Raw genomic sequence first — 54569 nt, 5'->3', positions numbered from 1 at the left:
CTGCTTATCATAGAGCGGGATCTCACTTATGAGAACAAGGGAAAATCCCATTACCGCGGTCTTGAGCGGGCCATTGCCAACTGGAAGCGCATAAGCTCTTTTGCGGAACGGGAAGGTTTTGCGCTTGAGCCTTTGCGTAAAAAAGTCTTAGAATGTTTCCAAATTTATCTTAAAAAGCTCTCAGAAAAAGAATTTTTTCAAGAAAAAGAGCAACTTAAAGAGCTTGCCGGGGTTCTTGGCATATCTTTTAACGAAAATCAATTTAAGGAGCGCTAATCATGGTTTACATGGTCTATGTTACGGCTTCAAATGAAAGCGAAGCCTTAAAGCTTGCCGAGGGAGTCGTAAAGGAGCGTCTCGCGGCTTGTGCCAATGTATATCCCAGGATCAAATCCGTTTATTGGTGGGAAGAAAAGTTACAAACCGATGAAGAAGCGGTGGTTATTTTCAAGACAGCCCCTGAAAAGCTCGAAAAATTGATAAAACGTATCAAGGAATTGCACTCTTATGAGTGCCCTTGTGTTTTGTCCTGGCCAATAGAAAAAGGCCATCATGAATTTATAGCCTGGGTACTAAAAGAAACCAATAGCTGAAAGGAGGTTAAAAATGCCAAAAACAGGTGGGGTCTGGTCAAAAGTTTTTTTAGTTTTGGCCCTGTGTGTCCTGGTTTCCTGCACCTCTACCGGGGTGCAGACAAACGTTGATACTACCGGTCCTTCGGCTCAGCAAGTGCTTACTTACAAAGGCCCCAAGGCGCGTATAGCCGTGGCAAGCTTTAAGTGTAAGGCTGCCAAGTGCTCAGGGCAAATTGGGGCCGGGATTGCGGACATGCTTGCCACTGCCCTTTTCCGTACCGGGCGTTTTATCGTGCTTGAGCGGGGCGAAGGCCTTGAGGCCATTAAAAAAGAACTTGCCCTTGGGCAGTCTGGTTACGTGCGTCCGGGGGCTGCACCTCAGCCCGGTCAGATGGAAGGGGCGGACATCCTGGTAGTAGGTGCGATTACCGCTTTTGAGCCTGAGGCCTCGGGCTTTGGTGCAGGCGGCGTGGTGGTGCCTTTTAAGGTGCCTCTTCTTGGCGGGGTTAAAGTCAAAAAGAAAGAAGCCTATATCGCGGCTGATCTTCGTTTGATAGATGTGCGCACTGGGCGGGTTATAAACGCCACTTCTGTAGAAGGTAAGGCCAGTTCTTGGAATGTTGGCGGTCTCATGGGGACGGTGCTGGGAGATGTTGGTCTTGGAGGTGGCCTTGAGGTTTATCGCAACACCCCCATGGAAAAGGCCGTACGCGTTATGCTTTATAACGCAGTTCAGGCCATCTCTCAGCTTGTGCCTGAAAACTACTACCGCTGGGGCCAAGATACCCAGGGCTTTAACAAGCCACCTGTGACCCCTAAACCTGCTGCGGTTTCCACCACACAGCCTTCTGGGGGAGTTATCCCGTCAGGGGTCATCCAGGGTGGTGCCGGCACTTTTATGCCTGGATCAAAAGTCCTTTTTGCCGAGGACTTCTCTGGCTATAACATCGGCGATATTCCCAAGAGCCTTTTGATTCGCAAGGGGCAGGTGGAAGTGGCGGCCTTTTCCGGTAAAAAATGGCTAAGGGCCCTTTCGGGCAATGTCGAAGCCATCAAAAAAATAGACCTTCCCGAAAACTTCGCCGTGGAATGGAGCGTTTATTTTAGTGGAAGTCATTGGGATTTGGGGCATGCTATGTTCTTGGGTTATCCAAGAAAGACCGATAAGCCTGACGTCTTTTCTTGGACTTCTAACCGAGAAAATCCCACATGGAGCGGGCAGTGGATAACAACTATAAAACTAAAGCCTAAGATAATTCATCACTTTGCCGTGCAGCAAAAAGACGGCATGATAAGAATCTTTGCTGACGGACACCTGATTTACAAAGAACCAGTAGGCGGCGGCATCGTGGGGGCCAAACTTCCCAATCGGGACGCCGTAAGCTTTGTCATCTGGGGAGAAAACCCCTCTGAAGGAAAGGAATGCCTCATCACAGATATCAAGATAACTGCGTATTAAAAAATTGGGGCGGTGATTTTTCACCGCCCTATACGGAGGTTTTATGGACGAGGCGTTTATTAAATCACTCTTGCCCAGAGAAAGAATAGACGAATTTTTCGAGGCCTTTTATTTTGGCGAAGAGCCAGCATATTTTCTTGAGTTAGGGCTTCGTGAATGGGCGCCTGAGGCAGGAAAGATTGTCCTTGAACTCAGGCTTTCGGCAAGGCCTGGGATGTGTCTGGCCTGCAATCTTACCTCAGGGCTCCCTGCGGTTTTCAAGAAACACCCCATTTTGAATCTTGAGGGCATAGTCCAGGAAATCGCCCAAAAGATTGGTCCCGAGTACCAGGTTCTTTCCTGGGACCTTGGCTGGACAGAACAGATTAACCGCGATCTTCACGTAATTCCTTTGGTGATAAAAGTGGGAAAGGCAAAATAACTTAAAAGGAGAAGAAAATGGTCAAAAAAATACTTTTTCTGGTGGCCCTTTTGCTTGTTCCAGGGCAAGTGCTTGCTTATAACCTTCCTTCCTACAGGGAGCTTTGTAAAAAGCTAGTTGATCTTTCCGGCTGGAAGGCCGAAGAGTGTACCGGGATTAATGCCACGAATCCCATGGGAGAGGTTGCCTCTGCCACGCGCACCTACACCAGAGATAAGCAAGAGCTAAATGTTCAGCTAGTCTTGGGAGCTGCAGCTATGGCCGCCGCAGGTCCTTTAGCTTATCAACACTATTTTGAAATGGACTCTCCTGAGGAATTCGTAAAAATTACCACCATAGACGGCTTTCGGGTGGGTATCCAACATAACAAGAATGATCGCAGCGGAACACTTGCTGTGTTTTTGACTGAACCTCCCAAAACCATGGATCCTGCAAGTATCAGCCAGATGGCTATGCTGGTGGTTGTCTATCAGAATATGGACTGGAAAGAAGCCCTTTCCTGGGCCAAGAAGTTTGACTGGAAGTCCCTAAAAAATTCTCTAAAGTAAACTTGCCTCATTTGGTAGTGTGAGCGGTTCTGGAAAGTCCGGTTTGTCTTCTTTCCAATCGGCAAAAGTGCTGATGGCTAGGATCAATTCGCTGTGTTTTTCCAGTTTGGGGAGAGGAGCATTGATTTTGTGGTTGAGATTGCCCACGAGGATGACTTTAGGGCCGTCTGAGCTCTGGCTCTGGATTTTTTACCGGCGTGTTAGAGGAGCCAGGCGGCATAGATTCGTTGGATCCAGCTCCTTTTTGAGCTAGGGCGGTCCTCCTTCTCGAGGGATTTTGAGGAAGGAGGTTAGACGATTTCGAATAGATTTTGATTTTAAATGAGGCAAGCCGTTTCCTTTACAAAAGGAAATAATTTTGATAAAATTTCCTTGGCAAAATGAAAGAAATTCTCAAGATTATCATAAGGGAGTTTCACACTGAGGTTCTTCCCTCTCTGATAACAAGAGATCTTAGTTTTCCCCTAGATTCTGAAAAGATCATAACCCTGGTAGGCCCGAGGAGAGCGGGAAAGACCTATCTATTCTATCAGCACATCAGGAAACTTCTTGAAAAAGGGATCCCTAAGGAAAAAATCTTCTATCTGAATTTTGAAGATGAAAGGCTCGATCTCATCCCTCAAACTTTAGATCTTATCCTCCAGGCTTATCGGGAGCTTTATCCCGAGCTTGACCTTAGGGAATGTTACTTCTTTTTCGATGAGGTTCAAAATGCCGAAGGCTGGGAAAGATTCGCGAGGAGGCTCTATGATAGGATTTCCAGAAATATTTTCCTTACCGGTTCAAACTCCAAACTTCTCTCTCAGGAAATAGCCACTTCTCTGAGAGGGAGAACCCTTAAGTATGAAGTTTTTCCCTTGAACTTCAAAGAATTTCTCAGATTTAAAAATTTCGATTTCGATCCCGAAAAGGATTTTTACAGTCCCAAGAAAAAAGCCCAACTGGTTCATTATTTTGAAGAGTATCTTTCCTTTGGAGGGTTTCCAGAGGTGGTCTTTCTTCCCAGGGAACTCAAGCTTAAAACCCTTCAGGAATACTTTGAAGTCATGCTTTACAGAGACCTTGCTGAAAGATACCAGATCAAAGACACCTTGGTTTTGAAATACTTTTTGAAAAGGTTGGTGGAAAACACGGGCAAGATCCTTTCCGTTCACAAGATCTACAACGAACTCAAATCTCAGGGAATAAGAGTAGGAAAGGACACCCTTTATAGATACCTGGAATATGCCGAGAACATTTATTTTGTGAGGCTTTTAAGGAAACACTATCGTTCTCTGGTCAAATCAGAGCTTGCAGAAAAGAAGGTTTACCTTATAGATCCCGGCCTCTTGAGGAGCATAAGGTTTTTGGGAGATAGGGAAAAAGGGATCCTTCTTGAGAACACTGTTTTTAAGGAGCTTTTGGTTTCGGGGGCCAAGGTGGTTTATTTCAAAGAAAAAAAAGAGTGCGATTTTATAGTCAACGAAGAGCTGGCGGTTCAAGTAAGTTATGATCTAAGCGATGAGGATACTTTGAAGCGGGAAATCGAAGGCCTCAAGGAAGCCTGTAAATATTTTGGATTGAAAAAGGGGATTATTGTTACTTTTGACGAAAAGTATAAGATTGATATAGGAAACAATTTTAACACATATAGTATACCCGCTTATGAATTTATATTCGGACTTTAGTTTTTTTATCTCTAATTTCGATAAGGGATGTCATTGTTGATAAAGACGATATTTCATCTCTAGAAACTCCAAAGATAGCTGGATAATAATCTCAGGAAAAGACTCTACTTGACTTCTCTTAACTCTTAACCGGAGTTTTTAAGCAACAAAAAGCGTCTTCCCTTTATCGTCCTGATACTGTGGCTACTGGCCTGTTCCGGCAAAAGTAGTTCAAACTTAAGGGTCACCAACAGCGAAGTCTTGCTTCAGATTTCAACCAATTCAGCAATTAACATTTCCCTATAAAATATATGTCAAAATCAAGAAAAAACTTTCTGGCAGAGGAAGGCTTCTTTTGCTTGAGATTTGAGTTTCGTCTTCCCTCCGATAAATAGCGGAAAGTTTTTGGCACCATGCCCCACAGGTAACCCTGCCACTACAGGGCCTTGAAAATATTCGCAGATTAATTCTTTTAAAGCGCAAGCATCTATGTCTTTAAATTCTCCCAGGGCAAGACCAGAAATTTCAGCAAAAACTCCAGCATGATAAAGCTGGGTGAACATGCGGTCCAAACGATAAAGGTCTTCGTTTATTTCCTCGAAAAAAAGGATTTTTCCTGAAACATCCGGGAACCATTTGCTTCCCAAAAGACTTACAAAGGAAACAAGATTACCTCCCAAGAGGAGGCCTTCTGCGTCACCTTCCTGCCAGCACTTGCCAACAAGATAAACGCCTTTTCCGTGAAAAAGAGTCTTCTTTAGTGCTGCTACGGCGCATATACTTGTCTCATACAAAGAACTGACTACCGGGGCGTGCAAGGTCATTAGTCCAAAGCGAGTGGCGAAATAATTGAGCAGGATACTCACATCACTAAAACCTATGAGCCAGAAGGGTTTTTTTATGTTTTCCAGGCATTCATCAAGCAGAGGAAGAATCCTTAAGGCGCCGTAGCCTCCCCGGCTGGCCCATAAAAAATCATACCCTGAGCTTAAAAGAGCGATCAGATCCCAGGCACGTTCATGGTCTTTACCCGCTAGATAACGACATTTTTGAAAGCAATTTGGGGAAACTTCGATGTTAAGCCCCCAGCTTTCCAAAAACTCAAGGTTTTTTTGGAATTTTTCGAAATCTACCGCCCCTGAAGGAGAAAAAATGGCCCCTTTGGAACGTGAGGTAAGCAGCGGAGGAATCATTAAGCTTTTTTGGTGAACCAAATTATGAGACCCTCTAAAGTAAGGTTTGGCTCAACCTCCTCAATACAAGTTGTCATTTCTTTCATTATACGTGCTAACCCGCCAGTGGCAATAATTTTTGGCTTTTTTTCGAATTCTTTGCTCATGCGGGCCACCAGCCCGTCAGTCAACGCGGCAAAACCCAATAGTACTCCACTTTTCATAGCAGAGATGGTGTCTTTGCCAATTGCTTCCTCAGGAGGGCGCGAGAGCTCCATCCTGGGTAAAAGAGAGGTTTTGTGGAAAAGAGTTTCCGCTGCGGCAAGGATGCCAGGGGCAATGGCGCCTCCCAGGTAGGCCCCTTCGTGAGATACACAATCAAAAGTAGTCGCTGTGCCGTAATCTACAATGATAAGGCTTTGGCGGTATTTTTCCCAGCCTGCCAGGGCATTTAGCACTCTGTCTGCCCCTACCTCACAGGGATATCTTAGTTTGATGGGGATGCCGATTTTTTCAGGCGAGACCACGAAAGTTTCCTTTATTCCGTAAAGAGAGGCCATTTCCTGCCAGGTTTTGGTAAGAGGAGGCACCACCGAGCCTATTAAAATGGTCTTAACTTCAGCCAAGGAAAAATCTTTGAGTTGTAAGATTCCGTTTAAACGTAAGGCAAGTTCGTCTGGCGTTTGGCGCAGGTTTGAAAAGATACGAAACCTGTGGCAAAGCCTTTGCCCCTCAAACAAACCACAAGTGGTGTTTGTATTTCCGATATCAACAGCTAGAATCATGGTGTTTTCTCGTTTTCCACGTACCAGACAACCCAGCTGTTTTCCTCTTCGCGGCCTTTTATTTTAGCATAAGGCCAGAGGGCCGCCTTAAGTTCGTCTTCCATGGCAGGCGAAAATCCAGAGAAAAGATAATGCCGGTTTTGCCAAAAAGACGGAAGGCCAAAAAGGTCAAGCAAAAGGCCCTTGAAGAGGTTTCCAACTACCAGGTCTGCTTGAAAGGGCACCAGGGTTTTTACGTCAGCGTGGATCACCTCAGTCTGGTGTAAAAGATTGTTCAAGGCCAGGTTTTTGCGGGTGAGTTCCACGCAAAGGGGGTTAAAATCCGCAGCAAGCACTTGAGCTCCAAGGAAAGCGGCAAGAAGGCTCAAAAGCCCTGCTCCGCAGCCAAGGTCTGCTACTTTTTTAAAAGGGCCTTTTTCCTGCCAAAGTTGGTATATCCATTTAAGGCAAAGTTTGGTGGTAGGATGATTTCCTGAGCCGAAGACTATGCCTGGATCAAAAACAAGGCCCGGGCCATTTTCCCAGACAGGTCTTAATGTCACGTGGCCGATTTCAAGGGTCTTTACCTGGCGGCCCTCACCCCAGTCATCATAAGAAACCTCTGCCTTGTCTTCGATTTTGAGGCCTAGTTTTTGGGCAATTTTTTCTAATAACTCGTCTTTAGGACGGTGAAAGAAAACTATGGCAAGGCCGTCTTCTTCCCAACAGCCGATAAAATCTTCGTCTTTTATTTGATGTAGCTCAGGATGTTTTTTATCAAAGGAATAAAGATAAAGTTTATGGTACTTTTGATGATGACCGCGCAGCATTACAAAACCTCTCCTTTTGTTTTATGTAGTAATCAAAGTTGGGATAATAATCAGGGTCAAGTCTTGCGCGCGCCTCTGCAAGGATACTGTAAAGGCACGCTTTTTCAGGATTTTTGTTAGCAAACCAGGCCTCAGCAAGGGTGTCTAAATGTATGGCTGTTAATTTCTCCGACGTGGCTTCAAGGGCGAGTTTTAAGGCTCTTTTAGGATTACGCAAATTTTTGTCTTTGCTGGTAACGAGAATCCAGGCCATGTTATTTAAGACTTCCGGGTCTTTTTCAAATTTTAAGGCCATTTTATACCATTTAAGGGCGTCTTTTTCCTTTCCAAGCTCGTAGGCAAGGTGGCCCAGGTAGGTAAATGTTTCTTTTGAAGGAAAGATGCTGGCCTCTTTTAAGAATTCACCATAGGCCAAATTAAGTTTAGCCTTCTCTTCTAGCTGTTTGGTGGGCAAACGTGAAAGCCCAAGAATTAAGGCTAGGGAGAAGGCCAGGTAAAACGTAAGCCATTTTTTGACTTTTTGATGGTGTTTGGCAATGAGAGTAGGGTCTTTTTCTGCGGCCAGTAAAAATTCAATGCGCTGGCGAATGCTATAGTGATGCCAGCTTGGAAGGTCTTCGGTGTTTCCCGAAAGGGCGGCAATTTTTTTAAAGGCTTTTATCAAACCATGAGCCGTGCCCAGGCTTTCAAGGCAATAAAGATCAGCCTGCCGTTCAAAGTTCCGCAAGAAAAATCCCAGCAAAAAGCGAAAATAAAGGACCACGCTTATCAGCAGGCCAAGGGTCATAAAGGCTTCTGGCAGAAGAAGCCCCTGTCCGCCGAAAACGTCTAGGAGGTCAGGCCTTGGAAAATAGGCAAGGAACAATAAATAAAGCGGCATGAATACAAAGTAGATGATAAGGCTAAATAATACGAAAAATACCAATAACCAGAACATGTGGTGGCGTTTTATATGGCCAACTTCATGGGCCACCACAGAGAGGACCTCTGCTTCTTCGAGAGCAGCAAGGAGCCCGCGGGAAATCAGAAGATAACGAAGTTTGGGGATAACACCTATTACGCCTGCAGTGAGTAGGCGACCGTCAAAAGTCTCCCAGAGATAAATTTCCCCAAGGCGGGCCTTTTCCCTGGCAAGGTAGGAAGATATAAGCTGCCTCAGATTGCTTTCAGGAAGCGGCCTACAATTCCATGCCCTTACTGCAAGAGGTGCCATAAGCACTACCAGGGCACCTACGAAACATCCAAAATAAAAGAGTTCCGCCCATATGCCACTTACAGGAAGGTGCTTTTCTAAAACGAAAAAAAGCAAATTTATGAGAAACCACGGAATCAAAAAGGGTAGCAGGAGCTTGAAGTGTGAAATGACATAAGAAGACGGAGAGAGCTTGGCTAGGGCAGAGCGTTTTTCATAAAGGGCTGAAAGCCACCATATCAAGAAAAGATAGTGAAAAAAGAGGATAAGGCCTGAAAGGTCTTTTAAAAACTCTTTTTGAAAGGGAAGGAAGGCGGGAATTTCAAGCAAAATTACATCAAGGCTAAACCACAGAAAAGCAAAAAGTTTGAGTAAAGATTGTGTTCGGATGAAGTCTATGGGGGAATAAGTTTTTTTAAGTTTGAAAAGGGTGATACCGATAAAGCATATCTCTTTTAAAACCCAGAGGGCCAGGACTTCAGGCCACGTAAGCACAGCTTGAGCTGGCCAGCCTGAGAAAAGTAAAATGGCTAGAATTAAATAAATGGCATCGGTATATAACACGAAAAGCGATTATATACCCAAGACCTTTAAAGGGAAGACCTAAATTACCTGAGCCCAGCCTTCTTGGATTGTTTCGCGCACAAAAACAAGATGCTCAAGGATTGTTTCGTAAGTACCTGGGCTTAAGCCGATTTTTGCTAAAAGCGGGGTTACGTCACCTTTTTGCCCGCCTGGGACCTCGGCAAGTCCAAGGTTATGCACAGTGGTATCGGCAATTTTTATCACCGCGGGTTCTAGCAGGAATTTTCCTTTGTAATAAGGGTTATGGTGAAAACGCGCGGTGGTGATGAATTTTTCTGGAAGCCCCCAGCGCTGCAAAAGCCAGCGCCCCATCCAGGTATGGGCAAGCCCTGCTTCAAGCTCCACCAAAAGCAGCTCCCTTTGGCTTTGTTCTTGCTCTTTCAAAATTTCTTCGAATTGTTCGGGAAAAAGATGAAGGGATAGCAGACGGCCAACGTCATGAAGAAGCCCTAAAGTGAAAAATAAATCTTCGTTTTCAGCCTCAATAGCTTGCGCAATAATACGAGCGGTAATGCCAGTGGCAATGGCATGTAGCCAAAATTCTTTAATATCAAAGGTTCTTACGTTTTTAAGGGGCTTAAACACGCTGAAGACGCAAATACTAAAGGCGATTTCACTTACTTCTTTGATCCCCAAAAGGACAATGGCCCTCTCAAGGGTATCTATCTCTTTTGAGGAACTAATATAAGCTGAGTTTGCCACAGATAAGATCTTGGCAGTGATGGCCTGGTCATATTTTATGACTTCTTCTAATTCTGAGATGTCAGGTTCGCCTGAAAGCAGATCTAACAGGCGGTAAGCAACTTCCGGAAGGGTGGGCAGTTTTTTTACTTCTAGGATCTTATTTTGTGGAGCACGCAGGGCTAGCATATCAATAACCCCTTCTTGGCAGGCACTTTCCTGACCGCTTAATTTCCTGGCAGTGTTTTTTGCCATGGTGTCCCTCCTAGGCTGAATCATCGGATGGGAGAGGAGAAAACATTAATCTTTGAGACCTTTACAAAATGCCTGGATCCGTTCCTATTTTTTCTACGAAAAATGGGACAGATCCTAGGAAAAAGACTGCGTAGGCGTACAAGTTGTTTCGCGGACGTTCTGAGGGAGCTAAATTTTGATCAGCAATTTACCAGGTGCCCACAGGCGGTTTTTTTCGATGATGTGTCTTACTTCTACGCCCATTGAAGCTAATTTTTGGCTGATAAAGCGTCTGTGGCACTTCCAGGGGAATTTTTCCGCACATACAATTACGCTTTTTTCCTGAGCAATGAGTTGAAGAAGTCTCTTAAGGCCCTTTTCAAATTCTTTGGTGTCCATGTATTTTTCATAGCCGCCCTTGCGAAAGCCGCCTAATTCTTTGCCTAGCCAGTGATAGTGAATCCCGGCACTTGTAAGAAGTTTTGCAAGATTTTCGCGATCAAAATGGGGAAAACGTTTGCTCTTGGGAAAAGACCGAACGTCAATAACCTGTTTTATGTTGTGTTTTTTGATTATTTCCAGAAACTCTTCTCTGCTGCGGTTTGAAGTCCCCAGGGTAAAAACTACCAATTTGCTAGGGTCTTGTTTTTGTTCCTTCATGGTCTATCTTTTACTCTGAATCAAAAAATAAAGGGAGGAAACTGTATGCCGATATATGAATTTGTATGTAAAGACTGCCGTCATATTTTTGAAAATCTTTGTTTTACAGAACAAGATGTAAAACAGACCCGCTGTAAACGTTGCGGTAGCAAAAACGTAAGCAAGCTTGTCTCTACTTTTAGTAGCCGGGTAGGAGCAGGTTCTGGAGGTAGTTTTAGCGGTGGTTTTTCTGGAGGAAGCACCTGTGGTGGCCTAGGTGGTTTTTCTTGAGCTTAAGTTCCTTGCTGCGGAGCAGCAAATAACATGCTAGAGCCCATTGTTTCGTTTATTTTGCGTACTACGGAGCAGCTGGGGTACCCGGGCATAATTATTCTTATGGCCCTTGAGTCCTCGTTCTTTCCTTTCCCAAGCGAGGTCATCATCCCCCCAGCTGCTTATCTTGCCGCAAAAGGCAAGATGAACATTTGGCTTGTTATAGCTTCTGGCATTCTCGGAAGCCTTTTAGGTGCATGGTTTAATTATTATCTGGCCCTGCGTCTGGGGCGTCCGGCCCTTGAGCGCCTTATTCTGCGCTACGGTAAGTTTTTCTTCTTGCCTCCTGATCTCCTCCCAAAGATGGAACGCTTTTTTGCAGAACACGGGCACGTAAGCACCTTCGTAGGCAGACTAATTCCAGGGGTGCGCCAATACATAAGTCTTCCTGCAGGGCTTGGGCGCATGAATCTTCCTCTTTTTTCTTTTTACACAGGCCTTGGAGCAGGAATATGGGTATGTGTGCTAGCTGCTGCAGGCTACCTTCTCGGAGCTAAAGAAGAACTTCTTAAAGAATGGCTTCATCGTAGTTCTATTTTCCTAATGTTTTTTGCCCTGCTGATAGTGGCGGTTTACGTGTACTTTAAAAGACGCAAGACCATAAAAACTTAACAAGACCTTGGCAAAAACGGGATCTTAGGTCTCAACTTACCTTGAAAACGGCTTTTAATTTGAACATTTTTTCAGCAGGGAAGTGCCGGGGGATTAGCCCAGTTTCTCTGGCGATTTCTTTTAAAATGCGTTCAATGGCCTCCCAATCTTTGGCTACCAAAGTAAACCAGATGTTATAAGGGTGTTTTCTGAGATAACAATGGGTTACTTCTGGATGGGCAGCTATTTTTTGGGCTATGGCTTCGCGTTCTTCTTGAGGGGCTTTCACCGCGCAAAGAGTGGTTACGAAACCAAGCCTTAGGGAGTCAATGCTTGCACCAAAATGGCGCAAGATCCCTTGTTCTTTCAGTTTTTTAAGACGGGCAAGGGTTTCTTCTTGAGAAATTCCCACCCTTGCCCCTATTTCGCGAAATGGCTCTGACACTAAAGGGAAATCATCCTGGATGATTTCCAGGAGCTTTTTATCAAGCTCATCAAGCACTTTATACCTCTATTTTAACTACTTCGTAAACGCGCAGGCCTTTAGGGGTTTGAACTTCTACCTCGTCACCTTCTTCTTTTCCAATGAGGGCTCTTCCCAAAGGAGAAGTAACGGAAATTTTTCCGTTTTCTACGTCTGATTCATAGGGCCCAACCAGCTGATAGGTAACTTCTTCGTCGGTATCAAGGTTAAGAAGGGTAACTTTTACACCAAACTGAACCCGGCTAGGAGGGCTTTTGGGAATGTCTACTACTTCTGCACGGGCCAGGCGGTCAGAAAGCTCTTGAATACGCCCTTCAATATGGGCCTGTTTTTCTTTGGCGGCATGGTACTCGGCGTTTTCTGAAAGGTCTCCGTGAGCACGGGCTTCTTCTATGGCCTTGATGACTTTTTGCCTTTCTTGAGTTTGCAAGCGGCGCAATTCTTCGCGCAATTCTTCATAGCCTTGACGAGTCATAGGGATACGTTCCATAAGCATCCTCCACCCATGATTGTTAATTAGAACTTAATAATAAAAAAACCGCACAGTACCTGTGCGGCATCTTTTTAAAAAAATTGTAAAAGTTTTGAGTTTAAAAGAGCAAATCGAGCACAACAGCTATAAATAATACCATACTTATCGCACCGTTAAAGGTGAAAAATGAAAGATTTAGACGACTTAAATCATCTGGACTGATAACCACCCGCTGGGCGATAAATAGGCCAAGGGTAATTAAAAGCCCAGCAAAATATATCCAGGAAAGATGGGCTAAAAAGCCCACCAACACAAAAAGTCCAAAGGCTATAGCATGGAAAACCGCAGAAAATAAAAAGGCTTTTCTTTTACCAAACTTAGCAGGGATGGATTTAAGCCCAATCTTGCGGTCAAACTCTTCATCTAGGCAAGCGTAAAGGATATCAAAACCCGCTACCCAGAAAAGGACCGCCAAGCTTAATACCAGAGGAACGGTATCAAAACTCGGTTTTACAGCAATCCAGCCTGCCAGCGGGGCAAGCCCGATGGCAAGCCCTAAAAACACGTGGCAGAGCCAGGTAAAACGCTTGGTGTAAGAATAGGCAAGCACTATAACCATGGCTATGGGAGAGAGCTTAAAGGTCAGAGGATTCAGTGCTGCCGCACAAGCAAAGAAAATCCCCAAGGAAATAAGAAAGAAACACCAGGCTTCGGTTTTTTTAACAGCTCCGGTAACAAGCGGACGTTCCTTGGTGCGGGGATTTGCCGCATCAAAGGGTAGGTCCACAATGCGGTTAAACGTCATAGCTGCGGTGCGTGCACCAACCATGGCTCCCAGAATAAGCAGGCATTTTTCTGCAGAAGGCACTCCCTTAGCTGCTAAAAAAGCACCGGTAAAGGCAAAGGGTAAGGCAAAAATCGTGTGTTCAAATTTGATCATGTCAAGGAGAATACGAATCTTGCGCCACATTTAATTTATCCCCCGCCAGCGCTTAAGATTTTCCACTTCAAAGCCCAGGAATTCTAACAGGCGATTTGCAAAAAATGCTATCATTTCTTCAAGGGTTTTGGGCCGATGGTAAAAAGCCGGCATGGCCGGATAGATGATAGCACCTGCTTCACTTACAGCAAGCATGTTTTTGAGATGAATCTGGTTAAAAGGGGTCTCCCGTACCACCAGGACAAGAGGGCGCCTTTCTTTTAGCATTACGTCTGCTGCCCTGGCGATGAGGTTTTTGGCAAACCCCTGGGCTATGGCCGCCAAAGTGCCCATGGTGCAGGGGATAATCACCATGGCCTGATAGTTAGCCGAACCACTTGCAGGGGGAGCAGCAATTTCTTTTTCAAAAAAGATTTTATCCGCAAAACGCGAAAGGTCTTTCACTGATAAACCGGTCTCTAGAGGCAATACTTTTTCCCCTGCCTTGGAGATGATGATGTCGCAAGGAATGCCTTTTTGCTGCAAAAGTTCTAAGAAAGCTATGGCATAAGGGCTTCCACTTGCACCGGTGATGGCAACTAGGATTTTTTTCACGATTTTTGCTCCTTTTTAGCAGCTTCGCGGGCCAGACGGTCACAGCGTTCGTTTTCAGGGTGCCCGGCATGGCCTTCCACCCAGCGCCATTCAACCTGATGTTGGGTAGTAAGTTCGGCCAGGTGTTTCCAGAGATCCTGGTTCTTCACAGGTTTTCCGGCACTGGTGCGGAAGTTGTTCTTGACCCAACGGGGAAGCCACTTGGTGATGCCGTCTTTAACATAGCGAGAGTCGGTATAAATAACCACTTTGCAAGGTTTTTTAAGACTTTCTAAGGCTTTTATCGCTGCCAAAAGTTCCATGCGGTTGTTAGTGGTGTGGGGTTCACTTCCCGTGACGATTTTTTCTTGGCCTTGGCACTTTAAGATAGCAGCAAACCCGCCTGGCCCTGGGTTTCCCAGGCAGGCGCCGTCCACGTAAACTTCAACTTCTGGCAAGGTATTGCTTTTTTGGCCTTCAAATTCGCTAAGGATTTCAAGGCCTGCACTGGTGCCAAGGCGTTCGGCACCTGCTTCAATCAAGGCCAGGGCTTGCTTAAGAGTCCGGATGCCACCTGCAGCTTTTACTTTTATGCGGCCGTAGGCCCTTTCATGTAAAAACTTTACATCTTCTAGGGTGGCCCCTCTGGAGCCAAAACCTGTGGAAGTTTTGACATAGTCAATGCCTGCTTCTGCCAAAGTGTCCACCAGTATGGCCATTTCATCTTGATCAAGATAACCGCATTCGATGATGGCCTTGAGCACTGTTTCAGGAAGGGCGCTTCGTAACTCCTGGGCTTCACCACTTATAAATTCAAAGCGTTTTTCTTTGACCCAGCGCAAGTTGATAACAAAATCGATTTCTTGGGCTCCAAGAGCTGCCATCTCCCTTGCTTCGTAAGCCTTTACCGAGGTAATTTGAAAACCCAAGGGGAAACCTACCACCGTGCAGATTTTTACCGGAGAGTCTTTTAAAAGTTCCTTGGCCAGGGGGACAAAAGTTGGCGCTACACAAATGGCTGCTACTTCGTAGCGCCTTGCGCCTTCACAAAGTTTCTTTATATCACTGGCAGTTGCCGTGGGTGATAGTAAAGTTAAGTCGATAAATTTTGCCAAATCTTTTACGGAGGTAATTTTTCTCATGGCCAAATATTATCCCATCTTTCTTAAGATTGAGCAAAAAACTTGTGTGGTGGTTGGAGGCGGAAAGGTAGCTTGTCGCAAAATAAAAAGCCTTCTTGAGGCTGGTGCCCGGGTGCGTGTTATTGCCCCCCATGTAATAGACGAAATAGCCAAGATGGCTGAAGAGGGCCGGGTTGAGCTTCTTAAACGCCCTTACCAGAAAGGTGACCTCAAAGGGGCTGTGCTGGTATATGCTGCCACTGACGATCCCAAGGTCCAGGAAGAAGTGTTTTCCGAAGCAGAAGAGCTCGGGATCTTTTGCAACGTAGTTGATAAGCCCAGGCTTTGCTCTTTTATAGTGCCTTCTTTGGTTAAAAGAGGAAGGCTCCAGCTTGCTATTTCCACCTCTGGGGCAAGTCCTGCGCTGGCACGCCGCTTACGGGAACAATTAGAACAGGAATTTGGCCCGGAATACGAAGAATACCTTGAGCTCATGGCCAAATGGCGTGAGGAAATCCTTGCCCGGGATCTTAGCGAAGAAGAAAGGCGTCGGATTTTTGAACACCTAGTCCTTGCCCCGGTCCCTCTTTGGCTTAAACGTGGTGAGCGCCATCATGTCAAATCTTTGGCTGAAACTTTTGACCTTCCTTTTGAGGAATGATGCATTTTTTCAGCAAGACTTTTGAGCTTGCTGAGTTCTCTTTTACCGCTATTTGGGACGAAAAAGGAAGGCTTTGGCATCTTTGTTTTGGGGGGAAACCTGGCCTTCATTTTCTAAAACGTCTGAGAAAAATTTGCCCTGTTGAGGATTTTGACACCCCGCCTGAGGGCTTTACCGAGGGCCTTAATGTGGAACTTTCCCTTTACCTAGAAGGCAAGCATAAAAAGCCCCGGTATCCGGTTTTTCTTTTGGGAACTAAGTTTGAAAAAGAGGTTTGGCAAACGCTTTTAGAAATCCCTTACGGCGAGGTGCGCACTTATTCCTGGCTTGCCCAAAAAATAGGGAAACCAAAAGCCTGCCGGGCGGTGGGGGGAGCACTTGCCCGCAATCCCCTTCCTATTTTTTTCCCATGCCATCGCATTGTCAGTGAAAAAGGCCTTGGGGGCTTTAGTGCCGGCCTTCAAGTCAAAAAGAAGCTACTTTCCCTTGAAGGCGCTTTGTCAATAGATTGACGCTAGTTCTGGCTGTTTTCTTATTTCTCTTGTCCTAAAACCTTTGTACATCTTAGGTTTCCGGTCTTTTCTTTTTTTGGCACTTGCTTTGCAAAGTTTTTTTTGCGAGGAGGTTCTCATGGCAGAAAAAGACAAAAAGGCCAAAGAAGGCGAAGAGAAAAAGGGCGGCAAGAAGTTTTTAATTTTTATTATTCTGGGTGTCTTACTTCTCGCCGGTGGTGGGGCCGGTGCTTATTTTTTGCTTTTTGCCAAAAGCAGCCCCCCTCCCGAAGAGCAACCGGCCCCCGAACCACCAGAGCCAGAAGTTGGCCCCTTTCTACAACTTGATCCTTTTGTAGTGAATCTTGCAGATCCTACGGGGCACCGCTATTTGCGCGCGAAAATCACCCTTGAGTTTCGCAATGACAAGGCCTATCAGCTGGCAAACGATCGTATCCCTCAAATAAACGACGCCATTATTATGGTTCTTTCTAGCAAAACCGTAGAAGAAGTCCTTTCTCCTGAAGGAAAACTTGAGCTGCGTCTTGAGCTCATACGTAAGCTTAATGATCTCCTTGGGCCTAATACCGTAAAAAACATTTATTTCACACAGTTTGTGGTGCAGTAATGAGTGAGATCCTCTCACAGGACGAAATCGATGCCCTTTTAAGCGGGATTGACGAAGGGGCGGTGGATACCACCCCTGAGGAGCCTGCTTATAGCGAGGAGGACGTTCGTCCCTTTGATTTCAGAAACTATACCGTCTCAGCCCGGCTCAAGATGCCAGGGCTTGAGGTGGTAAACGATTATTTTGCCAGAGGCTTTCGCAGCACCCTTTCTTCTCTTTTACGTGAGGTGGTTGATATCGTAGCCCTTCCTATCAAGTTAGAGCGTTTTAAGGATTTTTTGAACCGCATTCCCGTGCCTGCTTCCCTTCATCTTTTTAAGCTTGAGCCGCTTAGGGGGCAATGCCTTTTTAATTTTGAAAGCCGTCTGGTTTTTGCCTTTGTGGAAAGATTCCTTGGGGGAAGCGGCCGTCGGATGACCCGCGTAGAAGGCCGCGAGTTCACCATTATTGAACAGAGGCTTATCAAGCGTGTGGTGGAGGCTGCTCTTCAGGAGCTGGAAAAGGCCTGGCGCGGCATCCACCCGGTAAAACCCCAATACGTGCGCAGCGAAATTAACCCCCAGTTTGCCAGGGTGATGCAGCCTGATGAAACCGTGGTGGTGTGCACCTTTAACCTTGAGCTTGAAGACTTAAAAGGCGAAGTCCTTATTTGCTATGGTCTTGGTACGCTTCAGCCTGTTAAAGCCAAGCTTTACTCGCCTTTTCAGAGCGACGAAGACGCAGATCCCTACTGGCGCCAGCAGCTCGAAGAGATCATCCGTTCGGTGGCGGTGGAACTGCTAGTGCCTTTGGGTGGAGCCGAGGTCTCTGGGCGCGAACTACTTGATCTCTCCGAGGGCGACATCATCGAGCTTGATGCCAAGATTGATGAACCCCTTCCAGTTTATATCGAAGGCATCAGAAAGATGCTGGCAGAGCTTGGTGTTTACCGGGGCCGTAAAGCCTTGCGCGTTATTGATTTTATCAAAGAGGAGTAGCTTATGTCTGATGAACTCAGGCAAGATGACATTGATGCCCTTTTAAACCAGGAAGACGCTCCCAAAGAAGAGCCTAAAGAAGACGCCGCCAAAGAAGCTGATGCTTCTTCAGAAGTTGACGTAGGAGATGCCGAGGCGGATCTCCTGGCTCAGTGGGAGGAAGCCTTACAGGAGGCCAAACAGCAAGAATCTGCCCAGCCTGAAGCCCCTCAGGAGGAATCTAAGAAAGAGCCCCCTCAGGCCTCAGAGCCTCAGTTTGAAGAGTTTCGCCCAGGAGGAAATGGAACTGAGGGGCACCCAAGCCTTGACTTTATCCTCGATATCCCCCTTGAGATTTCTGTTGAAATTGGCCGCACCAAAATGATTATCAACGATTTGTTGAAACTCTCTCAGGGTTCCATCATCGAGCTTAACAAACTTGCAGGAGAGCCTGCTGAAATTTACGTAAACAAACGCCTTATGGCACGAGGCGAGGTGGTGGTGGTAAACGACCGCTTTGCCGTGCGTCTCACTGAGATTATTTCACCGCAAGAACGCGTGAGGCAGTTGGGATCATGACAGAACTAGGCGCTTATTTTCAAGTGCTGGGGATGGTTTTTCTGCTCTGCGCAGTGCTGGTGGCCTGCCTTTGGGGAGTGCGCAGGCTTAAGGTTTCCCGGGGTAACTCTTCAGAGGAGATAAAAGTCATTGCCTACCGGGCGTTGACTCACAAGGCACAGCTGGCCTTGATAGAAGTCTTTGGCGAAAAGATGCTTCTTGGGCTAGGGGAGGGTGGCCCAAGGCTTATTCATAGGTGGAGCAAAAATGAAAAAAATAGTTAGTATTTCTTTCTTGCTAAACATTTTTGCTCCAGGCTTGGTGTTCGCCGTAACACTTCCCACGGTGCGCTTTGGGCTTGAGCAGGCCAAAGGGCCTGAGCAAATGGCCACCGTGCTTCAGATCCTTCTTTTGTTAACCATTCTTTCGGTTGCTCCGGCCCTTTTACTCATGCTTACTTCTTTTACCAGGCTGGTGATAGTTTTCTCCCTGCTGCGCCACGCCCTTGGAACCCAGCAGACACCACCTAACCAGGTGCTCATTGCCTTGGCACTTTTTCTTACCTTTTACATTATGAGCCCAGTTTTTCATAAGGTCTATAACCAGGCGGTTTCCCCCTATCTTGCTGGAGAGCTAAGCGATGAAGAGTTCTTCAAAGATGCGCTTTCACCCTTTCGGGAGTTCATGTTCAAAAACACCCGCGAAAAAGATTTGGCCCTTATGATAAAACTCTCTGGTGAGCCGCGTCCTGAAAACAAAGAAGACGTAAGCACCCTCACGCTGATTCCGGCTTTCATGATAAGTGAGTTGCGCACGGCCTTTGAGATCGGCTTTCTCCTTTACATACCCTTTTTGATTATCGACATGGTGGTGGCAAGCGTTCTCCTGTCTATGGGAATGATGATGCTACCCCCTATTATGATTTCACTTCCCATTAAGGTTTTGCTCTTCGTCTTGGTTGACGGCTGGCATCTCCTGGTGGGGTCTTTGGTTCGGAGTTTTGGGTAGGAGGAAAAAATGACAGAGAATATGGTCTTAGGACTTGCAAGACAGGCGATAGAGCTGACGCTTCTTATCTCAGCGCCTATGCTCCTTGCCGGGCTGGTCGTAGGCCTCATTATCAGCATTTTTCAGGCGGTAACCCAGATCCAGGAAATGACCCTTACCTTTGTGCCCAAGATCGTAGCGGTGCTTTTAGCTCTGCTTTTTGCGTTTCCCTGGATTATGCACAAGATGCTTACTTTCACGGCCCAAATAATCACAGGGATTCCGGGATACATTAGATGAACAACACGGAATTTTACCTAGAGCTATTGCGTTATAGTGTGGCCTTTTCCCTCATTCTGGTGAGGGTGGGCTTTTTGGTGGCTTTCATGCCTGTTTTTGGCAGCCGCATGATTCCTCTTCAGGTTAAAGCGGCCTTTGTTTTGGTGCTCTCTTTAGTGCTTACTCCTTACTGGAAGGGCCACGTTATCTTTCCGGGATCAATCTGGGAATACGGGCTTTTGGCCCTAAACGAAGCGGCGCTTGGGATATGTTTTGCCTTTTTGGTGCGTCTTATTTTTGCAGGGGTTCAGTTTGCCGGCCAGCTTCTTGGTTTTCAGATGGGATTTGGCGTGGCTAACGTGCTTGACCCTGCCACTGGTGTTCAGGCGCCAGTGCTTGCTCAATTTGCCTATCTGGTAGCACTTCTGCTCTTTTTGCTCACTGATATGCATCATTACTTTTTATTGGCCCTGGGAGAGAGCTTAAAAGTCCTTCCGCCAGGAGAGATCAAAACGCCGGCAAAAGTCTTTCTCTTCCTTACGCTTCAAGGGAAAAAGATTTTCATCCTGGGAGTAAAAGTCCTTGCTCCGGCTCTGGCTATTCTTCTTTTGATTCAGATAGCCATGGGAATTGTTTCGCGTTTTGTGCCGCAAATAAACATTATGATAGTGAGTTTTCCACTTACCATAGCGGTGGGGCTTTTCTTTTTCGGTTTGACTCTTCAAATTTTCGGCATGGTGCTTGAGCCGTCTTACCGGGAGGCGGCCAATATTTTGCCACGGTTTATCAAGGCTTTTGGGGGATAGGCTGTGCCTGATGAGAGCCTTCAAGAAAAAACAGAAGAGCCTACTCCTAGGCGACGAGAAGAAGCAAGACGCCGTGGTCAGGTAGCTAAAAGCCGCGAAGTGGCGGCGGTGGCAGTGCTTTCTGGGGGGATCCTTTCTTTTGTGATGGCTGGAAGCTATATGGTTAGCCAGTTTTTGGTGATATATCGTGAGTTTTTGTATTTCCCGCGGGGAGATCTTGACGAAAACTCCGCTTACGGCGTTTTACTGCTTGCTATAAAACTTGGTGCCAAAGTGCTTTTGCCACTTTTGGTCATTCTTTTGCCCCTAGCGTTTTTGTCCCTTTATCTACAGGTGGGAGGGGTCGCGGCCTGGGAGGCCCTTTCTCCGAAAGCAGAAAGAATCGACCCTATCAAGGGTTTTAAAAGACTTTTTTCACTGCCTTCTCTGGTTGAGTTTTTAAAGTCTGTGGCCAAGCTGGTGCTCATTAGTGTGGTGGCGTATCTGGTTATTAATTCTGAAAAAGACCTGGTGTTAAACCTTGCTACTTGTGAGCCAGAAGAGATCGGACGCACAATTTATCTGCTTGCCAGAGCCCTTTGTTTTAAGACTCTTTTGGCCCTAGCAGTGCTTGCGTTGCTTGATTTCCTCTTCCAGCGCTGGGAGACAGGGCGCCAGCTTAAGATGACCAAACAAGAACTAAAAGAAGAGCTCAAACAGACAGAAGGTGATCCCTGGGTTAAGAGCAAGATTCGCCAGATTCAGCGGGCTATGGCCCAAAAGCGCATGATGGCAGAAGTGCCCAAGGCTGACGTAGTCATCACGAACCCGGTGCACTACGCCGTGGCCCTTAAGTACGATCTGAAAGAAATGCCTGCACCTCAAGTCCTTGCCAAGGGTGAAGGCCACGTGGCTCTCAAGATAAGAGAAATCGCCGAGGAAGCCGGAGTCCCGGTGGTGGAAAACCCACCCCTTGCCCAGGCTTTATACAAAGAAGTAGAGATAGGGGATTTTATCCCTGCTGAGCTTTATCAAGCTGTGGCCGAGGTTTTGGCTTACGTTTATCGCTTGAAAGGGAAGGTTAACTAATGGCAGAGAAAGCACTTCCATTACCAAAGGGTTTAAGCTTAGACGGCACAAACTTGGCTGTAGCCGCGGGGGTAGTGGGGATTTTGACCATTATGGTCTTTCCGCTTCCCCGTTATCTCATGGATTTTCTGCTCTCTTTCAGCTTTAGTATGGCGCTTCTCATTCTCCTTATGTCCATGTACATTAAAAAGCCCCTTGATTTTTCGGCCTTCCCAGCCCTTCTTCTGGTAACCACCCTTTTCAGACTTTCATTAAACGTTGCAAGCACAAGGCTTATTTTGCTTCACGGCCACGAAGGTCCTACGGCGGCAGGAAACGTTATCAAAAGCTTTGGCCAGTTCGTGGTTGGGGGAAATTATGTTGTGGGAGCCATTGTCTTTGCCATCCTGGTAATCATCAACTTTGTGGTCATTACCAAAGGTGCCGGGCGTATTGCAGAGGTGGCGGCGCGTTTCACCCTTGATGCCATGCCTGGTAAACAAATGGCCATTGATGCCGATTTAAATGCTGGGCTTATTGACGAGGCCGAGGCCAAGAGACGCCGCGAAGAAATTGCTAAAGAGGCAGAGTTCTACGGGGCCATGGATGGTGCCAGCAAATTCGTCCGCGGTGAAGCCATTGCCGGGCTCATTATCATGGCTATCAACGTTATTGGCGGCCTTGTTATCGGTGTGGTGCAAAAAGGCCTAAGTCTCAGTGAAGCAGCTCAGAGCTATACCCTCCTTACCATTGGCGATGGCCTTGTCTCACAAATTCCAGCGCTCATCGTCTCCACCTCAGCCGGTATCATTATCAGCCGTGCGGCGGCAGAAGCCAGTATGGGTAAAGACTTTGCCAGGCAGTTTGCTACCCGGCCTGAAGCCCTTGCTTTGGCCGCGGGCATTATTTTTATCTTCGGGCTTTTGCCAGGGCTTCCTACCATGCCTTTTTCTGTGCTTGCGGCTGTTTTTGCAGCCCTTGCCTATGTGGCTTACCGTAGCCAGCAAGGGCTTTCTGCAATCGAAGAAGAAGAGGTTAAGAGACAAGAAGCCGAAGAAGCTCAGGCCCCAGAAGTAGTAGAAGAGCTTTTGGTGGTCGATATTCTTGAGCTTGAAGTGGGCTATGCCCTTATTCCCCTGGTAGATGATTCCCAGGGAGGCGATCTTCTTGAGCGCATTCGCACTATGCGGCGGCAATTTGCTCTGGAAATGGGTATCATCGTGCCTCCGCTTCATGTGCGTGACAATTTGCAACTAAAGCCTGGCGAATACGTCATTTTGATTAAAGGGGTAGAGGTTGCCCGGGCAGAGCTTATGCCAGGACACCTCCTTGCTATGGATCCCGGAGAGGTATCAAAGCGCCTTGAAGGCATTCCCACCAAAGAGCCGGCTTTCGGGCTTCCTGCTATCTGGATCCCGGAAGACAAAAAAGAAGAAGCCGAGCTTGCAGGATATACGGTGGTTGATCTCTCAACGGTAATCGTAACGCATCTTTCAGAGGTAATTAAAAGCCATGCCGAGGAGCTTTTAGGACGCCAGGAAGTACAACGCTTACTTGATGCCCTTGCCAAGCATTATCCCAAGGCTGTGGAAGAATGCTTAAACGTCGTGAACCTTGGGGTGGTGCAAAAGGTATTGCACAATTTAGTCCGTGAGCGAGTTTCTATTCGTGATCTCTTAACTATCGTGGAAACCATTGCTGACTATGGGCAAAATATCAAAGACCCAGATCTTCTTACGGAGTACGTGCGTCAGCGGCTGGCAAGGGTGATTGTCAAGCCCTATCTTGATGAAGAGGGGAAACTCCATGTTATTGCCGTGGCCGATGATATCGAAGAAGCCATAAGAAGGGCCCTTCAGCGAACAGACCAGGGAACTTTTCTTACCCTTGATCCCAGAACCGGCAGCAGGATTGTGGCTGCCTGCACCCAAGCGGCGGAAAGGCTTGCAATGCGAGGTTTTACACCGGTTTTTCTAACAGGACCTGTCTCAAGGCGGCACCTGCGTCGGCTAATTGAACGTTCATTGCCGCAAGCTGCGGTGATTTCACAGGCAGAGATTCCAGCACAGGTGCAGGTTGAAATCCATGAAACAGTGAGGCTTGCCTGATGAAGGTACAAAAATTTCGCGCCAAAACATCAGTTGAGGCTTTGGCCAAGGTAAAAGAAGCCCTGGGAGAAGACGCTGTTATCCTTGCTACCCGGCGGGTGAAAGAAGGCCGCAGCTGGCTCTATGAGATAACTGCAGCCATTGACCTTGAGCCCCCTGAACCAGAGATAAAGCCCCGGGAAAAAGAGGGTTTTTCCCTGGTGTTGCGTGAAATTGAGTCCTTAAAAGAGATCGTTCTTGGGCTTGAGGCAAGCCTCAAACCACGGGGTTCTTGGGCAGAGATTTTTTTGCAACAGGGAGTGCCAGCAAGAGTAATTAAACTTTTGGGAGGAAATGGCAACGCAAGCCGTGAGGCTTTTCTTAAAAACGCCTGTGACAGGGTGCCCCAAAAAATTGGCCCTAAAGAACTTTCGCGAACAATGGTTTTTATTGGGCAGGCAGGTGTTGGTAAGACCACCACACTTGTAAAACTTGCCGCACGCCTTACAGCCTCGGGCAAGAAAGTTGCCCTGGTTTCCCTTGATACGGTTCGGGTGGGAGCCAAAGAACAAATAAGCCGCTTTGCAGGGCTCCTTGAGCTACCGCTTTTTTTCACCCGCGTGGAAGAATTTGCCAAGGAAAAACAAAGGCTTGCTTCCTATGATTTTATTTTGGTGGACACCCCTGCCTTTGGTCCTGGTTTTTCAGAGTATTATTTAAAAGATTTGCTGGCTGACGATGAAGAAGTCTCTTTTCATTTGGTGGTAAGGGCCCCTGAGATTACTTTTGTTCTTCCTTCCCTTTGGCAAAGGTTAAAAAACCTTCCGGTGGCATCTCTTATTTTGACTCATGTGGAGGGGCTTCCTTCAGGGGGGCCTTTATTCAGTCTCTTTTTGCCAGGGCTTCCGCCGGTGAGTTTTATTTCCACTGGCGATAGGGTGCCAGAAGATTTTGAGAGACTAACTCCGAAACGTTTATTGGGACTTCTTTTGCGGAATTTAGAATTGGAGGCAAGGCATGTTACCGCTTGAAAAAGAAAAAAATAGTTTTGAAGGTCCCAGGGTATTTGCCTTTTCAAGTGGCAAAGGGGGAGTGGGGAAAACCACCCTTGCTGCTAACGTGGCGTATGCCCTTAGTTGTCACAAGAAAGTTCTTCTTTTTGATGGCGATTTGGGGCTTGCCAATGTTGATGTTTTGTTTGGATTGAGCCCACGTTTTCATATCGGAGACGTACTTGCTGGTCGTTGCGCCATTGAAGACGTAGTTGTTTGTGGCCCGGGGGGGCTCAGAATCCTTCCTGCAAGCTCTGGCCTGGTGAAACTTACCAACCTTACCGAAACACAAAAATTAGTCCTTTTAGAGGAGTTTGACCGTATTACCGCTGGTCTTGATTATGTTTTTCTTGATACCCCTGCAGGAATTTCCGAAAACGTGCTTTACTTAAACCTGGCTTCTCAGGAGCGGGTGCTTATTTGTACGCCTGAGCCCACCTCTTTAACAGACGTCTATGCTCTCATAAAAGTCCTTTTCAGGAAGCATCACATCAAACGTTTTCATTTGGTGGTTAATTTTGTCAAAAACAAGGCCCAGGCCCTTGAAATATACCGCCAGTTGTTAAGGGTGATTGAGAGATTTCTTGGCAGCATTTCGCTTAATTTTCTTGGCGGAATTCCCTTTGATCAAAAAGTTTCAGAGGCAATTCGAGCTCAGAGGCCCCTGCTTGAAATTTATCCCAACACTCCGGCAAGCAAGGCCATAAGAGAAATAGTTTTTCAACTTGCGGCTCTTGAGAGGACGTCGTTTGAGGGTGGCATTCAATTTTTTGGACGAAAAATCATGGGGGTGTGTGCATGAAAACCCAACAAATCTTGTCAAGAGAAGTTTCCGAAGAACTCAGGGAGGAGTTTCCGGAAAAAATGGATTTAAAAACGCGCAACGAACTTATTATCAAATACGCGCCGCTTATAAAGTATGTAGCTGGACGACTTGCCCTGCGTCTGCCACCAAATGTTGATATAAACGACCTAATTAGTGCCGGGGTGATGGGACTCATAGATGCCATCAACCGTTTTGACCCCAGTCGCAATATCCAGTTCAAGACCTTTGCAGAATTTCGTATCCGCGGGGCAATGCTTGATGAGCTGCGCTCCCTGGACTGGGTGCCGCGATCAGTGCGTAAAAAGGCCACCATGATAGAAAGGGCCTACCTTGAGCTTGAGCAGCAACTGGGACGACCAGCAGAAGACGAGGAAGTGGCTGAGGCCTTAGGAGTAAGCATTGAAGAGTTTCACAAAATGCTTGAAGAGACCAAAAATGTCTCTTTCATCGATATTGAAACCATTAAGAGAAAACTGCCTGATCTTAATGAAGAAGACATTTTTGACCTGATCGAAGACCCGGACCAGCCAGACCCTTTTGAAGACTGCGAACTAAAAGAAATTCGTGATTTATTGGCTGAGGCTATTGATGATCTCCCAGAAAAAGAAAAATTGGTCTTAAGCCTTTATTACTATGAGGGTCTTACCATGCGCGAAATTGGCGAAATTCTTGGCTACACCGAAAGCCGCATTTCTCAATTACACAGCAAGGCGATCAAACGTTTAAGGGCCAAGCTCAAAGGAAAAATCGGCAAAGATTACTTTGAAGAGCTTTAGGAAATACAGGGTGGTGGCCGATATAAAACGAAGAAACAGTTAAGGAGGAGAGGTTATGGATACAAACATGAAAGTGCTGGTAGTGGATGACTTTGCCACCATGCGCCGCATTATCAAGAACATCTTGCTTCAGCTTGGTTTTAAAAACATCATTGAGGCTGATGACGGCACCACCGCCTGGGAGATCCTTGATAAAGGAGAAAAAGTAGACCTCATTATTTCTGATTGGAACATGCCCAAAATGACCGGCATTGAACTTCTCAAAAAGGTTCGCAGTGATGAGCGTTTCAAGGATTTACCGTTTTTAATGGTTACGGCAGAGGCCCAGAAAGAAAATATTATCGAGGCTGTTAAATACAAAGTAAGCCAGTATATTGTTAAACCGTTTACTCCGGAAACTTTACAGGAAAAGCTAAAAAAGATTTTTGGCTAATTAGATGGCAGAAGAGGAAAAAGAGAAAGAAAAAAATGAAGACCAAGAAGAAAAAGATCCCCTGGCAGATCTTTTAGTGGAAGAAGAGGAAGAAGGCGAAGAAAAAGAAGAACCAGAAGAAAGTGAAGCCAAAAAGGGGACTGAAGCTGAAAGTGAAGACGCTGAAGAAAAAGATGCTGACGAAGAGGTAAAGCAAGAAAAAAAAGAAGGTCCCCCAGAAGATTTTGAAGACCCATTGGCAAGTATCCTTGGAGAGGAAGAGTCTTTAGAAGAACCCCAAGAGGAAGACTCCAAAAAGGAGGAAAAAGACGAAGCGCCTCAAGAAGAGCAAGAAACAGAAGCAGAAGCCCCCTCGCGGGGTAAGCTTGTTTTTGTCTTCTGGATTTTAGCCATTTTGATCCCTTTAATTTTTTTGGGGGCAGGGGTGTTCACCTTAATGCAATTAATGAAACAACCTGTGGGGCTTTATCCTCAAAAAGAAAAGGCTCCTTCCAAGGTTCAAGTTCCCCAAAAGAAAGAGCAAGAACCGGAACCCCCGGTTGTTTCTTCACCTATTGCGGTGGAAGGAAGAAAGATTCTTTTTCTTAAGGATTTTCTTATCCCTTATCGCCGCGAAACCGGTGAGTATCTCTTTGTAAAAGCAAAAGTCATGCTTTATTTTGCCAAAGAAGTAGATTATTTACGTGCACAAAAAAATAAAGCCCTTTTCCGCGAAGAACTTTACCGACTACTTCGCAATGTGCCTCTTTACCTCTGGGAAAACCCTAAGGGAGCCAAAGTGATCGAGCGGGAGTTTATGGATTATTTGACAAAAAAGAAAATAGGTGATGTAGTTCCTGTAGAGATTAAAATAAGTGGTTATGTTTTAAAATGACATGCCAGATGACATAAAAGCTCCATTTGCTATTACCCCAGCTTACCTACGGGTGGAAAACGCCTCAGAGCGTTTGCCTCGCGAAAGGCAGCAGTCGTCCAAAAAGAAAGCTAAAACAAAAACAACTAAAGAAAAGCCCAAAATATCTTTACCAGGAAAAGGAAAACACATAGACATCAAAGTTTAACCTATGCTGGATTTAGATCTTTTTTTCTTATTACAGGCTGTTTTTGATCTGTTGCTTTTGTTTTTAATTCTGCTTCTTTATTTGCAGGTAAGACGACTGCAAAAGATACCCTTTGATGAAATAGAAAAGCGTTTAAAGACTGCCAACGAGCTTTGTGAGAAGCTTTCAGAAAACATTGCCAAAAAACAAGAAATTTCTGAAAAAATTATTTCTGCTCTCGAGACTGGGGCTAGCGCCTGGGAAAGCACACGTAGTGATTCTCAGGATATCAAAGAAAAAGTACGCAAACTTGCCCAAAAAGGGCTTTCTGTAGCAGAGATTGCCAAAGAAACAGGGCTCCAAGAGGGCGAGGTAGCCCTTATTCTTTCGGTTTCAAAGAAAAAATAAAAAAACAATGGATCCTATCCGTGGCCCTTTGCCTATTTCTTTGCGCAATATCCCTCAGGGGCTAATAGAAATCCTCACCCCTGGGCGCGCCTTTACTGCGAGGGTTGAAACTATCGAAGGAAGGTTGCTTACGCTTTTTGTGGGAAACGAAAAGCTTGAGGCCATGCTGGCTGAACATTTACCCCAAAATCTTTTTAAGCCTGGCCAAGTAATAAGGCTCAAAGTAGCCTCCCTTGGCCCGCCTTTAGTTTTAACCATTGAAACCAAAGGAGAAAAAGACATAAAACCCCTTTTAAAGCATACGTCACAAACACTTCTCAAACTTCTTCCCCAAGAAGAGCAAAACTTTAAGCTGCTTGATATTTTTAAATGGCAAAGCGCTTCCCCTAAAAAGGCCAAAGAAGCTTTGTTTTTCTTAGTAGACCACTTTTTTAAAACCTTGAGCAAAGATAGCTCTGCTAAACAAACAAAAGGAGATGCAAAAAAATTTCGTCTTGAAATTAGAGAACACTTCCTGAAACTCTGGCAGGAAGGCCAGTTTGTTATTCCTTTTCTTTTTGGAGATAGGGTTTCCTGGAGCTACCTTTATGAGGACCGGGAAATTGCTTTTGCTAAACCGGGTGTGCGAAGCTTTTTGTTGGTGCTTTTTCTTTCTCGTTTGGGTTACCTGGAAGCGCGTTTTAACTTGAGTCCTAAGCTTCTTTTGCTAGAAATAAGTTTTGCGCGCGATGAGGCCCTAGCAAAGGCTCGTAAGGCTCTTTCTTCCCTTTATGAGATGTTTTCCTCTTGTGAAGATAAAGTTATCATAAAGCTTAACACCCTTGATGCATATCCTGGACAGATGTTACGGCTTAGAGGGTGATGTTTAGTTTTTTGAAACGCAAAGGGAATACTAAAGAACCAGTACTTGAATCCCAGAAGCCTTCATCATGGCTCGAGACATCTTTGAAAGACTTAAAGCGTGCTGAAGAACTTCTTGCCAAGGACCCTGACATTTCGGCTCATCTGGCTTGGCAGGCAGCGCGCAAGGCCTTAAAAGCCATGGAAAAGAAGGCAGGAAAGCGTATCGCTGAGCCTTCTCTTGAAAAAATTTTTCTTCATTTTCCTGAAGGGAAGCAGGCCCCGCGTCCGGTAAAAGAAGCCGTTAAGTTTCTTGATTTGTTTAAAAGGCTTGCGAGCCACGAAGATATTTTCCTTGAAACTAATTTGGGGCTTGGATCCCTTACCCAGGAAGACGCCCGTCGGGTGCTAAACGCGGCCCAAACCCTTATCAATCACCTAGCACATAGACTTAAGTAGTTTTCTCGGCATTACCGAAAGCATTTTTAGTTGACATCGTTTTCTAGTAACCGTTCCTATTTTTCGGAACGAAAAATGAAGGGATCCCCTTGGGCTATTCATGACTTTACTCCCAACAAGAAGAAATTCTTCGTTGCCAAAATCCGTTCTCTGAGGTATCCACATCAGAGTGGGAGGGAAAAATGGAAAGGTTAAAGCTTGTTATTTCTCAAGAAGAGATTGCCAAACGTATTAAAGAGCTTGCCCGGGATATTTCAAAAGATTATCAGGGGCGCAGGGTGGTTTTTATTGGAATTCTTAAGGGAGCCTTTATTTTTCTTGCTGATCTGGTGCGAGCCGTTCACCTTGAACAGCTTGAAATAGACTTTGTTAGGCTTGCAAGTTACGGATACGCTGATGCCACTTCTGGCGAAGTAAAAATCACCAAAGATGTTGAAATATCATTAAAGGACAAAGATGTTTTAATCGTTGAAGATATCATCGATACCGGGATAACGCTTGATTATTATCTAAAAGTACTTCCCCGTTATGAACCCCGTTCTGTTAAAGTTTGTTGTTTGATAGATAAGCCTGAGCGCCGTGAGGTAGAAATTTCGATTGATTATCGCGGTTTTTATGTTCCCAAGGGTTTTTTAGTGGGGTATGGGCTTGATTTTGCAGAAAAATATCGCCATCTTCCGGCAATTTATGAAATAGAGAGGGTCTCGTGAAGCGATTTTTTAAGTTTGTAGTCTATTATTTTAAAAACAGTCCGTGGTATATGTGGGTTTTGAGGATTGGGCTTGCGCTTTTACTGTTTAAGCTCTTTATGTGGTCTCAAAAACTTGACCAAATAGCCAAATAGGAGCAGGCCAAATGCCTGCTCCTGTTAGACTTTTACCACCAGCTAATGGTTTTGTCAGCTTCAAATATCAGCTGAATTAATTTGTCGTAATCTGCATCTTCTTTTGCTTCATAAAGCTTAAACTCTTGGGCTTCGTTACCCTCGTTTAAAATTTCTACTAACTTTTTTACTTCGTCTGTTGGTTCGTTACGATATACGTGAAGAATCTTCATTTCGTATCCCTCCTCTTAGGAATTAATCAGCACAAGCTGGTGGAGGATCTTTCTTTTGTTTGGGCATGCCGTATCCAATAACAACGTCTGCCTCTTTTAATTTTTGGGCTAGTTCTTCGAGAGTAATAGGAGTGAGTCCGGCTTCTTCAATGTTGTATTTTTTTGCTTCTTCGTCTGCGATAGTATCTACCACACAATATACTTCACCTTCCATATCGCGAATCCATTCGATATTTTCTTTGACATAGTCTGTGAGACGCGGCATTTTGTTGTAAAACACACAACAGTGAGAATAGTGGTTTTCTACTGACTGTCCCAGGGTGGATCTAATACAGTCAGTAATGTAAATTCTGTTTGCTACTAAAAAATAAATCTTTAAAGATTCCATATTTATCCCTCCTTTAAAGCACTAAGTATGCGCCACATTCTTCCAAGATTTGTCCGTGAAAAGCCTGTGTGCGCAACTGAGAAGGCTTCATGCCCCCTGGAATATCAGTTTCAAGATCAAAACCTTCGCAGGTATAAGAATCTGCACAGATGGCTAGGTCTTCTTCAGGGATCATTTGTACTAACTTGGGAAAATCAGGTTGTTTGGTTAAATGAACCGCCTTGAAAGTAAAAAACACTTTTACTTTTTTGCCAGCCCTTTGGGCTGCTTCTACTATTTTCATCAAGTGGTTCATATACTGGGGCGTGGTTACAAAAATGCCCAATTTGTCCGGATCTCTGCTAGACATAAAAACACCTCCTAATTTTGTATTGAAGCTGTGGTTATCCGCCTACTTTGATATAAAAGCGGAAGAACCCTCCTTCTTCGCGGACCCCAAGAAACTCGTGGCCAGCCCTTTCACACCAGCCAGGCAAGTCGTTCTTAGAACCAGGGTCAGTCCCCAATACTTCTAAGATCTGGCCAGGTTTCATCTTCTGAACAGCCTTTTTGGTTTTAAGCAAAGGCATAGGACAAGAAAGACCCTTACAATCAAGAGTTACATCTGGGGTAATTCCTTCTGGGGCTACTTTGACATCAGACATAGCTTATCCTCCTTTTAGTTTTTATTATTTACATTTCTATGACCATCTTATTGGAATCTTCATTCCAATCGATAATGATGTACCAAACGACACAAATAAGAGTAATTAGAAACAATGTTCCTCCATAGCCTAAGTACTCTGGCATAAAGACGGCTTTACCAAGGTATCCGTTTTCAATAACGTCATATTCTGCGAAATAGTGACGTATAAGAGAGTTTGACAAAGCGAAGAAGAAAGCAACTACCCAGAGCTTGATTTGGCCTTCAGCAACACGCCAAAGAGCACCAGAGCCGCACCCACCAGCTACAACCATGGCTGCGCCAAAGATAAAGCCTCCCAAAAGGGCACCCAAACCAAAGGTCGGGGTCACGTACATCATTTCCGGCCGGATTTCTTGATACTTGAGGATAGATACACCAATGGCTCCAATAATGATGCTTACCATAATGGCTTTACCCATGGAGGCTTCGCCTGTCATAAAGGGTTCACGGAAACCATTGACCATACAGAAACGACTGCGGTGAATGACGTAACCAATGCCAGCGGTAATTATTAGACATCCACCCAGGACTTCGCCGTTGTCCAAATCGCTTCGGAAATAGGCATAAGTAGCTACAATAAGACCCACAAACAATAGAAAGCCAATGTAAGGGCTAATCTTTCGAAAACTTATTTCAAAACCGCCACTTGAAGGGAAATGTTCCAATTCCCAGTAAAGATATTTAATTCCTACGATAACACCAAAAGTTAACCCTATAGCCATTAAAAAGCCGTTTGCTGCAAGATTTTGGATTGCTACATAGTATCCTCCAACGTTACAACCCATGGCCAAGGCAGAACCAAGACCCATGAGAATACCGCTAACAATTGCTTTTACGTACTCGATTTTTGGGGGAAAACGTAATCCGAATTCACGAGCAAGCATGGCAGATATCATCGCTCCCCATATATATCCGATATTCAATACAGATGATGAGAACTCCAAAGGATGAGGGGGAGCGTCTTCATAAAAACCTATGCCGTAAAAGAGCCAATCTGCCCAGTTTCTAAGACCTCCGACAATTCCCCAGGGGCGATACCATGCTTCTAAGAAAACACAAAAAATAGCGAGCAAGATACCACCCATCATGGGAGACCAGTTTGACTGAGCAAAAGCCTTCCAACTCCTTGAGATTGCTTCTTTGAAGTCAGACATGCATTCCCTCCCTCCTAACAAAAATTTTGATTAAAAAATATCGAAACATTCAAGAACATCCCCTATCAAAATTGAATCAAACTGTCAAACTTTTTGAAAAGAAAAAGCTTGGCATTTTTTTACGAAAATAAAAAAAATACTCTACCTGCTTGCTATAATCTTGCAGAAAACCGAAAATTAAAGTTGAGTTGTCAAAAGAAAGGAGGCGGTTATGCGGTATATATGGATGCTACTTTTGGGCCTCTCTTTTTTAATTTTTTCAACTGGGGTTCGCGCTATGGAAATAGCTCCGGGTCTTTACAAAACGGTTCTAGGCAATGGTCTAACCGTTATAGTCGAGGAGAACCACCGTGCTCCGGTAGTGGCTGTTCAAGTGTGGGTAAAGGCTGGAAGTGCCTACGAGAAAGACAGCGAAGCTGGTATTACGCACCTTATTGAACACATGATTTTCAAAGGTACCGAGAAGCGTAAGCCCGGAGAAATTGCCTCCACCATCGAAAGTTTTGGCGGAAGCATTAACGCTTTCACCTCTTACGATTATACCTGTTATTATGTGACAGGCCCGCGGGAGATATTAGAAACCGCCCTTGATGTCCTTTCAGATGCCATTTTTCATTCGATTTTTGATCCGCAGGAGCTAGAACGTGAAAAGCAGGTGGTCCTTGAAGAAATGCGCATGAGAAATGACCGGCCGGCTCTTGCTCTTGCAGAAGCTGTCATGCAAAAGGCCTATCTCAAATATCCCTATCGCCGTCCAATTATTGGCTATCCTGAGACGGTAAAAGCCATCACCCGTAAAGATATTCTCGATTATATGGCCCGCAGATATCGTCCAGTGCATATGGCGGTGGTTGTGGTAGGTGATGTGAACGCTGAGCAAGCCCTTGCCAAGATTGCCTCTTACTTTGGTAACGAGCCAAAGCTTCCTCCTCAAGTTGTAAATTTTCCGCAAGAACCTCCTAAGAAAGAACCAGCCTTGGTGACTTTAGATAGAGACGTAAAAGAAGGTTATTTTCATCTGGCCCTGCCCGGACCGAGTATCCTTAAACCAGAAGCCCCGGTAATGGATGTCATTGCCGTGCTTTTAGGTCAAGGAGAGTCTTCGCGTCTTTATCAACAACTTCGCCGTGAAAAGGGAATAGTCCACACTATTTACGCTTACACTTTTACCCCCAAGGGCCCAGGGCTTTTTGAGGTAGCTGGCACCGCTCCACCAGAGAACTTGCGGGAAGCTATCAAAGAATCCCTGGTTGAGATTTTTCGTCTGAAATATGACCCGGTGCTCCCTGAAGAACTTGAAAAAGCCAAGACCATGGTTGCTGCTGATTTCGTCTATAGTCGTGAAACCATGCAGGGAGAGGCGCGCAAACTAGGCGCTTTTGAAATTCTTACAGGGGATCCACTTAAAGCCAAAAAGTACCTTGAGGCTATTAAAAAAGTAACCGCCGCCCAGATAAAAGAAGTTGCCGAAAAGTATTTTACGCCTCAAGCAGTAGTAGCGGGGCTTTTGGCTCAAAATGTCTCTCAACTTATTTCTCCAGAAGATTTACAGGTCCTTGTTGAAGAAGCGGAAATGGAGGCCTCAGGGATTTCACCTGGGATGGAACATTGGGTTTCCCCAACGGTCAAAAAGAAGCTTGCCAACGGCTTAACTGTTCTTATTACCCCCCAAAAAGACGTTCCTGCTTTTTCTATGGCCCTTGTTTTTCCTGGAGGCTTACGTTTTGAAACCGAAAAGACAAACGGCCTGTTCCGCGCGCTTGCCTCTTTGTGGACTAAAGGCACTCTTGAAAAATCAGCGGATATGCTGGCTACTTTGGTGGAATCCATGGGGGGAGAAATTGCTGGATTTTCTGGAAGAAATACCTTTGGCCTAAAGGGAAGCTTCCTTTCTGAAAATTTAGAAAAAGCACTAAGTCTTTTTGCGGAAGTTGCTGAAAAGCCTGCCTTTTCTGAGTCCGAGCTCGAAAAATTAAAGCCAGAGCTGTTGGCTGCCTTAGCCCGTCAGGAAGATGATCCCCTCCAGCTTGCTATCAGGGAATTTTATCGCTTACTTTTTGCTCCACATCCTTACGGCTTAAATATCCTAGGTTCTCGCGATGTTATCGAAAATCTCCATGCGGAAGCCATTAAAAAGGCCTATGAAGATTATGTTGCACCATCTCGCGGCGTTCTTTCCATCGTAGGAGATGTTGATCCTGAAAAAATTATGCCGCTTCTAGAAAAATATTTTGGTACCTGGCAAAAGGAAGCTAAGCCCCTTCCTGAAGATAAAGAGCCTGAGCCACTTCTTGAACCCAAGCTTTCAACCATCAATATCGACAGAGAGCAAGTCCATTTGATTTTGGGTTTTAGAGGGCCAAGTATGTTTTCCGAGGACCGGTATGCCATGGAAGTACTTAATGCTGTGCTTGCCGGGCAGGGAGGCAGGTTGTTTAAAACTCTGCGCGATGAGGAAGCCCTGGCATACTCTGTAACCTCATTTCTTACTTTGGGTATCAACACCGGTGGTATAGGATTTTACATTGCCACAGAACCTGCGAAGAAAAAGTTAGCCCTTTCTGGGCTTTGGCGCGAAATTGCCAAGGTTAACCAAGAAGGTGTTACCGACGAAGAGATCAAACGGGCCAAACGTTGGTTGGTGGGCCGCTATATTACCGGCCTTCAAACTAACATGTCGCAAGCTATGGATCAGGCCGTAAACGAAGTTTTAGGGCTTGGTTATAATTATGGCTTGCGTTATATCCAGAAAATCCAAAATGTTGAATGGGAAGATATTTCAGAAGTTGCTAAAAAATATCTTGAAAACAAACCTTATGTTTTGGTTACCGTGGGGCCTTTAGAAGATTAAGGTTGATGCTTTAGCATTTCATGCATGGACTGGACAATGGCGGACAAAAGGGCCAGCCAGATGGTCATTTTTATCCCTGTCTTCAGGGAAAATGTCTGTTTCAAGATCTTGCGGCAAAAGCCGTGAAACATGTAAGCCATGAGACCACTATAGACAAAGAAGCTAAACATCCAGCGAAAAGACTCATAAAAGGTTCTTTCTAGGTTTTCAGGGTAGTAACGGATACTAAAAAGAATGCAAAGAATAATTCCTGCTAAAAGTTCAATTTTTTCTTTTAAGGTGAATTCTGGAAGGTTCATTTGATCCTAAGACTAACCTTTTTTACAAATGGTTTAAAGGCCTTCATTCCTTTAGCTTCGCTTACAACCCTTAGTATTTCGTTATTTTTTGTCAAAAGCCCTGAGAGGATAGTTATGGGATAGTCGTGAAAAACTTGAGGAAAAAGAGGGGTGCTTCCTCCAAGAAGTATGACTTCGCGGGCATTGCCAAGATAATCAAGTATTTCTTCCAGGGTTTTGTTAATCAGGGTTACGGCCGTGACAATGGCTACGCTTGCCTGAGGGAGATAGTCAAACATGTCAGCTTCTCTAAGGGTCTCGGTAAATCTTGCAGGTTCGCGTTCAAAGATCCAGAATTCCGCTACTTTGCCTTTTAAGCGGGCTGCAAGGGGTTCAAAAAATCCAACCATGGCTACTTTGTCTTCAGGAGAAATATTGGCAAGCGTAAGAGGATCTTCAAAGAGATAGTCGTCTCGTTCTGTGTTTAAGATGGCATTTATGGTGGCCAGCCCTACGGCAGCTTCAATGTTGTTGGCAGATAGAAAATATTTGGCCACGATATCAGCAGGCTTGCCAGCAAAAGTTACTTCTGGTTCAAGGACGTTACAGCTTTTTTTGCCTTCGATAATCGTATAGGCAAGACCAATGTTTCCGTTGTCAAGTTTTACTGCGGTATAGCCGAGGCCGATGCGTACATCGGCTACTATGCGGCCTCGGCCTTTGGAAAGCGCTTTTTCAAGGAGTCTTTCGTAAACCGTCATCATGCCTTTTTAAGTCCACAGCTTCCCATTTTTTCAAACTCAAGAGATGCCTTTACGATTTTTTCGGCAATATCAGCAAAAGCTTTTCCTATCTCGCTTTCAGGGTCAAGGGCTGCGGGTTTTCCAACCTCACCACTTTTGGCAATATCTGGGTCAAGAGGGATTTTACCAAGAAACGGAACGCGAAGATCCCGGGCAAGTTTTTCACCGCCACCTTCGCCAAAAACCGGGATTATTTGTTCTTTGCCATCAGGGCCGATGGTTTTTAGGTAAGACATATTTTCCACGATCCCGAAGATGCGGGTGCCAAGCTCGTTAAACATATCTACCGAGCGCACCACGTCAGAGATCGCTACTTTTTGAGGGGTGGTCACGATAACAACTCCGCGCAAAGGAAAGACCTGAGCCACGGTTAAAGGGGCATCCCCTGTGCCAGGGGGAAGGTCAACCACTAGGAAGTCAAGCACACCCCAATCCACTACTTCGGCAAGTTCTGAAAGCGCACGGTGTACTAACGGCCCACGCCAGATAATAGCCTGGCCTTCAGGGGCCAAAAAACCAAAAGACATCACTTTAATGCCGTAACGTTCAGGTGGAATAAGAAGATTGTCTCTGGTAAAGGGCCTTTCGCCTTCAAGACCCATGAGCAGCGGGACATTGGGCCCGTAAATATCAGCATCAAGGATGCCAACTTTATATCCCTTTTTGGCAAGGGCTACCGCAAGATTTACCGCTACGGTGGTTTTCCCTACGCCCCCCTTGCCACTAGCCACGGCAATAATGTGACGAACGTCTTTTAAGGCCTTTTTTTCGTCGATTGGTTTCTTTTTGCCAAATATTTTTTCCCTTTCTTCAGGAGTCATGGTGGTTAACTCAACTTCAACTTCTTTTACTCCGGGCACTTCAGAGACAGCCTTTTTAACATCGTCGGAAATGCGCTTTTTCATTGGGCAGCCTGCAATGGTAAGGGCTACGGTGACGATGACTTTGTCTCCGTCGATCTTTACGTCGCGAATCATGCCGAGGTCAGGAAGGCTCCGTCCAAGCTCCGGATCTTTGACCTTTTTAAGGGCTTCCATTATTTCTTCACGTGTTGGCATATCAACCTCCATTAGTTGAGAATAATTTACATTTGGCAGCTATTCTAACACTAGTTGAGCTTCTGACTAGAACTTTTTATTTGATTTTGAGAGGATTGCCAGCCACCAGCAAAAAAACCTCATCACACAGTCTGGCCACACGTTGATTAAGAAGCCCAAGATTTTCGGCAAAAACTCTTGTTTCGTGTTCAGCAGGCATAAGTCCCAGGCCCACTTCGTTGGAGACAATGATTAAAGGGAAATTTATGGTTTTTAGTGCTGTGAGCAAGTCTTCGACGTAACAAGTAAGGTTTTTTTGGTGGTAAAAAAGATTTCCCAGCCAGACAGTAAGACAATCAAGCACCACCACCCCGGGGTTTTCGATAGTTTTTAAAGCGGTAGCAAGCTCTAAGGGGGTTTCGATAGTTTGCCAGTTTTTCCCGCGCTCTTGGCGGTGTTTTTTTATTTTGGCAGCCATTTCCGTGTCAAAGGGCTCTGCAGTGGCAAGAAATATTTTAGGCTGGGGATATTTTTCAGCAAGTTTTAGGGAAAAGCTACTTTTTCCGCTTTTAATACCACCTAATACTAAAATTTTCATGAAAGAAAAGCATAAAAGGCATATATGCCCAAAACAAGATGAAAGGGCTATTTTTTATCCAGACAAAACTCAACGAATAATTTTGACCCGTTAACGGAAAAGGGAATGACAAGCCTTTGTGACTTACAAAGGATATCCAGGGTGTGATTTTCCCCGCTCACAATGGCAGGGGTTGAGCTTTGAAGGCTGATACCTTGTTTTTCAAAGCGCCGCCTAAAGGCACCGCATATCATATTGGCCATCTCTCCGGCGGCGTCTCTGGTTTCGTCGTTTATGGTTTCAGGGCGTGTGCCAAAAAGCGCAGCTACAATATCAAAAAGGCATTCTTTTTCAAAAGTGACCACAAAAGTACCAGTAAAGCCCTTGCCGGTTAGCCCAAGAATTGCAGAAACTTCCCCTAGCGATTCAATTTCTTTTCTGATAAAACTTTTCCCAATTTCTGGTTTTTGGCCGGTGAAAGTGGAAATAACTTCTGTCACCGAAGCTTCGAGCGCATCAACAATGAGCGACTTACTCATTTCGCCTCCCTGGGTACTTTTTTCTTTTTTCTCGTAATTTTGGGGCTAAAGCTTTAATGTGAATTTACAAAATCTTTCTCGTGCCTATTTTGTTATTTAGGACCCGTTCCCATTTTTTGTGTCGAAAAATAGGAACGGATCCCAAAGAGCAATGTTGAAATAAAAAGTACTCCTAGTGACAAAAGAAACCCAACATAGGAGGGGGATATGCGCGAGGCTTTACTTTATGAGAAACTCCCTGATAAGAACGTAAAGTGTAAGCTTTGTAATCATTTTTGCCAGATTCCACCGGGTAAGTTTGGTCTCTGCCACGTGCGCTTCAACGAAAATGGCATTCTTTATTCTTTGGTTTACGGCAAAATTATCGCCAAACACGTCGATCCTATAGAGAAAAAACCCCTTTTTCATTTTTTGCCCGGCTCAAGAAGCTTTTCTATCGGCACCGTAGGGTGTAATTTTCAATGTGATTTTTGTCAAAACTATGAAATCTCCCAGTTTCCCAGGATTGAAGGCAGGGTTATAGGAGAAGACGCTACTGCCCAAGGCGTGGTTGAAGCTGCTCTTGCCACTGCCTGCCAGACAATTTCTTACACCTATAACGAACCAACTGTTTTTTTTGAATTTGCCTATGATTGTGCCAAGCTGGCTACTAAGGCTGGGTTAAGGAACGTCTTTGTTTCAAATGGTTACATGACCAAAGAGGCCCTTGATATGATTTATCCTGATTTGCATGCGGCAAACATTGATCTTAAGTCTTTTCGTGATGAGTTTTACCGCAAACACTGCAAGGCGAGGCTTAAGCCTGTGCTTGAAACCTTAAAACACCTGAAAAACCAAGGGGTCTGGCTTGAGGTAACCACCCTTATTATCCCTGGTGAAAATGACGATCCAGGGGAGCTTACGGAAATAGCGACTTTTATTAAGGAAGAGCTTGGTCCTGAGACTCCTTGGCACGTAACGCGTTTTTATCCGCGCTACCAACTTCTTACGCGCCCTGCTACCCCGGTGGAGCTCCTGAAACGCGCCTACGAGATTGGCAAAAAGGTAGGCTTGAAGTATGTCTACACAGGTAACGTGCCCGGCGAAGAAGGTGAAAGTACTTTTTGTTGGCAGTGCGGTGAAATTTTAATTGAACGTTACGGGTTTATGGTGCATAGTTTTCGCTTAACAGAGCACGGCACCTGTCCTAAGTGCGGGGCAAAGATAGACGGCGTATGGGAATAGACGAAATCATTCTCCTTGAACATGGAAGCGGCGGTAAGGCCACCGAGCGCCTTATAAAGGAAGTTTTTTTAGCTTGTTTTAAAAAAGTTCCTCTGCTTGATAGTGCAGTCCTTTCGTTTGAAAGCAATAACCTTGCCTTCACCACAGACAGCTTTGTAGTTGATCCGATTTTTTTTCCTGGCGGAAACATTGGTTCCCTTGCGGTCCACGGCACGGTTAACGACCTGGCCATGGTGGGGGCGCGGCCCCTTTATCTTTCAGCGGCCTTTATTCTTGAAGAAGGCCTTTTGCTTGACGAACTTAAAAAAATAGCCGCCTCTATGGCAGAGGCAGCTAAAAAGGCAGGGGTAGAAATTGTTTGTGGAGACACCAAAGTAGTCCCCCGGGGCAAAGGAGATAAAGTTTATATAAACACCACAGGCATAGGGTTAATACCTCAGGGAGTCTCTCTTGATCCCTGCCATATAAAAGAAGGCGATAAGGTAATTGTTTCTGGGCCTATTGCAGATCATGGCCTTGCGGTCCTTGCCGCACGAGAAAATTTGGGCCTGGAAGGCTTAAAAAGTGATTCCCAGGCCTTAAATCACGTATGTGCTGCGCTTTTAAAAGAATTCAAAGATGCCGTGCGGGTAATGCGCGATCCCACCCGAGGTGGCCTGGCTTCAGTGCTTCACGAATTCTCTCAGGCTTCGCAAAAGGGGATCTTCCTTTATGAAGAAAAGATTCCCATAAGGCCACAGGTTAAGGCCGGGTGTGAAATCCTTGGCTTAGATCCCTTGTACCTGGCCTCTGAGGGGCGTTTTGTCCTGGTTTGTGAGGCTTCCTTCTCAGGAGAGATAGTCAGGTTCTTACGGCAGTTTGACGAATGCCAGGGTGCCGCTGAAATAGGCGAGGTGGTGGCTTCGCCGCAAGGCCTTTACCTACAAACAACTTTTGGGGGAAAACGCCCTGTTCCTCCACTTAGTGGTGAGCCCCTTCCACGTATTTGTTAGTCCTTGCACCTACGCCTCCTTGCGTTATTTTTGGAAGCCTAATCAAACGAGGAGGCAAGAAATGGCGTCTAAAATGACCCCTGAAGAGCAACTTGAATACCTTAAACGCGGAACCGTTGATATTATCGAGGAAAAAGAACTCCTTGCAAAACTTAAACGTTCTCAGGAAACAGGCACCCCCCTGCGGATAAAAGCGGGTTTTGACCCCACGGCCCCTGATCTTCATCTTGGTCATACGGTTCTTCTGCGCAAGATGCGCCATTTTCAGGACCTTGGCCACGAAGTTTATTTTCTTATTGGTGACTTTACGGCGATGATCGGTGATCCTTCTGGGCGTTCAGAAACACGTCCGCCCCTTACCCGTGAGCAGGTTCTGGAAAACGCCAAGACTTACGCTGAACAGGTTTTCAAAATCCTTGATGAAGCTAAAACCAAAGTGGTTTTTAACAGCGAGTGGATGTCCAAGTTCAATGCCGAAGATTTTATTCGTTTGTGCGCCAAATACACCGTGGCGCGCATCCTTGAAAGGGAAGACTTCAAAAAACGTTTTGAAACCGGCCGCCCCATTGGCATTCACGAGTTAATTTATCCTTTGATACAGGCTTACGACTCTGTAGCCCTTAAGGCTGATGTAGAGCTTGGGGGCACTGACCAGCTTTTCAACCTCCTTGTAGGGCGCGATATCCAGCGTGAATACGGCCAAGAGCCCCAGGTCATTATTACGGTGCCTATTCTTGAGGGTCTCGACGGGGTACAGAAAATGAGCAAATCGCTCGGCAATTATGTTGGTATTACCGAGCCTCCCCAAGAAATGTTCGGCAAAATTATGTCTATTAGTGATGAGCTCATGTGGCGCTATTACGAACTTTTAACTGATGTTCCCCTTGAACAAATAGCCAGGTGGAAAGAGGAAACCGCTCAAGGGAAGATTAATCCCAAGGACCTTAAGATGCAGCTTGCTAAAGAAATAGTCGCCCGGTATCACAGCCCTCGCGCCGCTGAAAAGGCTGCCCAGGAGTTTGAAAAGGTGTTTGCCAAAGGCGGTGTGCCCGATGATATGCCAGAGGTCAAGACAGAAGCAAAAGAACTTTATCTTCCGCGCTTTCTCAAAGAGCAGGGCCTGGTAAAAAGCGCCTCAGAGGCACGCAGGCTGATTTCTCAGGGAGGCATTCACCTTAATGGTGAAAAAGTTTCTTCAGAGGAAATAAGCCTTGATGCGGGCAAAGAATACGTGCTGCGGGTTGGTAAAAAGAGATTTTTGAAAATAATAGCCCTTTAAAACAAATTATGCTAAATTTTGGAATATGGATGTCGAACTCCGTTTGCTGAAAATTCTTGAAAAAGTCCCGCCTGAGCTGAGAGAACCCCTTGCGGAGTTTTTTGGCCTTATTGACAAAGAACTCGGTGAGCGTCTTACCAAGAAAGATTTTGAGGCCTTTGAAAAGAGATTCGAAGCCTTTGCAGAAAGAACAGAAGAAAACTTCCGTCGTGTTTGGCAGGCTATTAACGAATTAGCCGAAGCCCAGAAGAAGACCGAAAAGCGGCTAAACGAGCTTGCTGAAGCCCAGAAGAGAACCGAAGAGCGGCTCAACGAACTCGCAGAAGCCCAGAAGAAGACCGAAGAGCGGCTCAACGAACTCGCAGAAGCCCAGAAGAAGACCGAGGAGCGGCTTAACGAGCTTGCCGAAGCCCAGAAGAAGACCGAAGAGCGGCTTAACGAGCTCGCCGAAGCCCAGAAGAAGACCGAAGAAGTATTGCGCGGGGCACTTAAAAGGCTTGACCGCCTGGAAGAACGTGTAGAAGGGCTTTCTGATACCGTGGGCTACACCCTTGAGAACCGCGCTTATAAGGCCTTGCCAGGCATACTTTCAAAATATGGATTAAAAGTAGAAGATCGCCTGTTAAGAAAGTACGTCAAAGTCCGCGGGAAAGAAAGGCAGCTAAATATCTACGGCTATGCCAAGCTCAATGGCGAAAGGGTACTTATCCTTGGCGAAGCCAAAGTCAGACCTTCTAAAAAAGAAATCTCGCGTTTTGAAAAGTTGTGTAAGTCCCTTGCAGAAAAAGAAGGGCTTCCTGTCTTTAAAATCTTTGTAGCTCACGATTTTCCACCCTCTATCGAAGAAGAATTACACAAAAAAGACATCCTTCCCATCTGGTCTTACGACCTGGAATAACCAGGCTTAAGCGGGGGTTTATAACCTTCAAGGTCAATTAATATCTTCTTAAATCCTATGTTTTTAAATGTTTCCAGGATATTCTGTTGATAACTTAGAATTTTTTCGCTTTCTTGGGGATAAACCTGAATGATACACAGGTTTTCTTTTATGCGCACGCGGCATAAGGAAAACCCCAGGGCATTAAGATAAGCTTCAGCTTTTGCCACTTTGGCCAGGCCTTCTTTGGTTATGGGCTCACCTGTTAAAAAACGCGTGGCAAGACATGGGGAAGCTGCTTTTTTATATGAAGTTAACCCGTAGGAGCGAGCCAATTTACGCAAATCTTTTTTGTTTAAACCGGCTTCTTTAAGGGGCGAGAGTATTTTTAGCTCGTTTAGCGCTTTAAGTCCTGGTCTTTCTTCTTTCAGGTCATCTACCTGGCTTCCGTCGATAAGGGGGTAGGGGCTTTTTTCCAAGAAGAAAGAAAACATAGCTTTCTTACAAAAATAGCAGCGTTCAGGAGGATTAATTTTAAAGGCTTCTAAAGCCAGGTGGTCAAAGGGCAAAACAAGGTGTCTTACGCCTGCCTTAAGGGCTAACATCCTTGCCTGGGCAAGATCAGATGATGGCATTATTTCCGAAGCACAGGTGAGCGCCAAGACGTTTTTACGGCCTAGAGAATCTTTGGCCAGCAACAGCAACACACCACTATCAAGACCCCCAGAAAGAGCTACGGAAACTTGGCCAAGGCCTTTTAAGAGGTTTTCCAGCCGCTTTAACTTGGCTTTAAGCTCACTCACTAACGAAACGGATAAAGCTCTGTGCCTGGAAACGGCGCTTGAGGCTCTGTTAACAAGAAGTTCTTTTCTTTTATCCAGGTCTTTAAGATGTTAGCGATTTTACGCGCTTTGACCATACTTGAAAGCGGAACCGTAGGGATCTCCTTATCAAGGACTTTTATTTTACCGCTTTTAAGTTCGGCATAGCTTACTGTTCCGTAGGAGCGTTTGATTCCGTTGGGATAGTCGTGGGCGTAGTCAACTACTTGCGTAAAAAGTTCTTCGTCAGAAAGCCCGGCAAAGGCAGCGACTTCTTCGTTTAGGATTGGGATAGGCACACCTACACCCACTGCCAGCGAGCAACCATAGCCAAGGATGCTAACTCCCACCAGCCATTCAGAAGACATTTGTTTCAAATCGCCATAGACCATAAGGGTGGCTGCTGGCGAAAGAGGAGCGCCTTTTTCCGTGCGCGGCACTTTGAAATTACACTGGGTTCCGGCCCAGGCTACGTAGCCTACGCCGCCTCCAAGGAAAATGCGGGTACCCACACCGATGGTACGGAGATAGGGATCTTTAAACAAGGGAGATAGCTCTCCAGAAGTAGCATAGTTCGCGTTGCCCGCTTTAGGGCGTAAGATGCCCATGTAGGTGTAAATCGTTTTGTCGGAGAGGTTAATAGCGCAGTTGTAATTTTGATAGGCATTACGAGGATTACATAAAAGGGCATAGGGGAGGTCTTTTAAGGTGATTTCTTTTTCTAGGTATTTGCGTGGATAGCAATGGGTGCCATACGCTGTAGCACGTAAATATACGGTTTTTCCGGCAACCAGATCTTGAATAACGTGGCCTCCACCATAGCGGAATTCTCCAGGATAGACCTTGTTCAAAGGATCGTCTTCGCAAGGCTCTGTTGCGCCGATATAGATATCCACCGCGGCAATGCCGGCATATGCCGGGACACCGTTTAGCCAGACACGGTGGGCTTTGATGGCAGGGGTGGAATGTCCAAAGTTTATAAAAGCTCCAGAGGAACACATGGGAGCAAAAGTGCCCGTGGTCACTACGTCAACTTCGGCAGCGGCTTCCGTTGGGCCTACGTCTTTTACTATTTTTACCATTTCTTCCGCAGTAACTACTACGGCCTCACCACGCTTGATCTTTTCATTGATTTCGTCGATGGTCTTTTTTACTTTAAAAGCCATGTGTCCTCCTATTCCACCAATGAAATAATTTGATGCCCTGCTAGTTCAAGGGCAGCTGCAATAGGGTCTAAAGGGCACTTTTCAAGACGTATGTAGTAAATCTTTTCGCCTGAGGAATGGACATCCATGCCCACGGAAATAATGCGCCCGCCGTGATGACGAATAATGTCAAGCACCTCTTCGAAGCTTTTGTTTTCCGCAGGAATAACATCAATGCGTGAACTTGAGCGCAAAATGCCCATGAGCTCAATAAAAGCTTCTAGCAAATCAGTCACCGTTATGATACCAACCAGCTTGCCACCGTGGGTTACTGGAAGCCCGCCTATTTTGTAACGGTGTATCAACTTGGCTGCCTCATCAATAGTGGCTTCCGCATCTACGGTGACAGGATTGATAATCATTACTTCTCGCACAGGAAGTGTTTCCATAAGAGAAGGAAGGGTGTACTGGCGGATGCTGCTTTCTGTTACCAGGCCTACCAGTTCATCGTCTTCCATCACGGGCAGATGACGAATGGAATGTTTTTTCATCAATTGCACTGCTTCTTCAATGGTGGCGTCTGGCGAAATGGTGATTACGTCTTTGACCATCCAATGTTTAATACGCACCTAACTTTCTCCCTTGACGGACTTTTGGCCAAGTATAGCATGCCTTCGTTTGTTTGCTAGGCTGCCTTGCGCCTGTCTTTTTGTTCGGCAAAATGTTCCTTTACCTGGTGCATAAAGGCCTCAAGCCTCATCCGCGTTCCCATAGAGCGCTGCCCATCGCATGAAACCGTGAGCACAGGAACCATGCCATTTTCTTCGCGTACCCGCTTGAGAAGCATGGCTACCACCGTTCCCGGCATACAGGTAAAGGGGATAACGTTTATAATGCCGTTTACACCTTTTTTGAGGTAATCAAGACTTTTCCCAACAGAAAGAATAGCTTCGCCTTCAAACTCGTCGTTTATGTATTTGCGAGCAAGGCCAAGTATTTCGTCAATGGAAGGGTCTTCTGCTGTGCGCAAAATATCTTTTACCAGGCTTGCAAACCGGTGTTCGTCTTTCACCTGCACGTGGTTTTCTATAATAAGGCGGGTGAGTTCACGGAATTTGCGAAGCCGCTTAGCCCATCTTTTTGAGGTGTAGTTAATGTAATAAAACCACTCAGAAACAGGCGGAAGCCAGACTTCCGCTCCCATCTCTTCAAGCACTTTTATCAAGTCTTCGTTGGCAAAACGATTCATGCGCACATAGATTTCGCCCACAATACCCACTACAGGCTTTTGTCCGAAGTCCTCTGTAGGAATCTGGCTAAAGGCTTCACGGGCCTCTTCCATCACCCGCAAGAGATCTTTTCTCTCTTCTACAGCTTTGCAGAGTTTTTTAAGACACTCGTGATAGACCTTTTCAGTCTCTCCGGGATTTAATTCATAAGGTCTTATTTCGCGTAAGAACTTATCCAGAATATCGATACAAACCAACACTTTCCAGGAAAGCCTTACGAAGTCGCCTCCTATCATGCCAAGCTCTTGGTAAAGTTTGAAATTTTGTGTGGGCGAATAGATTGGCACGTCTTCATAACCGAGTTCGTCGAGTATTTTGCGGTGAAGACGGTTATATTGGCCGAAACGACATGGTCCTGAGCCAGAAGGCATAAAAAAGGCCGCACGTTTCGGGTTAAAATCAGGCTGTTTAAGCATTTTTATCATATCGCCTGTGGTGAGCACCGCGGGGTAGCACTCTTTGCCAGAAGTGTAACGGCGTCCGAGCTTAAGGGATTCTTCGTCAGACTCTGGGAGAACCTCAGCATCCACGCCGCAAGCACGAAATACCGCTGCAAGTCCATAGACGTGGTCAGACATGTACGGAAGATAAATAACCCGCTGGTCTTCAGGCTTGACTCTTTTCCTGTGAGGCTTGACAGGTCTTTCTGGAGAAATCTTTTTTCCCCGTACACTATCAAGAAAGGCCTCGATTCTGGTAACTACCCCTGCATCGGCGCTATGTTCGTCTATTTCGAGTTCAAGGAAGGGTTTTCCTCCCAAAAGTTCTTCAAAAAAGTGGATAATGAACGAGTCCGGGCCACAGGAAAAGTTGGTCAGGAAAATAGGATAAAGAGAGGGATGTTTTCTAATAAAGTGTGCCGCAAGAAGTATTCTTTGGCCGTAGCGCCAGTACATATCTTCAAGGCCGTCAAGTTCTTTTATTTCGTGAAGAGGGAGCATATCTACGGGTATGCCAAGCACTCCCAGGCTTCTTATCTTGTTGTGAATGGCAAGATTTGCGCCGGGGTCAAAGGCATTGTACGGACGGCCAACAATAACCAAGGCCACTTCGTCTGGTTTCAAACTAGCAAGTATTTCGCGCCCGCGGCTCTTAAGCCAGGAGTCAAATTCTTTTTGGGCAGCTTCCGCTTGCTCCCAGGCTTTTCTGAGCTTTCTTTCTGGAACGTCCAAAAGGCGCGCGAGTTCTTTTTTTTCTTTCTCAAGGACTTTACCCCCGGTGCCAAAGTGGAAAACCGGAGCCAGGATTTCAGCTCCGTGTTCTTTCAAGTTTATAGAGGCCTCAAAAGCTGCTGCTACACTTTGCACGTAAGGGCAAATTTTTCCAGAGCCAAGGGCTGGGTGATCAGAAGGGAGATCAACGATATAGGGCACAAAGATCTTTTTTATGCCCTTTTCAAGAAGATTTAAAACATGCCCGTGGGCAACCTTTACCGGAAAACAGGTCTCTGCTGCTACTATTTCACAGCCTTCGTTAATAAGTTTTTTATTGGTGGGGTCAGATACTACCACTTTAAAGCCCAGTTCCTGAAGAAGAGTGGCAAAAAACGGGAGCCTTTCAAAATTGAAAAGCATGCGTGGTAATCCAATCTCACCGCGCTTGGCATCATCTCGTTGAGCAAGAAAGCTAAGAAGCTTGGCTTCTCGCTCTGAGACCAGATTAGGCAGGGTTTCAGGGGGTTTGCGGTGGTCAACTTCGTATTTTTCGCAACGTCCACCGTAAAAATAAGGCCTGCTTTCTTCTATGGTAACTTTTCTGATTTCACAACGGTTTGGGCAGGCGTGACATTCAAACGTCTCGATTTTGTAGTTGACCTTCGAAAGGTCAAAACCACGGAAAGAAGATTTTCCTTTGGTTTCTTCCCTGGCAAGGAGCGCTGCTCCCAGGGCTCCGGTTACCTCATGATGCGGCGGGACGATTATTTCCTTGCCAAGGACCTTGTCAAAGGCTGCCACAATGCCTGCGTTAAAGGCTGTGGCCCCTTGGTAAAAGATCTTTTCCCCGATTTTGCGGCCTTCAACTACCTTGTTGAGATAGTTGTGCACGATGGCATAACAAAGCCCAGCGATGAGGTCTTCTTTGGGAAGCCCCTGCTGCTGATAGTGCAAAAGGTCAGATTGCATAAAAACCGTGCAGCGTTCTCCCATTTCCACTGGGGCTTCAGATTTCAAAGCGTAGAGTCCAAATTCTTCAATGGGTACGTTTAGCCTTACCGCTTGTTCTTCAAGAAAAGAGCCAGTGCCTGCAGCACAGGCTTTGTTCATGGTAAAGTCAACGATAGTTCCTTTCTCAAGGCGAATAAACTTTGAATCCTGACCGCCTATTTCGATAATGGTATCAACTTCTGGATCTATAAAAGCAGCTGCCTTGGCCTGGGCGGTGATTTCGTTTCTAATTACATCAGCCCCCACAAAGTCTCCTACCAGATAGCGCCCGGAACCCGTGGTGCCAACGCCCAAGACCTCGATTTCAAAGTTTTTAGGAAGTCTGCCATAAAGATCAAGGAGCCCTTTTTTAACGCTTTCAAGAGGTTTGCCGTGGTGCAGGGCATAGGTTTTAGCAATAACTTTTCCTTCTTCGTTTATTGCTACGAGCTTGGTGCTTACCGAACCAACGTCAATCCCAACGTAAATTTTGAGTTTGGAAGCGTTTTTTGGGAAATAAGTTTCGGTCTTAGGGGTCCTCACGGTATAAGGTCCGAGTTTTGGAAGCCTTTTAACTGAGCGTTTGCGTTCCTTTAGGTATTCCTTAAGGATATTTGAACCCTGGTATGCGGCGGCAAATTTGCCGTCTAGTCCGTAAAGCGCAGCTCCAATGGCTCCCATGATAAAGTGATACTCTGGAATGATAAGCTCTCCCTCTTTGAGGTTAAAGACTTCTTTGATAGCGCGGCGCACTCCAAAATTAGCGGCAACTCCACCTTGAAAAACAATGGGAGGAAGTACTTTTTTCCCTTTGGCCAAGTTGCTTTTTAGGTTACGCACAATGGCAAAACAAAGCCCTGCGATGATTTCATGATCAGGGACAGCGGCTTGTTGGAGATGAATCATGTCAGACTTGGCAAACACAGTGCAGCGCCCTGCGATCCGGGGGATGTTTTCGGCCTTTAGGGCAAGTTTGCTAAATTCCTGAATGGTGTAACCAAGGCGCGCGGCCTGTTGTTCCAAAAAGGCCCCTGTCCCCGCAGCGCAAAGGGTATTAAGGGCAAAGTCTTTGATGCGAAATTTCCCGTCTTCGTGGGAGATAAAAACAAGCTTTGAGTCTTCTCCGCCGATATCGATAATAGTGCGTGCTTCAGGATGAAAGTGCTCAACAGCTCGGGCATGGGCCATGACCTCGTTTACAAAGGCAACCCCAAGGATTTGCGAAATGGTCTTCCCTGCGGTACCGGTGCAGGTAAGGCCAGTGAGCTTTCCGCCAAACTTTTCTTCTACCTGGGCAAGCAGCCGTTCCGCAGTTTCTACAGGTTGCCCGTGGGTTTTTTCATAGGCGTGAAAAAGTATTTCCCGCTTTTCATTTAAAACCGCTACTTTGGCAGTGCCAGAACCTACGTCAAGCCCAACGTAATATTCCATCCCCCGGCCTCCTGTTGAAGTTTTCTTTAATTTAAGCGATTTAGTATGATTTTTAAATAGGATTTTGTTTAACCCTTAAAAAGAGCAACAAATTTTTCGCAGGGAAGTTGTTCCTTTAAGAGAGATAAGGTCTCATGCGGCTTTGTAAAGCGTCCCACGAGAATTTTTAAAACTTCTGCCCCTTGGGCTTGATAATAGGAACGAAGAGGTCGGGTACGGTTTTTATAAGTTTGCCATTTTTTGTAAATAAGTTCGATATAGTCGTCATCGCGGCCCTGGCGGTCTCCTCCTGTGTTGCGGTGGATGCGCTCAAGAATCTCCTCAAAAGAGGCTTCTATTACCAGGACCAAAGGAATGTTAACACGGGAGGCGAGTTTTTGGGCCTGGCCAACATGCCTTGGCAGGCCGTTCATTATCAGGATTTCATCGCGCGCGCCTTTGTGTTTTAAAAAACCCAGGAAGATTTTTTCCACAAGGGGGAAGTGTTCGTCTTCAAAAAGAAGGCCTTCTTCTAAGACCTTCCTAATGAAGATGCGTTCAGAAGGCAAAATGTCTTCACGTAAAGCACCTTTGGCAATGGCACGAAGCTCTCGGCCAAAGTCAAAATGTAAAAACCTGTATCCATATAGTCCTTTTTCTTCTAGAAGGTCTCCCAGGGGAGACTTTCCCACTCCCGTAGGGCCAAGGAGTAAAATCCCTTTGAGCTCAGGCATTGTTAGGGCAAAATAGCGTCCACAAAGGCTTTTGGATCAAATGGTTCCAAGTCTTCGAGCTTTTCTCCGAGCCCGATAAAAGAAATGGGGATTTTGAAAAGATGGGCAAGGGTTAAGGCTATGCCCCCTTTGGCAGTACCGTCCATTTTGGTGATAATAAGGGTATGGACGGGAAGTGCCTGGCTAAACCATTTAACCTGGCTTACGGCATTTTGCCCGGTAGTGGCATCTATCACCAGCATGTTTAAATGAGGGGCGCCAGGGATGGCTTTTCCTGCTACCCGGGCCATTTTTTTGAGTTCTTCCATAAGATTGTATTTAGTGTGAAGCCTTCCCGCGGTGTCAATCAATGCTACGTCTATTTGGCGACTTTTGGCAGCGTTTAAGCCTTCAAAAACAACCGAAGCAGGATCGGCCCCGGGCTTTTGTTTGATTACAGGTATTTCAAGCCTTTGTCCCCAGTTTTCAAGCTGCTCAATAGCTGCTGCCCGGAAGGTGTCTGCCGCTACAAACATTACCGAAAAGCCAGTGTTTTTCAGCCGAAAGCCAAGCTTAGCAATGGAGGTTGTTTTCCCTACTCCGTTTACTCCCACCACGAAAATGGCCGCGGGTCGTGCCTCAGGGGGAAAGGGTGGGGGTTCAAGAGAAAGGATCTTTAGCATCTCAGCTCTAAGGGCTTTTTTAAACTCAGAAGACTTAAGCAATTCCCCTTGAGACACTTTGATGCGTAAGGGGGTGAGCAGGGCCTTGATGGTGTCGATATTTATATCAGCGGTGATAAGGGCTTCTTCTAATTCCTCGAAAAATTCTTCATCAACCGCACGTTCAATAACAAAGACATCTTCAAGGCTTTCTTTCAGGCGTTCTCGGGTATGCGAGAGCCGTTCTCGAAATTTGCCCCAGAGGTTTTTTTCCTGGTCTTTTGCGGTTTTTTCTTCTTTTTGGCGTAACCACTTGAACATAGGAAATACCTGCATTAAAAAGAATGAAGTTTGTTTTAGTGATAGTCCAGCTTAAGGAACTTGGCAAGAATGGAAATAACGATCAACTTACTGCCCGAAGAAAAGAGAAAAAGGCTTGAGCTTGAAGGGGATCTTCCTTTTGGCCGCATCTTCACTGACCACATGTTTTACATGCTCTACCAAAAAGAAAAAGGCTGGCATAGCGCCCAAATTAAGCCCTACGAGCCTATCTGTCTTGATCCCGCGGCGGTAGTTTTCCATTATAGTCAAACCATTTTTGAAGGCCTTAAAGCTTACTATGGCGTTGACGGAAAAATTAGGCTTTTTCGGCCAGATCGGAACATGGCGCGCATGAATCGCTCTGCACGCCGTATGTGCATGCCCGAGATAGACGAAGAATTTGTCCTGAAAGCCCTTAAAAAGCTGGTTGATATTGAAAAAGCCTGGATTCCCAAAGAAAAAGGTTCAGCCCTTTATATCCGTCCGTTAATGATGGGAACGGAGGCCTTCTTGGGTGTAAAACCAAGTGGCGAGTACATCTTTTTTATTATCCTTTCCCCGGTAGGAGCTTACTACCGCGAGGGCTTTAATCCCATAAAAATATACGTAACTGACAAATACGTTCGGGCAGCTCCTGGTGGCGTTGGGGATGTCAAAACCGGTGGTAACTACGCTGCAAGTCTGGCTGCCTCAGAAGAAGCCATGAAGCTTGGCTATACCCAGGTTCTCTGGCTTGACGCGGTAGAGCGCCGCTACGTGGAAGAAGTGGGCACCATGAATATCTTCTTTTATTTTGAAGACGAACTGGTAACCCCATCCTTAACCGGAACCATCCTTCCTGGGATTACCCGGGAATCAGTCATTCAAATGGCAAAGGACTGGGGAATTAACGTGACTGAAAGGCGCATTACCATCGACGAAGTCATTGAAGGTGCCCGTACCGGAAGGCTCAAAGAATGCTTTGGTACTGGTACGGCAGCGGTTATTTCACCGGTTGGCTGGTTAGCGTATAAAGGCGAGGAATACGTAATTGCTGGTGGTAAAACAGGCCCCCTTGCCAGACGCCTTTTTGACGAGCTTACCGGGATCCAGTACGGCGAGAAGCCTGATCCTTACGGCTGGATTCAATTTGTTCCTTAACGGACTTTTCTTTTTCAAAGAGTTTTTCCAAGATTTTTTCGATATTCTTGATTTTGAATTTTATTTTGGGTTTTTTCTTAAAATGTTCAGCTAAGACTTTTTCCTCTCCCCATATAATAGTCTCTTTGATGACTTCTTCTAATTCGGCGATGTTTTTTGTCCAAGGATGAAGAAGCAGGTGTTTGAAAAAGTTTTCTGAGAGTTCCGGGACCTCTTTGCGGTATATCCAGGCATAGTGTTCTAAGAAGTGCTGTGCTAAAAGAGGAAGGTCAATAAGCCGTTCCCTTAAAGGCGGTAGATAAATAGCAAATTCCATTAAACGAAAAAATATTTCGCGCAAAATTTTTTGCTCTTTGAAGACCTGTTCAGGGGCTTTAGAAAGCGAAACAATGAGTTTGGTAGATGTTTTTACCGGTTCTTTAGCTCCCAGCGGATAAAACATTCCCGCTTCAATAAAGCCGAGAAGTTTTTGCTGGGCTGAAAGAGGCAAAAAATCGAGGTTTTCTATGTAAAGGATTCCGTTAGCCGCCTTTTTAAAAAGGCCGTCTTTTTTTCTCTTTACTTTGGGAAGTGCGTTTCCTGTAAAGCCAAAAAGAATTGGTTCAATCATTTCTTCGGGCAGGGCCTGGGGAGAGAACTTTATAAACTTGCCGCCGTGATAGCCGTGGATATGACGGGCAAGGAGTTCTTTACCAACACCTTTTGCTCCCCAGAGAAGTATCGGTGAAGTTACTTCTGCAAGCGTCGGAATAAAATCGCGAATCTTTGCTATTTTGGGGTCTTCGCCAATAAAAGGTTGGGTCCTTTCCTCGGTACTTAAGGGGAGATGACATGAAAATAATTCTTCAACAAAGCTTATAAGCCTTTCTGCGGTAAATGGTCGTTTGAAGTAATGGGCTTTAATAGGAAGGGTTGTTCTTTTTTTGCTAATGGCCAGAAAGGTAACTCGTTTTATCTTTTTACCAAGTTCAGTGACCAACTTTGATATTTCATCTCGGGGAAGTCTTGCAGGTTCAACCAATACGATTAAACGGGCTTTCTCTGGGGAGACCTGGTGCAACTTTGCTAAGGTCAAAATATGACCAATATAGCGCCCTGCTAATTCTTCTCCAGCTAATAATGCAAAATTAATCATTGTATAATGGTTATCTGCAAGAAATGTGCCGATCGTCTGTAAAATTTTTGTTTGAATTGTCAAAAGATTTTGCCATATTTCTGGCATTTTTGGTGTTATAATGAATAAAGTTGAGTCAATTGATTGACAGGTGTGAAAAATTTTTCCTAATTAGGTTGTTTTTTGGGAAAAATTTTTCACAAATAGACTAGCTAAGGGAAGAAAATTCTACGGCCTCTCCGGCGGCAAAAAGTTTGTCACCTAAGATACAGACAACCCCAAGTATTTGGGGTAATTTTTTCAGGGCTTTCTTTAGCTTTTTAAAGTCTTTTTCTTCCCGGATAAGGTTCCCCAGGGCCGTAGCCGCAGCATCTGCAAAAGCGGTATCTTTGGCTATCACACACATAGCATCCGCCTTGCCAAGGCTAAGACTGTGACCAACGGTGCCAGAAGAGGTACACACCCCGCAGGGCATG

64 protein-coding genes (2 of these 64 only partly in view) are annotated in these 54569 nt (G+C 45.6%); 35 read left to right on the top strand and 29 right to left on the bottom strand.

Features of this window, described 5'->3' with window-relative positions; all coding sequences use genetic code 11:
- From H528_RS12380 to H528_RS0102780, 6 genes are all read left to right on the top strand, one after another.
- Nucleotides 1-276, top strand: partial view of a hypothetical protein gene (locus tag H528_RS12380; RefSeq protein ID WP_022852832.1) — the 3' portion only. It extends 180 nt beyond the left edge of the window; only the last 276 of its 456 coding nucleotides appear in the window; the start codon falls outside the window, past its left edge; the stop codon is at nt 274-276.
- Entirely contained in the window at nt 276-593 is a 318-nt protein-coding gene (cutA, locus tag H528_RS0102800) for a divalent cation tolerance protein CutA (RefSeq protein ID WP_028845741.1), read from the top strand. Before H528_RS12380 ends, cutA begins: the two co-directional genes overlap by 1 nt.
- A 13-nt stretch (nt 594-606) precedes the next feature.
- The gene (locus H528_RS13930) at nt 607-2034 is read left to right on the top strand and encodes a CsgG/HfaB family protein (RefSeq protein WP_022852830.1); all 1428 of its coding nucleotides are present in this window, start codon (nt 607-609) and stop codon (nt 2032-2034) included.
- 43 nt (nt 2035-2077) lie between these two features.
- Complete coding sequence (locus tag H528_RS0102790; protein ID WP_022852829.1) at nt 2078-2455, top strand: hypothetical protein; 378 nt, start codon at nt 2078-2080, stop codon at nt 2453-2455.
- 17 nt (nt 2456-2472) lie between these two features.
- A complete protein-coding gene (locus tag H528_RS0102785) occupies nt 2473-3003 on the top strand; it encodes a hypothetical protein (RefSeq protein ID WP_022852828.1) in 531 nt (176 codons plus the stop codon).
- A gap of 380 nt (nt 3004-3383) precedes the next feature.
- The gene (locus H528_RS0102780) at nt 3384-4670 is read left to right on the top strand and encodes an ATP-binding protein (protein ID WP_022852827.1); all 1287 of its coding nucleotides are present in this window, start codon (nt 3384-3386) and stop codon (nt 4668-4670) included.
- Between the two features lie 299 nt (nt 4671-4969).
- On the opposite strand, the gene H528_RS0102775 is transcribed toward H528_RS0102780, so the two are convergent.
- From H528_RS0102775 to H528_RS0102750, 6 genes are all read right to left on the bottom strand, one after another.
- A complete protein-coding gene (locus tag H528_RS0102775; RefSeq protein ID WP_028845740.1) occupies nt 4970-5842 on the bottom strand; it encodes a S66 peptidase family protein in 873 nt (290 codons plus the stop codon).
- Nucleotides 5842-6606: a type III pantothenate kinase gene (locus H528_RS0102770; protein ID WP_022852825.1), complete on the bottom strand. Its 765-nt coding sequence runs from the start codon at nt 6604-6606 to the stop codon at nt 5842-5844. The genes H528_RS0102775 and H528_RS0102770 overlap by 1 nt, the downstream gene beginning before the upstream one ends.
- A complete protein-coding gene (locus tag H528_RS0102765; RefSeq protein WP_022852824.1) occupies nt 6603-7415 on the bottom strand; it encodes a 50S ribosomal protein L11 methyltransferase in 813 nt (270 codons plus the stop codon). The genes H528_RS0102770 and H528_RS0102765 overlap by 4 nt, the downstream gene beginning before the upstream one ends.
- Nucleotides 7384-9171, bottom strand: coding sequence for a M48 family metallopeptidase (locus tag H528_RS0102760; protein WP_022852823.1), 1788 nt, complete (start codon nt 9169-9171; stop codon nt 7384-7386). The genes H528_RS0102765 and H528_RS0102760 overlap by 32 nt, the downstream gene beginning before the upstream one ends.
- A 39-nt stretch (nt 9172-9210) precedes the next feature.
- Complete coding sequence (locus H528_RS0102755) at nt 9211-10128, bottom strand: HDOD domain-containing protein (protein ID WP_022852822.1); 918 nt, start codon at nt 10126-10128, stop codon at nt 9211-9213.
- A gap of 168 nt (nt 10129-10296) precedes the next feature.
- Nucleotides 10297-10767 (bottom strand): DUF488 domain-containing protein, encoded by a 471-nt coding sequence (locus H528_RS0102750; RefSeq protein WP_022852821.1) that lies wholly within the window; start codon nt 10765-10767, stop codon nt 10297-10299.
- A gap of 45 nt (nt 10768-10812) precedes the next feature.
- On the opposite strand from H528_RS0102750, the gene H528_RS0102745 reads away from it, so the two are divergent.
- Nucleotides 10813-11037: an FmdB family zinc ribbon protein gene (locus H528_RS0102745; protein WP_022852820.1), complete on the top strand. Its 225-nt coding sequence runs from the start codon at nt 10813-10815 to the stop codon at nt 11035-11037.
- Nucleotides 11038-11070: 33 nt separating this feature from the next.
- The gene (locus H528_RS0102740; RefSeq protein WP_022852819.1) at nt 11071-11691 is read left to right on the top strand and encodes a DedA family protein; all 621 of its coding nucleotides are present in this window, start codon (nt 11071-11073) and stop codon (nt 11689-11691) included.
- Nucleotides 11692-11722: 31 nt separating this feature from the next.
- Here the strand turns inward: H528_RS0102740 and H528_RS0102735 are convergent, their stop codons facing one another.
- The 5 genes from H528_RS0102735 to deoC form a co-directional block, all read right to left on the bottom strand.
- Nucleotides 11723-12172, bottom strand: a complete 450-nt coding sequence (locus H528_RS0102735; protein ID WP_022852818.1) for an Lrp/AsnC family transcriptional regulator — start codon at nt 12170-12172, stop codon at nt 11723-11725.
- Between the two features lies 1 nt (nt 12173).
- Nucleotides 12174-12644, bottom strand: a complete 471-nt coding sequence (greA, locus tag H528_RS0102730; RefSeq protein WP_022852817.1) for a transcription elongation factor GreA — start codon at nt 12642-12644, stop codon at nt 12174-12176.
- Nucleotides 12645-12744: 100 nt separating this feature from the next.
- A complete protein-coding gene (locus H528_RS0102725) occupies nt 12745-13596 on the bottom strand; it encodes a 4-hydroxybenzoate octaprenyltransferase (RefSeq protein ID WP_022852816.1) in 852 nt (283 codons plus the stop codon).
- Nucleotides 13597-14160 carry a UbiX family flavin prenyltransferase gene (locus H528_RS0102720; RefSeq protein WP_022852815.1) on the bottom strand — a complete coding sequence of 188 codons (564 nt, stop codon included), beginning with the start codon at nt 14158-14160 and terminating at the stop codon, nt 13597-13599. It abuts the gene before it with no gap.
- The gene (deoC, locus tag H528_RS14870; protein WP_218969816.1) at nt 14157-15281 is read right to left on the bottom strand and encodes a deoxyribose-phosphate aldolase; all 1125 of its coding nucleotides are present in this window, start codon (nt 15279-15281) and stop codon (nt 14157-14159) included. Before deoC ends, H528_RS0102720 begins: the two co-directional genes overlap by 4 nt.
- Between deoC and H528_RS0102705 the strand changes: the two genes are divergently transcribed.
- The 21 genes from H528_RS0102705 (at nt 15280) to hpt (ending at nt 30304) form a co-directional block, all read left to right on the top strand.
- Nucleotides 15280-15921: a precorrin-2 dehydrogenase/sirohydrochlorin ferrochelatase family protein gene (locus H528_RS0102705; RefSeq protein WP_022852814.1), complete on the top strand. Its 642-nt coding sequence runs from the start codon at nt 15280-15282 to the stop codon at nt 15919-15921. The genes deoC and H528_RS0102705 overlap by 2 nt on opposite strands.
- Entirely contained in the window at nt 15918-16433 is a 516-nt protein-coding gene (locus H528_RS12365; RefSeq protein WP_157608082.1) for a methylated-DNA--[protein]-cysteine S-methyltransferase, read from the top strand. Before H528_RS0102705 ends, H528_RS12365 begins: the two co-directional genes overlap by 4 nt.
- Nucleotides 16434-16551: 118 nt before the next feature.
- Nucleotides 16552-17040, top strand: coding sequence for a flagellar basal body-associated FliL family protein (locus H528_RS0102695; protein WP_022852812.1), 489 nt, complete (start codon nt 16552-16554; stop codon nt 17038-17040).
- On the top strand, nt 17040-18017 hold the full coding sequence (fliM, locus tag H528_RS0102690) for a flagellar motor switch protein FliM (RefSeq protein WP_022852811.1): 978 nt from the start codon (nt 17040-17042) through the stop codon (nt 18015-18017). Before H528_RS0102695 ends, fliM begins: the two co-directional genes overlap by 1 nt.
- A 3-nt stretch (nt 18018-18020) precedes the next feature.
- A complete protein-coding gene (fliN, locus tag H528_RS0102685; RefSeq protein WP_022852810.1) occupies nt 18021-18575 on the top strand; it encodes a flagellar motor switch protein FliN in 555 nt (184 codons plus the stop codon).
- Nucleotides 18572-18838 (top strand): FliO/MopB family protein, encoded by a 267-nt coding sequence (locus H528_RS0102680; protein WP_022852809.1) that lies wholly within the window; start codon nt 18572-18574, stop codon nt 18836-18838. Before fliN ends, H528_RS0102680 begins: the two co-directional genes overlap by 4 nt.
- Nucleotides 18822-19562 (top strand): flagellar type III secretion system pore protein FliP, encoded by a 741-nt coding sequence (gene fliP, locus H528_RS0102675; RefSeq protein ID WP_022852808.1) that lies wholly within the window; start codon nt 18822-18824, stop codon nt 19560-19562. Before H528_RS0102680 ends, fliP begins: the two co-directional genes overlap by 17 nt.
- 9 nt (nt 19563-19571) lie before the next feature.
- Nucleotides 19572-19841: a flagellar biosynthesis protein FliQ gene (gene fliQ / locus H528_RS0102670; RefSeq protein ID WP_022852807.1), complete on the top strand. Its 270-nt coding sequence runs from the start codon at nt 19572-19574 to the stop codon at nt 19839-19841.
- Nucleotides 19838-20626: a flagellar biosynthetic protein FliR gene (gene fliR / locus H528_RS0102665; RefSeq protein ID WP_022852806.1), complete on the top strand. Its 789-nt coding sequence runs from the start codon at nt 19838-19840 to the stop codon at nt 20624-20626. The genes fliQ and fliR overlap by 4 nt, the downstream gene beginning before the upstream one ends.
- 3 nt (nt 20627-20629) lie before the next feature.
- Entirely contained in the window at nt 20630-21694 is a 1065-nt protein-coding gene (gene flhB, locus H528_RS0102660) for a flagellar biosynthesis protein FlhB (RefSeq protein ID WP_022852805.1), read from the top strand.
- A complete protein-coding gene (gene flhA, locus H528_RS0102655) occupies nt 21694-23781 on the top strand; it encodes a flagellar biosynthesis protein FlhA (RefSeq protein ID WP_022852804.1) in 2088 nt (695 codons plus the stop codon). Before flhB ends, flhA begins: the two co-directional genes overlap by 1 nt.
- A complete protein-coding gene (locus H528_RS0102650; protein WP_022852803.1) occupies nt 23781-24791 on the top strand; it encodes a flagellar biosynthesis protein FlhF in 1011 nt (336 codons plus the stop codon). The genes flhA and H528_RS0102650 overlap by 1 nt, the downstream gene beginning before the upstream one ends.
- Nucleotides 24778-25614, top strand: a complete 837-nt coding sequence (locus tag H528_RS12360) for a MinD/ParA family protein (RefSeq protein WP_022852802.1) — start codon at nt 24778-24780, stop codon at nt 25612-25614. Before H528_RS0102650 ends, H528_RS12360 begins: the two co-directional genes overlap by 14 nt.
- Nucleotides 25611-26414: a FliA/WhiG family RNA polymerase sigma factor gene (locus H528_RS0102640; protein ID WP_022852801.1), complete on the top strand. Its 804-nt coding sequence runs from the start codon at nt 25611-25613 to the stop codon at nt 26412-26414. The genes H528_RS12360 and H528_RS0102640 overlap by 4 nt, the downstream gene beginning before the upstream one ends.
- 55 nt (nt 26415-26469) lie before the next feature.
- Entirely contained in the window at nt 26470-26847 is a 378-nt protein-coding gene (locus H528_RS0102635; protein ID WP_022852800.1) for a chemotaxis response regulator CheY, read from the top strand.
- Nucleotides 26848-26851: 4 nt separating this feature from the next.
- The gene (locus tag H528_RS0102630) at nt 26852-27721 is read left to right on the top strand and encodes a hypothetical protein (protein ID WP_022852799.1); all 870 of its coding nucleotides are present in this window, start codon (nt 26852-26854) and stop codon (nt 27719-27721) included.
- Nucleotide 27722: 1 nt separating this feature from the next.
- The gene (locus H528_RS0102625) at nt 27723-27908 is read left to right on the top strand and encodes a hypothetical protein (protein ID WP_022852798.1); all 186 of its coding nucleotides are present in this window, start codon (nt 27723-27725) and stop codon (nt 27906-27908) included.
- 3 nt (nt 27909-27911) lie between these two features.
- On the top strand, nt 27912-28295 hold the full coding sequence (locus H528_RS0102620; protein WP_022852797.1) for a DUF6115 domain-containing protein: 384 nt from the start codon (nt 27912-27914) through the stop codon (nt 28293-28295).
- A gap of 7 nt (nt 28296-28302) precedes the next feature.
- On the top strand, nt 28303-29157 hold the full coding sequence (locus H528_RS0102615; protein ID WP_022852796.1) for a hypothetical protein: 855 nt from the start codon (nt 28303-28305) through the stop codon (nt 29155-29157).
- Nucleotides 29157-29594: a HEPN domain-containing protein gene (locus H528_RS0102610; RefSeq protein WP_022852795.1), complete on the top strand. Its 438-nt coding sequence runs from the start codon at nt 29157-29159 to the stop codon at nt 29592-29594. The genes H528_RS0102615 and H528_RS0102610 overlap by 1 nt, the downstream gene beginning before the upstream one ends.
- A 182-nt stretch (nt 29595-29776) precedes the next feature.
- A complete protein-coding gene (hpt, locus tag H528_RS0102605; RefSeq protein WP_022852794.1) occupies nt 29777-30304 on the top strand; it encodes a hypoxanthine phosphoribosyltransferase in 528 nt (175 codons plus the stop codon).
- Between the two features lie 166 nt (nt 30305-30470).
- On the opposite strand, the gene H528_RS0102595 is transcribed toward hpt, so the two are convergent.
- The 5 genes from H528_RS0102595 to H528_RS0102575 are packed head-to-tail and all read right to left on the bottom strand — an operon-like array spanning nt 30471 to nt 32877.
- A complete protein-coding gene (locus H528_RS0102595) occupies nt 30471-30650 on the bottom strand; it encodes a hypothetical protein (RefSeq protein WP_022852792.1) in 180 nt (59 codons plus the stop codon).
- A gap of 22 nt (nt 30651-30672) precedes the next feature.
- Entirely contained in the window at nt 30673-31038 is a 366-nt protein-coding gene (locus H528_RS0102590) for a hypothetical protein (RefSeq protein WP_022852791.1), read from the bottom strand.
- Between the two features lie 13 nt (nt 31039-31051).
- Nucleotides 31052-31387 carry a hypothetical protein gene (locus H528_RS0102585; protein ID WP_022852790.1) on the bottom strand — a complete coding sequence of 112 codons (336 nt, stop codon included), beginning with the start codon at nt 31385-31387 and terminating at the stop codon, nt 31052-31054.
- A 34-nt stretch (nt 31388-31421) separates the two neighbouring features.
- On the bottom strand, nt 31422-31682 hold the full coding sequence (locus tag H528_RS0102580; protein ID WP_022852789.1) for a sulfurtransferase TusA family protein: 261 nt from the start codon (nt 31680-31682) through the stop codon (nt 31422-31424).
- A gap of 28 nt (nt 31683-31710) precedes the next feature.
- Nucleotides 31711-32877 (bottom strand): YeeE/YedE thiosulfate transporter family protein, encoded by a 1167-nt coding sequence (locus H528_RS0102575; protein WP_022852788.1) that lies wholly within the window; start codon nt 32875-32877, stop codon nt 31711-31713.
- A 211-nt stretch (nt 32878-33088) separates the two neighbouring features.
- On the opposite strand from H528_RS0102575, the gene H528_RS12355 reads away from it, so the two are divergent.
- Complete coding sequence (locus H528_RS12355) at nt 33089-35728, top strand: M16 family metallopeptidase (protein WP_022852787.1); 2640 nt, start codon at nt 33089-33091, stop codon at nt 35726-35728.
- On the opposite strand, the gene H528_RS0102565 is transcribed toward H528_RS12355, so the two are convergent.
- From H528_RS0102565 to H528_RS0102545, 5 genes are all read right to left on the bottom strand, one after another.
- Nucleotides 35725-36027, bottom strand: a complete 303-nt coding sequence (locus H528_RS0102565; protein ID WP_022852786.1) for a hypothetical protein — start codon at nt 36025-36027, stop codon at nt 35725-35727. The genes H528_RS12355 and H528_RS0102565 overlap by 4 nt on opposite strands.
- Entirely contained in the window at nt 36024-36770 is a 747-nt protein-coding gene (locus H528_RS0102560; RefSeq protein WP_084677629.1) for a DUF364 domain-containing protein, read from the bottom strand. The genes H528_RS0102565 and H528_RS0102560 overlap by 4 nt, the downstream gene beginning before the upstream one ends.
- Complete coding sequence (locus tag H528_RS12350) at nt 36767-37867, bottom strand: Mrp/NBP35 family ATP-binding protein (protein WP_022852784.1); 1101 nt, start codon at nt 37865-37867, stop codon at nt 36767-36769. The genes H528_RS0102560 and H528_RS12350 overlap by 4 nt, the downstream gene beginning before the upstream one ends.
- A 76-nt stretch (nt 37868-37943) precedes the next feature.
- Entirely contained in the window at nt 37944-38444 is a 501-nt protein-coding gene (cobU, locus tag H528_RS0102550; RefSeq protein WP_022852783.1) for a bifunctional adenosylcobinamide kinase/adenosylcobinamide-phosphate guanylyltransferase, read from the bottom strand.
- 47 nt (nt 38445-38491) lie between these two features.
- Nucleotides 38492-38962 carry a chemotaxis protein CheX gene (locus tag H528_RS0102545; RefSeq protein ID WP_022852782.1) on the bottom strand — a complete coding sequence of 157 codons (471 nt, stop codon included), beginning with the start codon at nt 38960-38962 and terminating at the stop codon, nt 38492-38494.
- Nucleotides 38963-39169: 207 nt separating this feature from the next.
- On the opposite strand from H528_RS0102545, the gene amrS reads away from it, so the two are divergent.
- From amrS to H528_RS12345, 4 genes are all read left to right on the top strand, one after another.
- The gene (amrS, locus tag H528_RS0102540) at nt 39170-40186 is read left to right on the top strand and encodes an AmmeMemoRadiSam system radical SAM enzyme (protein WP_022852781.1); all 1017 of its coding nucleotides are present in this window, start codon (nt 39170-39172) and stop codon (nt 40184-40186) included.
- Nucleotides 40177-41178, top strand: a complete 1002-nt coding sequence (gene hypE, locus H528_RS0102535; RefSeq protein WP_022852780.1) for a hydrogenase expression/formation protein HypE — start codon at nt 40177-40179, stop codon at nt 41176-41178. Before amrS ends, hypE begins: the two co-directional genes overlap by 10 nt.
- A gap of 73 nt (nt 41179-41251) precedes the next feature.
- Nucleotides 41252-42457, top strand: a complete 1206-nt coding sequence (tyrS, locus tag H528_RS0102530) for a tyrosine--tRNA ligase (protein ID WP_028845736.1) — start codon at nt 41252-41254, stop codon at nt 42455-42457.
- 25 nt (nt 42458-42482) lie between these two features.
- Nucleotides 42483-43355 (top strand): hypothetical protein, encoded by an 873-nt coding sequence (locus H528_RS12345; RefSeq protein ID WP_157608080.1) that lies wholly within the window; start codon nt 42483-42485, stop codon nt 43353-43355.
- On the opposite strand, the gene larE is transcribed toward H528_RS12345, so the two are convergent.
- From larE to ftsY, 6 genes are all read right to left on the bottom strand, one after another.
- Nucleotides 43340-44137: an ATP-dependent sacrificial sulfur transferase LarE gene (larE, locus tag H528_RS0102520; RefSeq protein WP_022852777.1), complete on the bottom strand. Its 798-nt coding sequence runs from the start codon at nt 44135-44137 to the stop codon at nt 43340-43342. The genes H528_RS12345 and larE overlap by 16 nt on opposite strands.
- Nucleotides 44137-45321, bottom strand: a complete 1185-nt coding sequence (locus tag H528_RS0102515) for a homocysteine biosynthesis protein (RefSeq protein WP_022852776.1) — start codon at nt 45319-45321, stop codon at nt 44137-44139. Before H528_RS0102515 ends, larE begins: the two co-directional genes overlap by 1 nt.
- 8 nt (nt 45322-45329) lie before the next feature.
- Nucleotides 45330-45929 carry a CBS domain-containing protein gene (locus tag H528_RS0102510; RefSeq protein ID WP_022852775.1) on the bottom strand — a complete coding sequence of 200 codons (600 nt, stop codon included), beginning with the start codon at nt 45927-45929 and terminating at the stop codon, nt 45330-45332.
- Nucleotides 45930-45985: 56 nt separating this feature from the next.
- Complete coding sequence (locus H528_RS0102505; RefSeq protein WP_022852774.1) at nt 45986-50164, bottom strand: acyl-CoA dehydratase activase; 4179 nt, start codon at nt 50162-50164, stop codon at nt 45986-45988.
- 68 nt (nt 50165-50232) lie between these two features.
- A complete protein-coding gene (locus tag H528_RS0102500) occupies nt 50233-50877 on the bottom strand; it encodes an adenylate kinase family protein (protein ID WP_022852773.1) in 645 nt (214 codons plus the stop codon).
- Nucleotides 50878-50879: 2 nt separating this feature from the next.
- On the bottom strand, nt 50880-51839 hold the full coding sequence (ftsY, locus tag H528_RS0102495; protein WP_022852772.1) for a signal recognition particle-docking protein FtsY: 960 nt from the start codon (nt 51837-51839) through the stop codon (nt 50880-50882).
- Between the two features lie 69 nt (nt 51840-51908).
- Between ftsY and H528_RS0102490 the strand changes: the two genes are divergently transcribed.
- The gene (locus tag H528_RS0102490) at nt 51909-52979 is read left to right on the top strand and encodes a branched-chain amino acid aminotransferase (RefSeq protein WP_022852771.1); all 1071 of its coding nucleotides are present in this window, start codon (nt 51909-51911) and stop codon (nt 52977-52979) included.
- Here H528_RS0102490 and H528_RS0102485 read toward each other — a convergent pair.
- Together H528_RS0102485 and H528_RS0102480 are read right to left on the bottom strand one after the other, a co-directional pair.
- Entirely contained in the window at nt 52918-54114 is a 1197-nt protein-coding gene (locus tag H528_RS0102485) for a sigma-54-dependent transcriptional regulator (protein WP_022852770.1), read from the bottom strand. The two genes, H528_RS0102490 and H528_RS0102485, sit on opposite strands and share 62 nt — an antisense overlap.
- A 187-nt stretch (nt 54115-54301) precedes the next feature.
- Nucleotides 54302-54569: the end of a UPF0280 family protein gene (locus H528_RS0102480; RefSeq protein ID WP_022852769.1), read on the bottom strand. The gene runs 470 nt beyond the window's last position; only the last 268 of its 738 coding nucleotides appear in the window; its start codon lies beyond the right edge, outside the window; the stop codon is at nt 54302-54304.

Origin of the sequence: Thermodesulfatator atlanticus DSM 21156 (assembly GCF_000421585.1) — a bacterium.
Classification (GTDB): domain Bacteria; phylum Desulfobacterota; class Thermodesulfobacteria; order Thermodesulfobacteriales; family Thermodesulfatatoraceae; genus Thermodesulfatator; species Thermodesulfatator atlanticus.
This window is presented reverse-complemented; position numbering and strand designations above follow the sequence as displayed.

Excerpts from the sequence above, each read along its gene's own strand:
- H528_RS13930 (WP_022852830.1), top strand. The coding sequence starts at position 607 with ATGCCAAAAACAGGTGGGGTCTGGTCAAAAGTTTTTTTAGTTTTGGCC.
- H528_RS0102790 (WP_022852829.1), top strand. The coding sequence starts at position 2,078 with ATGGACGAGGCGTTTATTAAATCACTCTTGCCCAGAGAAAGAATAGAC.
- H528_RS0102785 (WP_022852828.1), top strand. The coding sequence starts at position 2,473 with ATGGTCAAAAAAATACTTTTTCTGGTGGCCCTTTTGCTTGTTCCAGGG.
- H528_RS0102780 (WP_022852827.1), top strand. The coding sequence starts at position 3,384 with ATGAAAGAAATTCTCAAGATTATCATAAGGGAGTTTCACACTGAGGTT.
- H528_RS0102775 (WP_028845740.1), bottom strand. The coding sequence starts at position 5,842 with ATGATTCCTCCGCTGCTTACCTCACGTTCCAAAGGGGCCATTTTTTCT.
- H528_RS0102770 (WP_022852825.1), bottom strand. The coding sequence starts at position 6,606 with ATGATTCTAGCTGTTGATATCGGAAATACAAACACCACTTGTGGTTTG.
- H528_RS0102765 (WP_022852824.1), bottom strand. The coding sequence starts at position 7,415 with ATGCTGCGCGGTCATCATCAAAAGTACCATAAACTTTATCTTTATTCC.
- H528_RS0102755 (WP_022852822.1), bottom strand. The coding sequence starts at position 10,128 with ATGGCAAAAAACACTGCCAGGAAATTAAGCGGTCAGGAAAGTGCCTGC.
- H528_RS0102750 (WP_022852821.1), bottom strand. The coding sequence starts at position 10,767 with ATGAAGGAACAAAAACAAGACCCTAGCAAATTGGTAGTTTTTACCCTG.
- H528_RS0102745 (WP_022852820.1), top strand. The coding sequence starts at position 10,813 with ATGCCGATATATGAATTTGTATGTAAAGACTGCCGTCATATTTTTGAA.
- H528_RS0102740 (WP_022852819.1), top strand. The coding sequence starts at position 11,071 with ATGCTAGAGCCCATTGTTTCGTTTATTTTGCGTACTACGGAGCAGCTG.
- greA (WP_022852817.1), bottom strand. The coding sequence starts at position 12,644 with ATGGAACGTATCCCTATGACTCGTCAAGGCTATGAAGAATTGCGCGAA.
- H528_RS0102725 (WP_022852816.1), bottom strand. The coding sequence starts at position 13,596 with ATGTGGCGCAAGATTCGTATTCTCCTTGACATGATCAAATTTGAACAC.
- H528_RS0102705 (WP_022852814.1), top strand. The coding sequence starts at position 15,280 with ATGGCCAAATATTATCCCATCTTTCTTAAGATTGAGCAAAAAACTTGT.
- deoC (WP_218969816.1), bottom strand. The coding sequence starts at position 15,281 with ATGAGAAAAATTACCTCCGTAAAAGATTTGGCAAAATTTATCGACTTA.
- H528_RS12365 (WP_157608082.1), top strand. The coding sequence starts at position 15,918 with ATGATGCATTTTTTCAGCAAGACTTTTGAGCTTGCTGAGTTCTCTTTT.
- H528_RS0102695 (WP_022852812.1), top strand. The coding sequence starts at position 16,552 with ATGGCAGAAAAAGACAAAAAGGCCAAAGAAGGCGAAGAGAAAAAGGGC.
- fliM (WP_022852811.1), top strand. The coding sequence starts at position 17,040 with ATGAGTGAGATCCTCTCACAGGACGAAATCGATGCCCTTTTAAGCGGG.
- fliN (WP_022852810.1), top strand. The coding sequence starts at position 18,021 with ATGTCTGATGAACTCAGGCAAGATGACATTGATGCCCTTTTAAACCAG.
- H528_RS0102680 (WP_022852809.1), top strand. The coding sequence starts at position 18,572 with ATGACAGAACTAGGCGCTTATTTTCAAGTGCTGGGGATGGTTTTTCTG.
- fliP (WP_022852808.1), top strand. The coding sequence starts at position 18,822 with ATGAAAAAAATAGTTAGTATTTCTTTCTTGCTAAACATTTTTGCTCCA.
- fliQ (WP_022852807.1), top strand. The coding sequence starts at position 19,572 with ATGACAGAGAATATGGTCTTAGGACTTGCAAGACAGGCGATAGAGCTG.
- fliR (WP_022852806.1), top strand. The coding sequence starts at position 19,838 with ATGAACAACACGGAATTTTACCTAGAGCTATTGCGTTATAGTGTGGCC.
- flhA (WP_022852804.1), top strand. The coding sequence starts at position 21,694 with ATGGCAGAGAAAGCACTTCCATTACCAAAGGGTTTAAGCTTAGACGGC.
- H528_RS0102650 (WP_022852803.1), top strand. The coding sequence starts at position 23,781 with ATGAAGGTACAAAAATTTCGCGCCAAAACATCAGTTGAGGCTTTGGCC.
- H528_RS12360 (WP_022852802.1), top strand. The coding sequence starts at position 24,778 with ATGTTACCGCTTGAAAAAGAAAAAAATAGTTTTGAAGGTCCCAGGGTA.
- H528_RS0102640 (WP_022852801.1), top strand. The coding sequence starts at position 25,611 with ATGAAAACCCAACAAATCTTGTCAAGAGAAGTTTCCGAAGAACTCAGG.
- H528_RS0102635 (WP_022852800.1), top strand. The coding sequence starts at position 26,470 with ATGGATACAAACATGAAAGTGCTGGTAGTGGATGACTTTGCCACCATG.
- H528_RS0102630 (WP_022852799.1), top strand. The coding sequence starts at position 26,852 with ATGGCAGAAGAGGAAAAAGAGAAAGAAAAAAATGAAGACCAAGAAGAA.
- H528_RS0102625 (WP_022852798.1), top strand. The coding sequence starts at position 27,723 with ATGCCAGATGACATAAAAGCTCCATTTGCTATTACCCCAGCTTACCTA.
- H528_RS0102620 (WP_022852797.1), top strand. The coding sequence starts at position 27,912 with ATGCTGGATTTAGATCTTTTTTTCTTATTACAGGCTGTTTTTGATCTG.
- H528_RS0102615 (WP_022852796.1), top strand. The coding sequence starts at position 28,303 with ATGGATCCTATCCGTGGCCCTTTGCCTATTTCTTTGCGCAATATCCCT.
- H528_RS0102610 (WP_022852795.1), top strand. The coding sequence starts at position 29,157 with ATGTTTAGTTTTTTGAAACGCAAAGGGAATACTAAAGAACCAGTACTT.
- hpt (WP_022852794.1), top strand. The coding sequence starts at position 29,777 with ATGGAAAGGTTAAAGCTTGTTATTTCTCAAGAAGAGATTGCCAAACGT.
- H528_RS0102595 (WP_022852792.1), bottom strand. The coding sequence starts at position 30,650 with ATGAAGATTCTTCACGTATATCGTAACGAACCAACAGACGAAGTAAAA.
- H528_RS0102590 (WP_022852791.1), bottom strand. The coding sequence starts at position 31,038 with ATGGAATCTTTAAAGATTTATTTTTTAGTAGCAAACAGAATTTACATT.
- H528_RS0102585 (WP_022852790.1), bottom strand. The coding sequence starts at position 31,387 with ATGTCTAGCAGAGATCCGGACAAATTGGGCATTTTTGTAACCACGCCC.
- H528_RS0102580 (WP_022852789.1), bottom strand. The coding sequence starts at position 31,682 with ATGTCTGATGTCAAAGTAGCCCCAGAAGGAATTACCCCAGATGTAACT.
- H528_RS0102575 (WP_022852788.1), bottom strand. The coding sequence starts at position 32,877 with ATGTCTGACTTCAAAGAAGCAATCTCAAGGAGTTGGAAGGCTTTTGCT.
- H528_RS12355 (WP_022852787.1), top strand. The coding sequence starts at position 33,089 with ATGCGGTATATATGGATGCTACTTTTGGGCCTCTCTTTTTTAATTTTT.
- H528_RS0102565 (WP_022852786.1), bottom strand. The coding sequence starts at position 36,027 with ATGAACCTTCCAGAATTCACCTTAAAAGAAAAAATTGAACTTTTAGCA.
- H528_RS0102560 (WP_084677629.1), bottom strand. The coding sequence starts at position 36,770 with ATGATGACGGTTTACGAAAGACTCCTTGAAAAAGCGCTTTCCAAAGGC.
- H528_RS12350 (WP_022852784.1), bottom strand. The coding sequence starts at position 37,867 with ATGCCAACACGTGAAGAAATAATGGAAGCCCTTAAAAAGGTCAAAGAT.
- cobU (WP_022852783.1), bottom strand. The coding sequence starts at position 38,444 with ATGAAAATTTTAGTATTAGGTGGTATTAAAAGCGGAAAAAGTAGCTTT.
- H528_RS0102545 (WP_022852782.1), bottom strand. The coding sequence starts at position 38,962 with ATGAGTAAGTCGCTCATTGTTGATGCGCTCGAAGCTTCGGTGACAGAA.
- amrS (WP_022852781.1), top strand. The coding sequence starts at position 39,170 with ATGCGCGAGGCTTTACTTTATGAGAAACTCCCTGATAAGAACGTAAAG.
- hypE (WP_022852780.1), top strand. The coding sequence starts at position 40,177 with ATGGGAATAGACGAAATCATTCTCCTTGAACATGGAAGCGGCGGTAAG.
- tyrS (WP_028845736.1), top strand. The coding sequence starts at position 41,252 with ATGACCCCTGAAGAGCAACTTGAATACCTTAAACGCGGAACCGTTGAT.
- H528_RS12345 (WP_157608080.1), top strand. The coding sequence starts at position 42,483 with ATGGATGTCGAACTCCGTTTGCTGAAAATTCTTGAAAAAGTCCCGCCT.
- H528_RS0102515 (WP_022852776.1), bottom strand. The coding sequence starts at position 45,321 with ATGGCTTTTAAAGTAAAAAAGACCATCGACGAAATCAATGAAAAGATC.
- H528_RS0102505 (WP_022852774.1), bottom strand. The coding sequence starts at position 50,164 with ATGGAATATTACGTTGGGCTTGACGTAGGTTCTGGCACTGCCAAAGTA.
- H528_RS0102500 (WP_022852773.1), bottom strand. The coding sequence starts at position 50,877 with ATGCCTGAGCTCAAAGGGATTTTACTCCTTGGCCCTACGGGAGTGGGA.
- ftsY (WP_022852772.1), bottom strand. The coding sequence starts at position 51,839 with ATGTTCAAGTGGTTACGCCAAAAAGAAGAAAAAACCGCAAAAGACCAG.
- H528_RS0102490 (WP_022852771.1), top strand. The coding sequence starts at position 51,909 with ATGGAAATAACGATCAACTTACTGCCCGAAGAAAAGAGAAAAAGGCTT.
- H528_RS0102485 (WP_022852770.1), bottom strand. The coding sequence starts at position 54,114 with ATGATTAATTTTGCATTATTAGCTGGAGAAGAATTAGCAGGGCGCTAT.